At 71.0% G+C, this 54,479-nt stretch carries 61 protein-coding genes (2 of these 61 cut by a window edge); 27 read left to right on the top strand and 34 right to left on the bottom strand.

The features are described from left to right. Together IEZ13_RS37345 and IEZ13_RS37340 are read right to left on the bottom strand one after the other, a co-directional pair. Positions 1-255 carry the 5' portion of a VOC family protein gene (locus IEZ13_RS37345; RefSeq protein WP_183218457.1) on the bottom strand. 156 nt of this gene lie to the left of the window's left edge, so the window shows 255 of its 411 coding nt (coding positions 1-255); it begins with the start codon at positions 253-255; the stop codon falls past the left edge of the window. Positions 256-267: 12 nt separating this feature from the next. Further along, positions 268-642, bottom strand: coding sequence for a helix-turn-helix transcriptional regulator (locus tag IEZ13_RS37340; RefSeq protein WP_229795519.1), 375 nt, complete (start codon positions 640-642; stop codon positions 268-270). A gap of 88 nt (positions 643-730) precedes the next feature. Between IEZ13_RS37340 and IEZ13_RS37335 the strand changes: the two genes are divergently transcribed. Then, positions 731-1,747 carry a hypothetical protein gene (locus tag IEZ13_RS37335; protein ID WP_183218459.1) on the top strand — a complete coding sequence of 339 codons (1,017 nt, stop codon included), beginning with the start codon at positions 731-733 and terminating at the stop codon, positions 1,745-1,747. A 375-nt stretch (positions 1,748-2,122) separates the two neighbouring features. On the opposite strand, the gene IEZ13_RS37330 is transcribed toward IEZ13_RS37335, so the two are convergent. Continuing rightward, a complete protein-coding gene (locus IEZ13_RS37330; protein ID WP_183218460.1) occupies positions 2,123-2,449 on the bottom strand; it encodes a winged helix-turn-helix domain-containing protein in 327 nt (108 codons plus the stop codon). Next, positions 2,446-2,778, bottom strand: a complete 333-nt coding sequence (locus tag IEZ13_RS37325; RefSeq protein WP_183218461.1) for a hypothetical protein — start codon at positions 2,776-2,778, stop codon at positions 2,446-2,448. The genes IEZ13_RS37330 and IEZ13_RS37325 overlap by 4 nt, the downstream gene beginning before the upstream one ends. 237 nt (positions 2,779-3,015) lie before the next feature. Between IEZ13_RS37325 and IEZ13_RS37320 the strand changes: the two genes are divergently transcribed. Then, a complete protein-coding gene (locus IEZ13_RS37320; protein ID WP_183218462.1) occupies positions 3,016-3,465 on the top strand; it encodes a GNAT family N-acetyltransferase in 450 nt (149 codons plus the stop codon). Between the two features lie 329 nt (positions 3,466-3,794). Here the strand turns inward: IEZ13_RS37320 and IEZ13_RS37315 are convergent, their stop codons facing one another. Next, the gene (locus tag IEZ13_RS37315; protein ID WP_183218463.1) at positions 3,795-3,983 is read right to left on the bottom strand and encodes an SGNH/GDSL hydrolase family protein; all 189 of its coding nucleotides are present in this window, start codon (positions 3,981-3,983) and stop codon (positions 3,795-3,797) included. A gap of 427 nt (positions 3,984-4,410) precedes the next feature. Here IEZ13_RS37315 and IEZ13_RS37310 point away from each other — a divergent pair, with 427 nt between their 5' ends. The 3 genes from IEZ13_RS37310 (at position 4,411) to IEZ13_RS37300 (ending at position 6,513) form a co-directional block, all read left to right on the top strand. Further along, a complete protein-coding gene (locus IEZ13_RS37310; RefSeq protein ID WP_183218464.1) occupies positions 4,411-4,710 on the top strand; it encodes a hypothetical protein in 300 nt (99 codons plus the stop codon). A 24-nt stretch (positions 4,711-4,734) separates the two neighbouring features. Then, a complete protein-coding gene (locus IEZ13_RS37305) occupies positions 4,735-5,193 on the top strand; it encodes an SUKH-3 domain-containing protein (protein WP_229795513.1) in 459 nt (152 codons plus the stop codon). Positions 5,194-5,604: 411 nt separating this feature from the next. Beyond that, entirely contained in the window at positions 5,605-6,513 is a 909-nt protein-coding gene (locus IEZ13_RS37300) for a S66 peptidase family protein (RefSeq protein WP_183218465.1), read from the top strand. Here IEZ13_RS37300 and IEZ13_RS37295 read toward each other — a convergent pair whose 3' ends face one another. Continuing rightward, positions 6,514-7,086, bottom strand: a complete 573-nt coding sequence (locus tag IEZ13_RS37295) for a TetR/AcrR family transcriptional regulator (protein WP_183218466.1) — start codon at positions 7,084-7,086, stop codon at positions 6,514-6,516. It lies immediately after the preceding gene. Positions 7,087-7,090: 4 nt separating this feature from the next. Beyond that, complete coding sequence (locus IEZ13_RS37290; protein ID WP_183218467.1) at positions 7,091-8,281, bottom strand: glycosyltransferase; 1,191 nt, start codon at positions 8,279-8,281, stop codon at positions 7,091-7,093. Positions 8,282-8,324: 43 nt separating this feature from the next. On the opposite strand from IEZ13_RS37290, the gene IEZ13_RS37285 reads away from it, so the two are divergent. From IEZ13_RS37285 to IEZ13_RS37260, 6 genes are all read left to right on the top strand, one after another. Next, positions 8,325-8,480, top strand: coding sequence for a hypothetical protein (locus IEZ13_RS37285; protein ID WP_183218468.1), 156 nt, complete (start codon positions 8,325-8,327; stop codon positions 8,478-8,480). 37 nt (positions 8,481-8,517) lie between these two features. After that, positions 8,518-9,936 carry an FAD-binding oxidoreductase gene (locus tag IEZ13_RS37280; protein ID WP_183218469.1) on the top strand — a complete coding sequence of 473 codons (1,419 nt, stop codon included), beginning with the start codon at positions 8,518-8,520 and terminating at the stop codon, positions 9,934-9,936. 81 nt (positions 9,937-10,017) lie between these two features. Beyond that, positions 10,018-10,554: a hypothetical protein gene (locus tag IEZ13_RS37275; RefSeq protein ID WP_183218470.1), complete on the top strand. Its 537-nt coding sequence runs from the start codon at positions 10,018-10,020 to the stop codon at positions 10,552-10,554. Then, on the top strand, positions 10,490-10,897 hold the full coding sequence (locus tag IEZ13_RS37270; protein ID WP_183218471.1) for a hypothetical protein: 408 nt from the start codon (positions 10,490-10,492) through the stop codon (positions 10,895-10,897). Before IEZ13_RS37275 ends, IEZ13_RS37270 begins: the two co-directional genes overlap by 65 nt. Positions 10,898-11,075: 178 nt before the next feature. After that, positions 11,076-12,335, top strand: a complete 1,260-nt coding sequence (locus IEZ13_RS37265; RefSeq protein ID WP_183218472.1) for a vanadium-dependent haloperoxidase — start codon at positions 11,076-11,078, stop codon at positions 12,333-12,335. A gap of 3 nt (positions 12,336-12,338) precedes the next feature. Continuing rightward, positions 12,339-12,752 (top strand): cupin domain-containing protein, encoded by a 414-nt coding sequence (locus IEZ13_RS37260; protein WP_183218473.1) that lies wholly within the window; start codon positions 12,339-12,341, stop codon positions 12,750-12,752. Here the strand turns inward: IEZ13_RS37260 and IEZ13_RS37255 are convergent, their stop codons facing one another. Further along, complete coding sequence (locus IEZ13_RS37255; protein WP_183218474.1) at positions 12,753-13,349, bottom strand: putative glycolipid-binding domain-containing protein; 597 nt, start codon at positions 13,347-13,349, stop codon at positions 12,753-12,755. A gap of 79 nt (positions 13,350-13,428) precedes the next feature. On the opposite strand from IEZ13_RS37255, the gene IEZ13_RS37250 reads away from it, so the two are divergent. Next, on the top strand, positions 13,429-17,115 hold the full coding sequence (locus tag IEZ13_RS37250) for a tetratricopeptide repeat protein (RefSeq protein ID WP_183218475.1): 3,687 nt from the start codon (positions 13,429-13,431) through the stop codon (positions 17,113-17,115). Between the two features lie 13 nt (positions 17,116-17,128). Here IEZ13_RS37250 and IEZ13_RS37245 read toward each other — a convergent pair whose 3' ends face one another. The 4 genes from IEZ13_RS37245 to IEZ13_RS37230 all read right to left on the bottom strand — a co-directional run bounded on the left by IEZ13_RS37245 (position 17,129) and on the right by IEZ13_RS37230 (position 19,318). Next, a complete protein-coding gene (locus IEZ13_RS37245) occupies positions 17,129-17,542 on the bottom strand; it encodes a hypothetical protein (protein WP_183218476.1) in 414 nt (137 codons plus the stop codon). Continuing rightward, positions 17,539-17,874, bottom strand: coding sequence for a hypothetical protein (locus IEZ13_RS37240; protein ID WP_183218477.1), 336 nt, complete (start codon positions 17,872-17,874; stop codon positions 17,539-17,541). The genes IEZ13_RS37245 and IEZ13_RS37240 overlap by 4 nt, the downstream gene beginning before the upstream one ends. A 237-nt stretch (positions 17,875-18,111) precedes the next feature. Continuing rightward, the gene (locus tag IEZ13_RS37235) at positions 18,112-18,570 is read right to left on the bottom strand and encodes a hypothetical protein (protein ID WP_183218478.1); all 459 of its coding nucleotides are present in this window, start codon (positions 18,568-18,570) and stop codon (positions 18,112-18,114) included. Positions 18,571-18,673: 103 nt separating this feature from the next. Continuing rightward, positions 18,674-19,318, bottom strand: coding sequence for a DNA alkylation repair protein (locus IEZ13_RS37230; protein WP_260178918.1), 645 nt, complete (start codon positions 19,316-19,318; stop codon positions 18,674-18,676). 232 nt (positions 19,319-19,550) lie between these two features. Between IEZ13_RS37230 and IEZ13_RS37225 the strand changes: the two genes are divergently transcribed. Further along, a complete protein-coding gene (locus tag IEZ13_RS37225; protein ID WP_183218480.1) occupies positions 19,551-20,042 on the top strand; it encodes a transcriptional regulator in 492 nt (163 codons plus the stop codon). A gap of 923 nt (positions 20,043-20,965) precedes the next feature. On the opposite strand, the gene IEZ13_RS37220 is transcribed toward IEZ13_RS37225, so the two are convergent. Further along, positions 20,966-21,718 carry a sulfite exporter TauE/SafE family protein gene (locus IEZ13_RS37220; protein ID WP_183218481.1) on the bottom strand — a complete coding sequence of 251 codons (753 nt, stop codon included), beginning with the start codon at positions 21,716-21,718 and terminating at the stop codon, positions 20,966-20,968. A gap of 331 nt (positions 21,719-22,049) precedes the next feature. Between IEZ13_RS37220 and IEZ13_RS37215 the strand changes: the two genes are divergently transcribed. Continuing rightward, positions 22,050-23,471, top strand: a complete 1,422-nt coding sequence (locus IEZ13_RS37215) for a hypothetical protein (RefSeq protein ID WP_183218482.1) — start codon at positions 22,050-22,052, stop codon at positions 23,469-23,471. Positions 23,472-23,702: 231 nt separating this feature from the next. Here IEZ13_RS37215 and IEZ13_RS37210 read toward each other — a convergent pair whose 3' ends face one another. Next, positions 23,703-24,317 carry an FMN reductase gene (locus tag IEZ13_RS37210; protein WP_183218483.1) on the bottom strand — a complete coding sequence of 205 codons (615 nt, stop codon included), beginning with the start codon at positions 24,315-24,317 and terminating at the stop codon, positions 23,703-23,705. Next, the gene (locus IEZ13_RS37205) at positions 24,314-25,411 is read right to left on the bottom strand and encodes an LLM class flavin-dependent oxidoreductase (protein WP_183218484.1); all 1,098 of its coding nucleotides are present in this window, start codon (positions 25,409-25,411) and stop codon (positions 24,314-24,316) included. The genes IEZ13_RS37210 and IEZ13_RS37205 overlap by 4 nt, the downstream gene beginning before the upstream one ends. Positions 25,412-25,938: 527 nt before the next feature. Between IEZ13_RS37205 and IEZ13_RS37200 the strand changes: the two genes are divergently transcribed. Together IEZ13_RS37200 and IEZ13_RS37195 are read left to right on the top strand one after the other, a co-directional pair. Beyond that, positions 25,939-26,208, top strand: a complete 270-nt coding sequence (locus IEZ13_RS37200; RefSeq protein WP_183218485.1) for a hypothetical protein — start codon at positions 25,939-25,941, stop codon at positions 26,206-26,208. After that, a complete protein-coding gene (locus tag IEZ13_RS37195; RefSeq protein ID WP_183218486.1) occupies positions 26,205-26,525 on the top strand; it encodes a hypothetical protein in 321 nt (106 codons plus the stop codon). The genes IEZ13_RS37200 and IEZ13_RS37195 overlap by 4 nt, the downstream gene beginning before the upstream one ends. A gap of 42 nt (positions 26,526-26,567) precedes the next feature. Here IEZ13_RS37195 and IEZ13_RS37190 read toward each other — a convergent pair whose 3' ends face one another. The 6 genes from IEZ13_RS37190 to IEZ13_RS37165 form a co-directional block, all read right to left on the bottom strand. Then, entirely contained in the window at positions 26,568-27,143 is a 576-nt protein-coding gene (locus tag IEZ13_RS37190; RefSeq protein ID WP_183218487.1) for a carbonic anhydrase, read from the bottom strand. A 56-nt stretch (positions 27,144-27,199) separates the two neighbouring features. Continuing rightward, positions 27,200-27,688 carry a DnaJ family domain-containing protein gene (locus IEZ13_RS37185; protein ID WP_183218488.1) on the bottom strand — a complete coding sequence of 163 codons (489 nt, stop codon included), beginning with the start codon at positions 27,686-27,688 and terminating at the stop codon, positions 27,200-27,202. Further along, positions 27,681-28,469, bottom strand: coding sequence for an MFS transporter (locus IEZ13_RS37180; RefSeq protein ID WP_183218489.1), 789 nt, complete (start codon positions 28,467-28,469; stop codon positions 27,681-27,683). Before IEZ13_RS37180 ends, IEZ13_RS37185 begins: the two co-directional genes overlap by 8 nt. A 202-nt stretch (positions 28,470-28,671) precedes the next feature. Then, positions 28,672-29,979: a fused MFS transporter/spermidine synthase family protein gene (locus IEZ13_RS37175; protein WP_183218490.1), complete on the bottom strand. Its 1,308-nt coding sequence runs from the start codon at positions 29,977-29,979 to the stop codon at positions 28,672-28,674. 173 nt (positions 29,980-30,152) lie between these two features. Then, complete coding sequence (locus IEZ13_RS37170; RefSeq protein WP_183218491.1) at positions 30,153-30,689, bottom strand: DUF6529 family protein; 537 nt, start codon at positions 30,687-30,689, stop codon at positions 30,153-30,155. A 2-nt stretch (positions 30,690-30,691) separates the two neighbouring features. Beyond that, a complete protein-coding gene (locus tag IEZ13_RS37165; protein WP_183218492.1) occupies positions 30,692-32,533 on the bottom strand; it encodes a serine/threonine-protein kinase in 1,842 nt (613 codons plus the stop codon). A gap of 171 nt (positions 32,534-32,704) precedes the next feature. On the opposite strand from IEZ13_RS37165, the gene IEZ13_RS37160 reads away from it, so the two are divergent. The 4 genes from IEZ13_RS37160 (at position 32,705) to IEZ13_RS37145 (ending at position 35,766) form a co-directional block, all read left to right on the top strand. Then, complete coding sequence (locus tag IEZ13_RS37160) at positions 32,705-33,205, top strand: DUF1990 family protein (RefSeq protein ID WP_203833716.1); 501 nt, start codon at positions 32,705-32,707, stop codon at positions 33,203-33,205. 93 nt (positions 33,206-33,298) lie between these two features. Continuing rightward, positions 33,299-33,739 (top strand): deaminase, encoded by a 441-nt coding sequence (locus IEZ13_RS37155; protein ID WP_183218493.1) that lies wholly within the window; start codon positions 33,299-33,301, stop codon positions 33,737-33,739. A gap of 176 nt (positions 33,740-33,915) precedes the next feature. Beyond that, entirely contained in the window at positions 33,916-34,191 is a 276-nt protein-coding gene (locus IEZ13_RS37150) for a hypothetical protein (RefSeq protein ID WP_183218494.1), read from the top strand. A gap of 84 nt (positions 34,192-34,275) precedes the next feature. Further along, positions 34,276-35,766: a hypothetical protein gene (locus IEZ13_RS37145; RefSeq protein WP_183218495.1), complete on the top strand. Its 1,491-nt coding sequence runs from the start codon at positions 34,276-34,278 to the stop codon at positions 35,764-35,766. Positions 35,767-36,114: 348 nt separating this feature from the next. Here IEZ13_RS37145 and IEZ13_RS37140 read toward each other — a convergent pair whose 3' ends face one another. Then, complete coding sequence (locus tag IEZ13_RS37140) at positions 36,115-36,984, bottom strand: S1C family serine protease (RefSeq protein ID WP_183218496.1); 870 nt, start codon at positions 36,982-36,984, stop codon at positions 36,115-36,117. Positions 36,985-37,117: 133 nt separating this feature from the next. Here IEZ13_RS37140 and IEZ13_RS37135 point away from each other — a divergent pair, with 133 nt between their 5' ends. From IEZ13_RS37135 to IEZ13_RS37115, 5 genes are all read left to right on the top strand, one after another. Next, positions 37,118-37,489 (top strand): hypothetical protein, encoded by a 372-nt coding sequence (locus IEZ13_RS37135; RefSeq protein ID WP_183218497.1) that lies wholly within the window; start codon positions 37,118-37,120, stop codon positions 37,487-37,489. Between the two features lie 146 nt (positions 37,490-37,635). After that, positions 37,636-38,085 (top strand): DUF732 domain-containing protein, encoded by a 450-nt coding sequence (locus IEZ13_RS37130; RefSeq protein ID WP_183218498.1) that lies wholly within the window; start codon positions 37,636-37,638, stop codon positions 38,083-38,085. A gap of 167 nt (positions 38,086-38,252) precedes the next feature. Next, the gene (locus IEZ13_RS37125; protein WP_183218499.1) at positions 38,253-38,534 is read left to right on the top strand and encodes a peptidoglycan-binding protein; all 282 of its coding nucleotides are present in this window, start codon (positions 38,253-38,255) and stop codon (positions 38,532-38,534) included. A 62-nt stretch (positions 38,535-38,596) separates the two neighbouring features. Next, positions 38,597-39,304 carry a TIGR03089 family protein gene (locus IEZ13_RS37120; protein WP_183218500.1) on the top strand — a complete coding sequence of 236 codons (708 nt, stop codon included), beginning with the start codon at positions 38,597-38,599 and terminating at the stop codon, positions 39,302-39,304. A gap of 40 nt (positions 39,305-39,344) precedes the next feature. Continuing rightward, positions 39,345-39,947 carry a class I SAM-dependent methyltransferase gene (locus tag IEZ13_RS37115; protein ID WP_183218501.1) on the top strand — a complete coding sequence of 201 codons (603 nt, stop codon included), beginning with the start codon at positions 39,345-39,347 and terminating at the stop codon, positions 39,945-39,947. A gap of 214 nt (positions 39,948-40,161) precedes the next feature. On the opposite strand, the gene IEZ13_RS37110 is transcribed toward IEZ13_RS37115, so the two are convergent. The 7 genes from IEZ13_RS37110 to paaN are packed head-to-tail and all read right to left on the bottom strand — an operon-like array spanning position 40,162 to position 46,253. Then, the gene (locus IEZ13_RS37110; RefSeq protein WP_183218502.1) at positions 40,162-40,680 is read right to left on the bottom strand and encodes a GNAT family N-acetyltransferase; all 519 of its coding nucleotides are present in this window, start codon (positions 40,678-40,680) and stop codon (positions 40,162-40,164) included. A gap of 42 nt (positions 40,681-40,722) precedes the next feature. After that, positions 40,723-41,769 carry a 1,2-phenylacetyl-CoA epoxidase subunit PaaE gene (paaE, locus tag IEZ13_RS37105; RefSeq protein ID WP_183218503.1) on the bottom strand — a complete coding sequence of 349 codons (1,047 nt, stop codon included), beginning with the start codon at positions 41,767-41,769 and terminating at the stop codon, positions 40,723-40,725. Position 41,770: 1 nt separating this feature from the next. Further along, positions 41,771-42,265, bottom strand: a complete 495-nt coding sequence (gene paaD, locus IEZ13_RS37100) for a 1,2-phenylacetyl-CoA epoxidase subunit PaaD (protein ID WP_268240186.1) — start codon at positions 42,263-42,265, stop codon at positions 41,771-41,773. After that, positions 42,262-43,245, bottom strand: coding sequence for a 1,2-phenylacetyl-CoA epoxidase subunit PaaC (gene paaC, locus IEZ13_RS37095; protein WP_183218504.1), 984 nt, complete (start codon positions 43,243-43,245; stop codon positions 42,262-42,264). The genes paaD and paaC overlap by 4 nt, the downstream gene beginning before the upstream one ends. Before the next feature lie 10 nt (positions 43,246-43,255). Continuing rightward, a complete protein-coding gene (gene paaB, locus IEZ13_RS37090) occupies positions 43,256-43,543 on the bottom strand; it encodes a 1,2-phenylacetyl-CoA epoxidase subunit PaaB (RefSeq protein ID WP_183218505.1) in 288 nt (95 codons plus the stop codon). After that, positions 43,540-44,649 (bottom strand): 1,2-phenylacetyl-CoA epoxidase subunit PaaA, encoded by a 1,110-nt coding sequence (gene paaA, locus IEZ13_RS37085; RefSeq protein ID WP_372441848.1) that lies wholly within the window; start codon positions 44,647-44,649, stop codon positions 43,540-43,542. The genes paaB and paaA overlap by 4 nt, the downstream gene beginning before the upstream one ends. After that, positions 44,598-46,253 (bottom strand): phenylacetic acid degradation protein PaaN, encoded by a 1,656-nt coding sequence (gene paaN / locus IEZ13_RS37080; protein ID WP_183218507.1) that lies wholly within the window; start codon positions 46,251-46,253, stop codon positions 44,598-44,600. The genes paaA and paaN overlap by 52 nt, the downstream gene beginning before the upstream one ends. A gap of 52 nt (positions 46,254-46,305) precedes the next feature. On the opposite strand from paaN, the gene IEZ13_RS37075 reads away from it, so the two are divergent. Then, the gene (locus IEZ13_RS37075; protein WP_183218508.1) at positions 46,306-46,899 is read left to right on the top strand and encodes a TetR/AcrR family transcriptional regulator; all 594 of its coding nucleotides are present in this window, start codon (positions 46,306-46,308) and stop codon (positions 46,897-46,899) included. Between the two features lie 171 nt (positions 46,900-47,070). Then, positions 47,071-49,083 carry a LysM peptidoglycan-binding domain-containing protein gene (locus tag IEZ13_RS37070; RefSeq protein WP_183218509.1) on the top strand — a complete coding sequence of 671 codons (2,013 nt, stop codon included), beginning with the start codon at positions 47,071-47,073 and terminating at the stop codon, positions 49,081-49,083. Positions 49,084-49,235: 152 nt separating this feature from the next. Here IEZ13_RS37070 and IEZ13_RS37065 read toward each other — a convergent pair whose 3' ends face one another. The 5 genes in view from IEZ13_RS37065 to iolD are tightly spaced (at most 42 nt apart) and all read right to left on the bottom strand, a layout consistent with a single transcriptional unit that may run on beyond the window. Further along, positions 49,236-50,003 (bottom strand): ATP-binding cassette domain-containing protein, encoded by a 768-nt coding sequence (locus tag IEZ13_RS37065; protein WP_183218510.1) that lies wholly within the window; start codon positions 50,001-50,003, stop codon positions 49,236-49,238. Beyond that, positions 50,000-50,989 carry an ABC transporter permease gene (locus IEZ13_RS37060; protein ID WP_183218511.1) on the bottom strand — a complete coding sequence of 330 codons (990 nt, stop codon included), beginning with the start codon at positions 50,987-50,989 and terminating at the stop codon, positions 50,000-50,002. Before IEZ13_RS37060 ends, IEZ13_RS37065 begins: the two co-directional genes overlap by 4 nt. Next, on the bottom strand, positions 50,986-51,927 hold the full coding sequence (locus tag IEZ13_RS37055) for a sugar ABC transporter substrate-binding protein (RefSeq protein ID WP_183218512.1): 942 nt from the start codon (positions 51,925-51,927) through the stop codon (positions 50,986-50,988). Before IEZ13_RS37055 ends, IEZ13_RS37060 begins: the two co-directional genes overlap by 4 nt. 42 nt (positions 51,928-51,969) lie before the next feature. After that, positions 51,970-53,463, bottom strand: a complete 1,494-nt coding sequence (locus IEZ13_RS37050; RefSeq protein ID WP_183218513.1) for a CoA-acylating methylmalonate-semialdehyde dehydrogenase — start codon at positions 53,461-53,463, stop codon at positions 51,970-51,972. 2 nt (positions 53,464-53,465) lie between these two features. Next, a protein-coding gene (gene iolD / locus IEZ13_RS37045) for a 3D-(3,5/4)-trihydroxycyclohexane-1,2-dione acylhydrolase (decyclizing) (protein ID WP_183218514.1) crosses the window boundary here: on the bottom strand, positions 53,466-54,479 show its 3' portion. Its footprint extends 870 nt past the window's final position; the window shows 1,014 of its 1,884 coding nt (coding positions 871-1,884); its start codon lies beyond the right edge, outside the window; the stop codon is at positions 53,466-53,468.

Here is a 54,479-nt window from a genome sequence, read left to right as displayed (position 1 = left end):
GATGCCGGCGTAGCAGCCCTTCGCCATCATCTCGGCGATGGTGCGCCGTTCCTGGTCGTTCAGGCCCGGGTCGACGCCGGGCGGGTGCAGGACGATCGAGGTCTGCGGCTGGCCGGGCGGGCCGACGGTGATCCAGCGCATGTCGCCGTACCCCACGTCGAGGCGCACCTCGAAGCCGAGGCCGTCGCGGTAGAAGGCGAGTGATCGTTCCGGATCGTCGGCCGGCAGGAAGGCCGACTGAATGACGAGGCTCATGCCCTGATGATGCTATGAAAGAGCCCGGATCGGCCGGGTCACCTGCCTGGTGACACACCCCGGCAATCCGGCGAGCTCGTCGGCCGCCTGCTTGCGGTAGACGCTCGGCGACACCCCGACCAGCTCGGAGAACCGGGTGCTGAACGTGCCGAGCGACGAGCAACCGACCGCGAAGCACACCTCGGTGACGCTCAGGTCACCGCGCCGCAGCAGGGTCATGGCCCGCTCGATGCGCCGGGTCATCAGATAGCTGTAGGGCGACTCGCCGAACGCCGACCGGAACCGCCGGCTCAGATGCCCGGCCGACATGTGCACGGACCGGGCCAGTTGCTCGACGTCCAACGGCTCCGTGTAGTAGCGGTCGATCCGGTCGCGGACACGGCGCATCAGCACGAGTTCATACAGCCGTCGGTCCTTCACCATCTCAGCCTAATCCCCGGCCTTATATTGACGTGCACCGATACAAGGAGGACACGTGCGGAAATTGGTTCCCATCGTGGCCGGCGCGCTGATCGCGGCCGGTCTCGCCACCCCGGCACACGCCGCCCCCAGCCGGGCGGAGATCGCCCTGCGCTGGGCGCCCATCCACTACCAGGACGTCGACGCCACCGGCAGCCACGCGCTCAGCGGCAAGAGCGATTACATCACCCGATACGACTTCGACGGGAACCTGAACGGCCGGGACAACTGGGACAACACCGGGACGAACACTGACGCCGCGGTCTACTACTCGGTCCTGGAGACCAGCACCCACTATTACCTCACGTACCTCTTCTTCCACCCGCGCGACTGGATCGACCACCCGTTCTTCGAGACCGAGCACGAGAACGACGGCGAAGGCGTGCTGGAGATCGTCGCCAAGGACGGTTCCGACTACGGCAGCCTCAAAGCGGCGGTGACGGTCGCGCACAGTGACTTCTTCTCCTACAAGCCGACCGCCAGCGACTGGGCCAACGGCTCCGAGACGATCGACGGGACACTCCAGCTCCAGTCCTCGCCGCACGACTCCTTCCAGCATCCGGTCACCGCCCAGGAGCGCGGCGGGCACGGGCTCAAGGCCTATCCGCAGTACAACATCAACGGCGACGGCATCGTCTACTACCCGTCACTGTCCGTATCCGAGTCGCCGAGCAGCACCAACGACCGGGACGTCCGCTACCGGCTGATCGACGTCTTCGCCGACGGCGGCCTGTGGGCCCAGCGCAACACCACGAGCCTGTTCGCCTCCCTCGGCACCTTCGCGGGCGACAACACCGGCGGCTGCGGCACCGGCACCTACGCCTGCGGCACCAACTCCGCCAACGCGCCCTGGGGCTGGGACGACGGCAACGACGCGGTCGCCCGGGGCGAGATCGCCACCGACCCGGCCAAGCTCGCGGCCTCCTACTTCAGCGCGACCGGCACGCTTTCGCGCGCCTACACCCACAACCCCTACTCGGTCGCCGCCACTGCCCTCCGCGCCGCTCAAAATCAACCCCCGACAATCGACTGATTCGTACGGCCTACGCCCGCCCTCGCCGAATCCACCCCGTCCCGCCGAGCCGCGCGGCCGCCTGCCAGTCCAGGCCGCCGCGCGGCCGCCGGGCTGATCCGCGTGCCCGGCCTCTCACTAGGGGGCCTACATGTCATCGGGCCGGGCGACGCGGCGTTCACCATGACCACGACCGGCGACCGACCGCTACGCCGGCTATCGCTCACCACCGCCCGACCGCGTGCCCCGCCCGCCCCATGGCCCCAGCCGGCACTCACGCGGCGTCCTTCGCCCACGCCCACCCCGAACAGCAGCGCCCTCCGCCCACGCCAGCCCGAGCGACAGCGCCCTTCGCCTACGCCGGCCCGAGCGGCGCGGTCGGCTGACCGGCGGCGATCAGCGGCCGACCTGGTCGGGGAGCACCGCCAGGCCGGCGCGGGCGACGATGTCCTGGAGGGCCGCGACGTGCCCGGCGAACGCGCCGTGCCCCTGCAGGGTGAGCCGCGCCGACGTCCGCGGCCGCTTGCCCACGAACGCCTTGCGGATCTCCACGTAGCCCGCCTCCTCGAGGGTCGTGAGCTGCTTGGACAGGGCCGAGTCGGACAGCCCCAGACTGTCGCGGAGGAACCTGAACTCGGCCCACTCGGTCGCGGCGAGCAGGCTGACCAGCGACAGCCGGGTGGGTGCGTGGATCAACTCGTCGAACCGCGGCTCGGTGCTCACCGGGCGCCCGCCAGCGGCCGGGACATCATCAGCTTCCGCAGGTGGCCCATCAGCCTCGGCCCGCCGAAGGCCAGCCCGACGGCCACCGGCAGGATCGCGAGCGTCGCCGGGAACGGCACACCGAGCGCCTCCAGCGCGAACCCGAGGCCGATCCCGGCCGCGACCAGGACGATCGTGAAGGCGGCGATGGTCAGCCCACCGCGTACGCCGATCAGGGCCGGCCGCACCTGGACGCGGGCCTTGCGCACGACGGCGAGGATCACAGCGCCCAATCCTAGGGCGTAGGCGACCGCACCGACCGCGATCACCCAGGTGATCCCGGTTTCCACGGCCGCCACCGCCAACGGTGAACCCCTCGCAAAGCCAACCGGCACCCGGCTGGATGTCCTGGACGGACACACGCCGACCGCGAGGCGTGCCGGCCGGTCCCGCGCCCAGGCGAGCACCTCCCGACGGCACCACGAGAGCACGCACCTCAACCCGAAGCACACCAGCCCGTCCCACGTCCAGGCGAACACCTCCACGGCGGCACCGTGAGAACATGGCGGAGTGAATAATGTGGACGGATGATCGAGGTCGGCCTGCGGGCGGTCGAGGTGGAGGACATCGAGGTCCTCTACCGGCAGGAAAGTGACCCCGAAGCGCTGCGCCGGGCCAACTTCCCGCGGCGGTCGCACGCCGCCTTCGTCGAGCACTGGAACCGGCGGGTCCTCGGCGACCCGTCCGTGCGGGCCCGCGCCATCGCTGCCGACGGACGGCTCGCCGGCAGCATCGTGGCCTGGTGGCAGGACGGCCGGCGGATGGTCGGGTTCTGGCTGGATCGCGAGCTGTGGGGGCGCGGCATCGGCACACGAGCGCTCACCCTCTTTCTCGAGCAGGAGACGACCCGCCCGCTCTACGGCGAGGCCGACGTCCGCAACGCGGCCTCGATCCGCCTGCTCAAGCGGTGCGGTTTCGAGGAGTTCGAGGTGATCCGCGAAGGCGCGGACGAGTTCCTGGTCCTGGCCCTCGGCTGACCGTCACGACGCCCACCGCCCACAGTCGCCCAACCGTGTGCGCCCACCCGCCCCACACCCTCAGCCACCACTCACGCAGCACTCTTCGTGCGCCCCGACCCTCCCATGCCTCAGTCAGCGTCCACGCAATCAGCCAGTGCCCACGCAGCGCCCCTCGTGTGCCGCCATCCACCCCATGCACCCAGCCACCACTCACACAGGACCCTTCGTGCGCTCCCGTCCATGCCCTCGCCCAGCACCCACGCCCCACCCTCGCGCGCGCCACCCACCGTGAGCGGGGCTGGACGCCGCGCCGGCCCGCGGGACCCCGGCCATCTCGCACCAGGGCGTCACAGGAGCCAGTCGCGCAGGGCGTAGACCTCGGCGTACGCCGGAGCGGCGACCAGCCCGCCGACCAGTGCCGCCCCGGTGGGACCCAGGTGGGTGGTGTTCTCGGTGCCGTCGGGGCGGCGTGGGTTGGGCATGTTCAGGGCGCCGCTGCGGGCGTACAGATCAAGAAGCGGAACCGACTCCGCCACCGCGACCCGCCGGGTGGCCGCGGCCCAGGGCCCGAGCGTGTCGACCGGATTCCGCCTGGTCGGCGGGGTGATGAGAATCGGGGTGAGGCCGTGCGCCCGCGCCTCGGCGACGTACCGGCCAGATGGGCGGGAAACTCGGTCTCCGCATCGGACTCGCGCTCCGGCCCCTTGCCCGATTGATCGTTGTGACCGAATTGGATCAGCACGAACCCGCCTCGCACCGCGGCCAGCGCGGCGTCCCAGTGCCCTTCCGATCGGTAGCTCCGCGAACTACGGCCCCCGCGCGCATGGTTGACGCAGCGGATCCCGGACGTGAGCCGGGCCCGGAAGCCGCCACCCCAGCCGTCCTCGTCGGTCACCGTCGAATCGCCGACCAGCAGCATTTCGGTCACACACGATGGTCCCACCCCCGGTGTACGGTCTCCCCATGCGCGTCCCCACCGCGGCGGTCACCGCCGGTTCCCTGATCGCCGGCTGGCAGGTCGCCCGCCGGACCGGTGTCCGCCCGCTCGGCGGCGCGATCCTGGCGGCCGGTGGCCTGGTCGCCGGCCGCGAGTGGTCCCGCCGGACCGGCCCGGTCACCACGGGCGCGCTGGTCGCCACCTACCTGGGCGCCTTCGTCGTCTCCCATCCGCTGGCCAAGCGGATCGGGCCGTGGCCGTCGGTGCTGGCGGTCGCGGCCGTCACCGCCGCCGTGTCGTACGCGGCCGCGGACCGCCGCCCATAGCCCATAGTTGATCTAGGAAATTCTTTGATCGAGCCGTCGCGTGACCTGAACCTCGAGACCAGGGAGGCGCTGACCGACGCCGGCTGGTTCCCCGGCCGCGCGGTGGACACCACCTCCTGGGAGGCCGAGCTCACCGCCGACGGCTTCCCACCCCTGCACACCGCGGCCCACCGTTTCCTCACCGAATTCGGCGGCCTGCGCTTCCCCCACTGCGGCCCAGGGGTGACGCGCGCCCGCGAACATTTCACACTCACGCCGACCGATTGCCTGGGCGAGGCCGACGGGTTCCTCGAGTGGGGCGCCGACCTCGGCCGCGACATCGCCCCGATCGGCGAACTCGCCGGCGGCACCTGCGCCTGGACCTGCCTCGGCATCGACGAGACCGGCGAGATCTACGCGCTCTCCGGCCCGTCGACCTTCGGCCGCCTGCCCCGCGCCCTCGACCACCTCATCCTCGGGCACATGCCCCGAAACACCGTTTAACCCTTTCCGGTACGCCTACGTGCACCGCCCACACCGCGACCCACCCGTGTCGGCACAGATCGATGGTCCAGCCACCCGAGATCAGCTCCAGCCGGCTGCCAGCGCTGTTTCAGGCCCGCTGATCAAGCGCTCACAGCCAGCCGGACTCTTCCGGCCGGCTGTGAGCGCTGTTTCAAAGGCTGTTGATCAAGAGCTGGCGGCCGGGGTGGGCGACCGGCGGGAGCGGCGGCAGGGGCGCGAGGGTGGCGGCGGGGCCGGCCCGGGTGAGTGCCGAGCTCAGCCCGGCGCGTGCGGCAAAGGCGTGACCGGGCAGCGAGATCGCCGTCTGCCCCGGGCGGCACACGTAGGCGTACCGGAAAATGGCGGAAGTGGAACGCGAGCCGGACCACGACGGGGGCATAGGGTGCGGGGATGATCAAGGCGGGGCGGCTGCGGGACGGGGATCTGGTCGCGCTTGTCGCGCCGGCCGGGGCGGTGCCGCCGGAGCAGGCGGCGAGCGCGGAGCGGATTCTCGCGGGCTGGGGGCTACGGACGCGGGTGGGGCGGCATGCGCTCGGACGGCACACCTACCTTTCCGGTACGGACGACGAGCGCCTCAGCGACCTCAACGAGGCGCTGCGTGACCCGGAGGTGCGTGGCGTGCTGTGCCTGCGCGGCGGCTACGGCACTCAGCGGATCGTCGACCGGGTCGATTTCGGGGCCGTTCGCGCCGATCCGAAGATGGTGATCGGGTTCTCCGACATCACCGCCCTGCACGTGGCCCTGTGGTGTGAGGCGGGGCTGGCCAGCGTGCACGGGCCGACCGGCGGGACGCTGCGGGAGGTCCTCGACTGCCCGACGACGGCGGCGGCACGGCATGCCGTGATGACCACCGAACCGGTCGTGGTGGTGGCCGGAAGTGATCCGGTGGTGCGGGCCGGGCGGGCGGAGGGGGTGCTGCTCGGCGGCAATCTCACGCTGCTCGCGTCGACGGCCGGGACCCGGCACCGGCCGGACCTGTCCGGCGCGATTCTGCTGATCGAGGAGGTGAGCGAGGAGCCGTACCGGGTGGACCGGTCGATCACCCAGCTGAAACGGGCCGGTTGGTTCGACGGGCTGGCCGGGGTTGCGGTCGGCCAGTTCACCGACTGCGAGCCGAGGAAGTATCCCGAGTTCACGGTGGAGCAGGTCCTCGCCGGGCATCTGCTCGACCTGGGCATCCCGGTGCTCGGTGGGCTGCCGATCGGGCACGGCGATCAGCAGACGGCGGTCGGTCTCGGCGTGCCGGCGGTGCTCGACGCCGGCGCCGGAACCCTCATCGTGGAGCCGGCCGGCCGCTGATCACGGCTCATCGGCGGTCGTCCGGCAGAGGCCGGTGATCAGACGGTCGATGCGTGGGCCCGCCGCGCCGGTGTCGAAGCCGGTCAGACGGTGCATGATCAGGCCTTCGACCGCGGCCAGCAGGGTGTTCGCGGTGGCTTGCGGATCGGGCACGCCCAGGCCGGTCAGGATGCCCGCGGTCCAGTTTGTGATCAGGCGGCGGTCGGCGTTCAGGCGGTCCAGCAGGGCGGGCTCGACCACTCCCTGTACGAAGATCACGTACCGGGCGGTGGTCCGCACCCGGGCGCGGCCGGTGGCATCCTCGACGAAGGCGGCGAACGCGGCGATCAGCCCGGCCCGCGTGGTCGGTGGCCCGGCGGCCAGGAACGCCTGCCAGTCCGCGGCGTCCAGCTCGCGAAGACGGTCGACCGCCCCGGCGACCAGCGCGGCCCGGGTGCGGAAGTAGTTGGAGCTGGATCCGGGCGGCAGGCCCGCTGCGGCGTCGACCCGGGCGTGGCTCAGCGCGTGGAGGCCGCCGGTGCCGAGCACCTCCAGCGCCGCGTCGGTGGCACGGACGGCGGTGGTGGACGGCACCGCGTCACTGTACCGGCAGCATTTCACGGCGGATCTCGGCGACGGCCGCGGCGATCCCGTCCTCGGCGGCGAGACTCCGGGAGAGCGCCGCGGCGCCCGTACGATATGAATCGGCCACGGCGATGGCATCGCGGAGCTTGCGCGGAGTCGCCCGGCGCAGCGGGATCGGCGCGGGCGCCGCGCCGAGCGCGACGGCCCGGTGCGCCCAGAACGGCTGGTCGGCGGTGAACGGCACGATCACCGACGGCACGCCGGCACGCATGGCCGCCGCGGTGGTTCCGGCGCCGCCGTGGTGGACGACCATTGCGGTACGGGGAAACAGCAGCTCGTGTGGCTCGTCCCCGACCACCAGCACGTTCCGCTGAGCGGCCGTCAGCCCGGCGGCTCCGGTCTGCACGACCACCCGCCGGCCGAGCCGGGTCGCCGTCTCCTCGACGACGGCACGCAGCCGGGGAGCGTCCAGGCTGCCGAACCCGATGAACACCGGCGGGTCGCCGTCGTCGAGGAATCGCCGCAGCGCCGGGGACAGTCCGCCGGTGACGCGCGGCCACCAGTAGCCGGTGATCGGACGGTACGGCGGCCAGTCCGGTGGCGCCGGGACCACCGAGGGGCTGAACCCGTAGAGCACGGGCCAGCGCTCTTCGTCGGCCTGCCGGAACATCGCCGCCGAACCCAGCGGTGGCAGCCCGAGCCGGCGGCGGAAGGCGGCGTTCGCCCGCGCGAACGGCATCTGGCCCAGCACCCGGAAGGCGTGTGCCGCCGCCCGGTTGCCCCACCCGCCGAGCGACCGGGTGGTGAGCAGCGGGGGCGGGAACGCGACGGTCGGCTCCAACGGCTGGAGGAAGACGCCCATGCTCCGCGCCCCGGTCGCCTGTGCCACGTGGTAGCCGAGCCAGCCCATCGGCGAGAGCAGCAGCAGGTCGGCATCGCGCGAGGCGGCCAGCACGGCTTCGCCGACATCCGGCCAGCGGGCGGCCAGCAGGCGGGCGAAACGCGCGGAGCTCAGTGGCCGCCCGGCGCCGAACTCCACCGGCAGGGCGGCGAACCCCAGGCCGGCCTCGTCGACGTGTGCCCGCAGCGAGGCGTGGGTCACGACGGTCACCCGGTCGCCGCCGGCGGCCAGGGCCGCGCCGAGAGCGGCAAGCGGGACGACGTCTCCTCTGGTCCCGATCCCGACGATCACGATGTGTGCCATACCCCTGAGACTACTACGATCGTAGTAGCGGCAGGATGAGCCGATGGGTGACATTCGATGGAGGGTCTGGCGGCAGGACGACAACGGGAACCGGTTCGTGGTGGCGCGGTTCACCTCGCGGGCGGAGGCGGAGAAGCTGGCCGCCGAGATGGAGTCGCGCGGGCACAAGCAGCTCTATTGGGTCGCCGCAGCGGAGTGAGATATCAGCGGAAAGTCGCATCTGTCAGGATATTTGTATGCGACTGTCCCGCCGTGCCCTACTCAGTGCCGGTCTGATCGGTATCGCCCCGCCTCCGTCCGGCGCACCCACGGACGCCGACTGGAAGGCGCTGGCCGCCGGCCTGGTCGGCAGCTTGGACCGTCCCGGCACGGCCGCCTACGACAGTGGCCGGCGGCTCTACTCCCCCAGGTTCGACGGCATCCGCCCGGCCGCGGTGGTCCACTGCGCCACCGCGGCCGACGTCTCCGAGGCGATCCGGTTCGCCGCGCGGATGCGGCTGCCGGTGGTGGCCCGCGGTGGCGGGCACTCCTACATCGGGGCGTCCACGATCAGTGACGGCCTGGTGCTGGACGTCCGGCCGATCAACCGGGTGAGGTACGACGCCGCGTCCCGGATCGCCACGATCGGCGGTGGCGCCACCGTGATCGGGGCCTACACGGCTCTCGGGCGGCACGGTGTCTCGATCCCGGCGGGCACCTGCGGCAGTGTCGGGATCAGTGGCCTGACGTGTGGCGGCGGGATCGGCCCGGCCGCCTCCGCGTACGGCCTGGCCTGCGACAACGTGACCGCAGCGGAGGTGGTGACGGCCGACGGCAGGCTCCGGACGGTGGACGCGGCCCGCGAGCCGGACCTGTTCTGGGCGCTGCGCGGCGGCGGGGGCGGCCGGTTCGGGGTGGTCACCGGCTGGCGGATGCGGACCCATCCGGCGACGACGATCGGCACGTTCACGCTGACGTACCGGTGGGCGGACGCGGCCCGGGCGGCCACCGGCTGGCAGGCCCGGATCGCCAGGGCGCCGGACGACGTCTGGTCGTCGTGCCAGTTCACGGCGGAGGCGGGCGGTGCGCTGTCCGTACGAGTGAACGGTTTTGTCCTGGACGGTGACGCTCACGGCGAGGTGGCCGCGCTGACCAGGGCGATCGGCAGAGAGCCCGCGTCGGTGGCGGTGGGGCGGGAGCCGCACGTCAGGCTGATGAAGGACCGCGCGGGTGGCCCGGCCCGTAACACCCACCTGATCGGCAGTGAGATCTTCCGGAGCGCGCTGCCGGCGGAGGGGATCGCCGCGCTGGTGGCGGCGGTGCAGCGGCGGGCCGCGTCGAAGCGTCCGGGGCTGGCGAAGCTGAAACGGATGAGCGGCGCGCCGGCCCGGATCGCGCCGGGGGCGACCGCGTTCCCGTGGCACGGCGCGCTGACGATGCTCCAGTGGCTGGTCGTGCCGGGCAGGGTGGACACCGCTTCGGTGGCCGACGGCTACACGTGGATCGACGCCGGGCATCGGGCGGTGGCCCGCTGGTCGGCCGGGCGGTACGTCAACTATCTGGAGCCGGGCCCGATCGATCCGGCCGAATACCACGGCCCGAATCTCGGCCGGCTCCGCCGCGTCCACGCCTCGGTGGATCCGGGCCGCCTGTTCAAGGCCGCCTACCGGCTGTGACCGGCCCGGCGGGCGAAGGCGGCCCGCGCATCCATCGTGATCTAATGTGCGGCACTCGAAGATCAAGATCGGGAGGGCGGCATGCCGGAGCGTACGGACATGGTGGACGCCGTCGATTGGGAATCGCTGCTCGGCGGGCCCACCCGGGTGCCGGACGCGCTGCACGCCCTGTGGTCCGGGGACCGTGACGGCCGGCCGTCGGCGTACCAATATCTGGCCGACACTCTCCTGAACCGTAATGATCGCTCTCCGGCGAGCATCGCCGCGGTGCCGTTCCTGATCGACGTGGTGGCCGACCCGGCTGCGCCCGACCGCTTCGGCGCCTGCCAGGTGCTGCGGATGATCGCCCTCGGCGACGAGAGCTACTGGCTCATCGAGTGCCCGGATCCGGCGGCCGACCGCGCCGGGGTGGCGGCGCTGTCCGGCGCCGACCGGGACGCCGCGCAGTGGGCCGTGGAGGCGTACGACGCCGTCCGCGCCGGGGTACCGGCTGTTCGGGCGGCACAAGCCGTTCCCGCCGGAGCGGTGGGCGGCGTCGATCGCGCTGGCCCGGGTGCTCGGCGATCCCGGCAGCGACGTGCTGGAGCAGGTGTCCGAGTGCCTCACCGAGGGCGGTGACGCGGTGCTCAACTGGCCGTTCCTGAACGGCGACATGGCCACCCTGGCGGCGCTCACCCTGGCGGCCGTGCCGGACGGCTTCGACCCGCTCGCGGCCGGCCTGCTCCGCTCGGATCCCGAGGAGGACCGCGCCTTCCGTTTCCACGCCCTGATGAAGGCCGCCTTCCCGGACGGCCCGCTCCCGGACGGGGCGGCGTTCGCGGATCTGACCGACCGGCAGCGGACCGCGGTGCGCACGCTCGCCGACGCCGAGGCCTGGCAGGAGGGCCACTACGTGAAGGCCCTCATGTCGGGCCTCGGTCTGCCGTACGAGGACGACGCCCTGCGAGCCTGGATCGGCTGACCCGGCTCCGTTCCGCGGAATCTGCTCAATCGGGCGTTCAGGTCCGCGTCATCGGCGCGGACCTGCCGGACGTCGTCTCCGGCACATTTGCGGCCGGCTGCCGGCCGATCGCGGCGACGTATAGTGCGCGAGGCACATTCGTAACGATCAATATGGCTGTTCTCGGGGAGGAGAACCCATGCGACGTCGAGTGGGTGGAGCCGTGACCGCGCTGGTCGTCGGCCTGACAGGAGCCGGCGTGGCACCGGCCGCGAGAGCCGGCGAACCGGCGGCCAATCCCGTGATCATCTGGGACCGGAACGCGCAGACCGCCATCTGGGATGTCGGCCGGCAGCTTCCGTGGGAGCAGGGGCGCTCGTTCGCCATGGTGAGCGGCGCGGTCTACGACGCGGTGAACGCGATCACCGGCAAGCGGTACCAGCCGCTGCTGACGGCGCCACCGGCCACCGGACGGGAGTCGATCGACGCGGCCGTGGCCACCGCGGCCTACCGGGTGCTGGCGTCGGCACTGCCGGCCCAGGCCGACCGGCTCCGCGAACAGTACGACCAGGCGCTCGCCGCGATACCGGACGGGCCGGCGGAGACCGCGGGGATCACCGTCGGAGACCGGACGGCCGCCGCCATGATCGCGTTCCGGGTGAACGACGGGTCGACCGGCGACGCCGAGTGGGTGATCGGCACCGGGCCGGGCGAGTGGCGGCCGACCCCACCGGCCTACGCCGCGGACGGGGCCTGGGTCGCCGACCAGAAACCGTTCCTGATCGCCGACCCGTCACGGTATCGCAGCGACGGCCCGTATCCGCTTGTCAGCGCCGCCTACGCGCGTGACTTCAACGAGATCAAGTCGGTCGGGGCGGTGGACAGCACGACCCGTACCGCCGACCAGACCGAGGCGGCGATCTGGTGGCACGACCGCAACGTCACCGAGTGGCAGATCAAGCGGCAGCTCGCCGAGACGCAGCGACTGGGCGTGCTCCAGACCGCGCGGCTGTTCGCGATGGTCGACACGACCGTGGCCGACACCGGGATCTCCTGCTTCGACGACAAACGGGCGTGGAGCTTCTGGCGGCCGGTCACCGCGATCCGGGCCGCCGACACCGACGGCAACCCGCGGACCAGCGGCGACCCGGAGTGGACGCCCCTGCTGATCACTCCGCCGTTCCCGGACCACCCGTCCGGCCACGCCTGCGCGACGGCGGCCCGGATGGCGACCTACCGCACCTACTTCGGCCGGGACCGGATCGCCTACAGCGCCTACAGCGAGGCCTCCGGCACGACCCGCTACTTCCGCAGCTTCTCCCAGGGCGTCGAGGAGGTGAACAACGCCCGGGTCTGGGGCGGCATCCACTTCCGCAACGCCGACCTGCAGGGCCAGAAGCTGGGCGAGTCGGTCAGCGCATACATCACCGGCCACCACTTCCGGAAACTACGATCTTGACTCATGGACAGATCGCAATTCGTCGAAATGCTGGGCCTGAAACCGCATCCGGAGGGTGGGTGGTACCGGGAGACCTGGCGGTCCCCGGTGACATTCCGGCCCGAGGGGTACGACGGCCCGCGTCACGCCGCCACCGCCATCTACTTCCTGCTGCACCCCGGCGAGAAGTCGGCCTGGCATGTGGTGCGCTCCGACGAGTTGTGGCTGCACCATTCCGGCGGCCCGCTGCTGCTGCGTTTCGGCGGCAGCGGGGATCGTCCGGCCGAAACGCGTACGGAGATTCTGGACGGCGCCCGGCCGCAGGTGCTGATCCCGGCCGGGGTGTGGCAGGCCGCGGAACCCGCCGGCGACGAGCCCGTCCTGGTCAGCTGCGTGGTGGCGCCCGGTTTCGACTTCGCCGACTTCCGCATGCTCTGATCAGCGCGCGAGGCGCAGATTTCCCGGCTGATAGGAGACCAGGCCGGCGTTGTCGATCTCGTACGTCGCGGCCGGCCCCTCCCCGGTGATCCGCAACCGGTTCGGGCTGACCATGTGGTAGGTCGCCGTGCCCGCGACCAGGTCCAGCGACGGCACCAGGACCCGCACCGACGGCACGCTCACCGGCCCCGGCTCGGCGTGCAGCCCGAGCCGCCGGATCGCCCAGGACACGAAGATCGGCGAGTCGGTGAGCCGCGGCACCGCCTCCGGGTCGATCTCCGGTGGGGCCGGCTCGGACTCGTCGCCCCGGATCACCCACTCACCGCCGGTGTGGTGCATCTGGAGGCTGCGGCTCCACCCGTCACCCCGGCAGGAGACGCTCAGCTCCCGGACCCTGCTCCCCTCGTCCAGCTCGGCGTGCCAGCCGAGCGAGAACGGCACCGCGCCGGTGACGACCGCGGTGCCCTGTGCGCATTGCTCCCGGGCGATGACCAGCTCGGTGCCGATGACGCTGGTGCGCTGCCAGGCCAGCGGTCCGGCGGGCAACGCCGGCACCGCCACCGGGCTGGTGGTCTGCCCCGTCAGGGTTTCGGGCATGACGCCTCCTTCGCCGGGCTCATTCCCATCCTGACACCGCCGAAACCCAGCGGGGTGCGGTCCGCCAGTAACAGGTGTGATGGGTCTCGCGCTGGACGACACCGGTTTCGAGGTGCTGCTGGGCACCGGGCGGATCGGCCCGCGCCGTCCGCTGTCCGCCGACGACGAGGCGCTGCTCGTCGACTTCGGCGACCGCTACATACGCGCCGTCCAGTCGAACGCCACCGACGACGTCTTCCTCACCCTGGGCCGCGACCTGTGGTCATGGCTGAACGGCGACGCCCGCCAGCTGGCCACCCTGGTCGCCTCGGCCCCGTCCCCGTTCGTCTTCGAGATCCGCGGCCCGAAGAACCCGTCCGACCGCGCATGGCCGCTGCTGCGCGCCCCGTTCGAATTGCTGGCCCCACCGGACGGCGGTTTCCTGGCCGAGAACGCCCTGTCCCGCTTCTGCGTGGTCCGCCGCCTCGGCGACGCGGTCACCCCACCGGCCCCGGACGGCTTCCGCCTGGGCCTGGCCTTCATGGCCTCCTCCCCCAGCCGCCAGCACGAGCTGGACTTCGAGGCCGAGGAGGCCGCCATCCTGGAGGCGGTCGACGCCACCCGGGTCGACCTGATCGTCGAGGACACCGGCAACCCCACCCAGCTCGGCCGCCGCCTCGCCGACCTGGGCGGTTTCCCCGCCGTCCACCTCTCCTGCCACGGCATCAACCGCTGGCGCCCGGACGCGGACACCCCACCGGCCCCGGCCCTGATGATGGAGGACGAGGTCGGCGACGACCTGCCCACCACCGCCGCCCACCTGGTCGACGCGATGACGAAGCCGCCGCGGTTCCTGTTCATCTCGGCGTGCCTGACCGCGACCCCCGCCAACGAGGAGAGCCATCTGCCACCCGGCGCCGGCCGCCGGACCACCACCATGTCCCCCACCGAGCAGCAGGCGATGGTCGCCCACTCGATGGCCACCTCGCTGATCTCCGCGGGCATCCCCGCCGTCCTGGGCTGGGACGGCTCGGTGGGCGACCGTGCCGCCACCGCCTTCGCCCGCGAGCTCTACAGCCAGCTGAGCACCCAGGCCGACGTCGCGGTAGCCGTCGGAAACGCCCGCCGCGCCCTGCTCAACTCGGCCGAACCACCCATCCGCGCCGACTGGCACCTGGCCCGCCTGTGGCTGGGCCCGGCCGGCGGCGGCCCGCTGGTCTCCGGGAACAGGGCCCGCTCCCGGGTGACCGCGGTCCACGCCACGAAGATCTTCCTGGACCGCAAGAGCGAGGTCCCGGTGGCCGCCCCGAACATGTTCGTGGGCCGTCGCCCCGAACTCCAGCGGGCACTCCGGGCCCTGCGCTCCGACGGTCGCGCCGGAGTCCTGCTCCACGGTCAGGGCCGCCTCGGGAAGTCCAGCCTGGCGGCGCGGATCGCCGACCGCCGCCCCGATCTGACGCCGGCCGTGGTCTTCGGCGACTACAGCCCCACCGCCATCCTCGACGCCGTAGCCGAGGCGGTGAAGACCAACCCCGCGGCCCGGGACCTGATCGAGCACCGCCGCGAGGAGATCCGCGAACGCCCCGAGGCCCTCGAGCCGCTGCTCACCGACCTGCTGTCCGGGCCGTGTGCCCAGTTCGACATCAACCAGCGCCCGCTCCTGCTGATCATCGACGACCTGGAACAGATCCTGGAGATCGAGCCGCAGGGCCTTCCGAAGGTCGTCGCCGCCTCCGCCCCGGTGCTGGCCGCGGTCCTCCGGGCTTTCGACCCCGCGATCACCGACAGCCGGCTGCTGCTGACCAGCCGTTTCCAGTTCACCCTCGACAACCTTCAGAGTCGCCTGGAACAGATCCCGCTCCGCCCGCTCTCCTCAACCGCCCAGCAGAAGCTGCTGAACCGCCAGCAGGAAAAGGTCACCCCCGAACGACGGGCCGAACGAGCCACCCTCGCCGCCCGCGCGGTCGAGGTGAGCCTGGGCAACCCGGGGCTCCAGGATTTGATCGGCCAGCGCCTGGTCTTCAACGACAACGTCGACCTGGCCCGCGCCGAGGCTGCGGTCTCCGAGATGGAGTCCTACCTCCTCCAGGGCGAACTCCCCGCAGAGGCAGAGGTCCGCGCGTTCCTCGAAGGCCTGGCCCTGGACACCCTGCTGACCGAGGCCGGCCCCGAACATGAAGCCCTCCTCCGAGACTTGACCCTGTTCACCGTACCGATCCCCGAATCGGTAGCCGACCGTTTGGCCGAACGCACCGGCGGCTCGACTGCCAGACTCCTCGCCCTCGGCCTGGTAGACGCCTTCCCCGACGTTTACCGCCGTGAAGACTCAACTCTGGCAACGAATGCCCTGGCTGCTGGCCGTATGATCCCACTTACCGACAAGGAAGCCCGATCTATAGCCGTTACAATCGCCGAACCCCTATTTGCCGCATGGGGCGCGATAGCAGGACAGGTCTACCGCCCGGCAGATCTCAACCTGCAAATGGCCCAGCTCGCCCTAGCTGCGAGCAACGCGGAGATCGTCGCCTGCTGCGCGGCAGATGCGGTAAGAGCCTTGCAGAGCGGACCAGCAGCGATAGCCTTCGACCTAGGTGGTAAGGCGGTAGCGCTCCTCGACAACCACGGCGAGGCCGTACCCATCGATCTGTTACGAGCCGTCGCCGCTGTGGCCGGAGTCAGCGGAGACGGCGAAGCCGCAGAACGACTCTTTGATAGGGCTGCGCAGATCATCCAATCCGACGACGCCGGCAAGATCTCCCCACTGGATCGCGCCCGTGTAACCGCGGACCAGGGATCATTCCTCATCAGACGTGGCGCGACAACGCGAGCAGAACAACTGCTCCGGCAGGCCCATCAATGGTTCGTCGACGCTGACTCCGAAACAGAAGCAGCCGCCTGCCAAGGAGCTCTCTCCGACATCCTCTACCGGCGGGGCGACTATGACGAATCACTCCGCATCCGAAAAGAAATCCAACTACCCGTCTACGAACGGCTTGGAAACAGCCGCGAAGCCGCAGTTACATGGGGTAAAATCGCCGATATTCTCTACCAACGCGGCGACTATGACGAATCACTCCGCATCCGAAGAGAAATCCAACTACCCGTCTACGAACGGATCGGCGACACCCGATCCGCTGCCATAGCATGGGGAGACATCGCCGAATTCTTCTACCGGCGCGGCGACTACGACGAGGTACTCCGCATCCGAAAAGAAATCCAACTACCCGTCTTCGAACGACTCGGCGACGCCCGCGAAGCCGCCATTACTTGGGCAAGTATCGCAGATATCCTCTACAAACGGGGCGACTTCGACGCGGCACTTCACATTCGACAAGAAGTCGAACTTCCCGTCTACGAACGGATCGGCGACACCCGATCCGCTGCCATAGCATGGGGAGACATCGCCGATATCCATTTCCAGCGCGGCAACTATGACGAAGCAGTTCGACTGCAGGCCAAGCGACTGGCGACCAACGAGCGACTGGGAGATCTTGACGGCATCGCGGCCGCTAAGTGGTCACTCGCCGCGATCCGGTTACGACAAGAGGACTACGCCACCGCAGTCCCACTGGTAGCCGAAGCATTTTCGGCACTTCTCAAACTCAAGCGAGCGGACGGAATTGCGATCGCCGGAGCAACCTGGGGGGAGATTCTCCTGGCCATGGGTGAGCCGGAGGAGGCGAAATCCGTCCTCCGAGTGAGCCTTTCGGCCGCAAAGAAGATCGGAGCAGCCGACCTTATCGAAAGAATCCGAAACACGCTCGAACAGGCCGAAGGTTCGGCATAGGAACGGACGCCGGTCAGCGGGTGGGTTCGTTGTCGCCGTGGAACTCCGGGGGCGGGTTCAGTTCGCCGGCGAGATAGACGCGCGGAATGCGATCACGATCGGGCCGAACACCCGCCCGGCCCACGGCCGGACCGTCCTCACCGGTCATCCGGCGAAGGTGGGCGTCCACTTCGGCCCGGAGGACGGCCATCGCGACGGCCAGCCCATGCCGGATCTGCTCACACGTAGGACACGACGCGACCTCACAGTGCTGGTGCGCCGCGGCGATGTTCACAATCGACGCGTGCAACGCGCGGATCTCCCCCGGCTGGACCGGCCCGCCCGCCACATCCAGCGCCTCCCGGTAGGCCGCGATAGCCGAATCCGGGACCTGGTAATAGTCGACGGCGCGCCGCGTGTACCACAGGAAGTCGTCCTGCAGGCTCATCGGGACCAGAACCAGCGACGGTTTCTCCGCCGGCGCTTCCAGGTCATCTCGTCGGCGATCATCGAGCGCACGCTGGCGACCACGACGGTCATGGCCTCCTGGAGCCCCACACACGTCCGGCAGTCACCACCGTCGCATTCGGTGCGATGGTTGTACGCGATGTCGGTGATGACACGGCCCAGCGCGGCGGACGCGTACGTCCCCCGGTCGTTCGGATGTTGCCGGGCCAGGATCTCCCGGAATCCGGCGATGCTCTCCTCCCCCGCACCGTAAAGGCGGGCGGCCCCTTCGACCTGAAGCAAGGCGTCCCGAACCGTTTCCTCCACGTGCATGGCTCTCCCCCAAGGGCCGTTGACATGTGGACGGTGACGGTAACTCCACAAGCGCCTGTCTTCACATGGGCCGGTCAGCCGATCATCAGAGCCGAACAAACGAGTCCGGATACGAAGAACCCCGGACCTGTGCGGTCCGGGGTGCTTCGTGGAGCGTGGCTCTGTCGGCCGATGGCTCCTGGCGGAACCCCTGGTCCGGGGTCTCCGGGAGCGGTAGCGGTCCCGCCGGGTCTCGGGTCAGCGGGTGGTCTCTCCGGCGTCCGCGTCGAGGGAGCGCTGGCTCTCCTGGATGCTGACCGTGAGGGCGTCGACATCCTGGCACACGGTCTGGAACTTCAGCATGACGGTCCGCAGCTCGGCGAGGTGGGTGGCCTGCTCGAACTCGCCGGCGGTGGCCTCGGCCTTCCGGAGGGGCTGCTCGACGACGTTCGCGGCCGCGGTGATCAGCGTGCTCTTCGACTGCTTACTGAGCGTCACGATCTGGTTGGCGGTGGCGATGTCGAAATCGTAGCCGTCCTGACCGAGAGTCGCCTGATTGGCCACGGTGCAGGCGGAAGCGGTGGCGTTGTCCAGGCCGCTGATGGACACCGTCGGCGCCGCGGTGGCGGCGGATCCGACAGGTTCTCCGGGGGTGGCGCAGCCGGAAATCGCCAGCAGGGTCGAGGCGAAGACGGCTGCGATGGTGGTTCCTCGCATGGCCCGAAGGCTACCCGGCAGGTTGGCGCACGCGCTCGACGGAGGCCCGGTATGTGACGGGAATCCCTTACTCTGCGTACCGTTGCGCTCAGTAATCGAGATCTCAGCCGACGGCCTGGCGGCGCACCATCTCGCTGATCCAGGCAGGTGCATACGGCGACGTACAGTTCGGTGGGGTCGGATAGTCCTTGAGCACCTCGAGCCGCTCGCCGATCTCGATGGCGCGGGCCCGCAGCCCGGGATGCTCGATGCCGATCTGGGCGAGGCAGTGGTTCATGGCCCACTGGAGGCGGTCCGGGGCGTCCTTCATCTCCGCCTCGATCGTGTCGAGCAGGCCCGCGAGGTCGAGCCCGTCCGGTTTCCGGGCCACCCGCTCGGTGGTCAGCGCCCACCCGCCGCTCGCGACCACCGGATCCGGGTCCTGGAGCCAGGCGACACGCAGCTCTTCCGCGTGCGGGCTCTTCTTGACGACATAGTTGACAAACCAATCATGGACCTTCGGGGTACGGGACTCGCGCGCCATCACGTCCAGTTGCCCCGCCCCGAACGCTCGGGGACGGCAGATCAGCAGCGCCAGCAGCCGTGCCGCGCTGTCCCCGGTGGCCCAGAGCTCCAGCGCGAGGTCCTGCTGGGTCTTGAGCCGCTTGGCGACGGCCCGCAGCTTGCCGAGGTTGACCCCATGATCGTCACCGTGCCGCTCGTTGACGGCCCGCGCCTTCGGGTCCTCGAGCGCGGCCAGCTCGGCCATCACCTCGGTCACCGTCGTCCCGCTCACCTGAACCTCCCGTCCCGTGCACCCCCACCCTACGATCAACTCCTCTGCTGCCGCCCACATTCGACGGACACAATCGGCCTGGCAAGATCAGCTACGGCAGGGTGATGGACACTACGCGTGTGCGCGGACACGTTTCGGGGTCTTCGGCGCCGGAGGGTGCTGGAGTGGAGACGAGACGGCACTCTCGGCGAAGGCGGACTGCGATATGCAGCATGAGGATCTGGTCAGGGCGGTTGTCGCCGCGGTGGCCTTCGGCGTGATGCTGGCCGGGCATTACATCGGGGATCACTGGGCCCAGACCAGCGTCCAGGCATACGGCAAGGGCCTGGACGCGGCCGGCTGTGTCCGGTCCACGGCGATGTGGCACTGCGCCGGCCATGTGGCGTCGTGGACGCTGACCACGACCGTGTTCCTGCTGGTCGCGGCCTGGTGGCTCAAACTCCCGCTGGAGCCGGGCTGGCTCGCGGCCGGCGTGACGCTCAACGCGGTCACGCATTTCATCGCCGACCTCCGGACACCGCTGATCCGGCTCGGCCGGCTGCTCGGGCGGGGCGGCTACATCGATCAGGTCGGGGTGGTCCGACCAGCCGGCCCCACCAACAGCGGTCCGGGAACCGGCCTGTTCGAACTCGACCAGGCCTGGCACATCGGCTGGCTGGCGGTGTCGGCGCTGATCATCGCGGGCCCACCCGTCTGATCCCACCCGCCCCGAGAAGCGGTCCGCCCGCCGTCCAGAAGTCTTGTGGCCGAGGTCCGCTTTTCGCTTCCTGCCGATTCTTTCCGGTACGGGTGTCCTCGCCCCGCCTGATCAGGGCCGTCCCGTCCGGTCGGCGCGATCTCGCTGCCCACTCACGCCTGTGCCGCGCCCGCCGGGCGTAGATCGGTGGCCGACCAGACCGGCGCACACGCCCCACCACCCCACCAGGCCGGCACACACGCCCCACCACGCTGGCGGGTGGGGCGCGCGGTAGGGCGGTCGAAGCCGTGGGTGACCGCACACGGAAGACGTCGCGTGCGCGGCCACTACGGCTATCTGCCACGTGGGCGACCACGACACCGTCACCGTGCGCACCCACCCCGGTGGAACCCCGGCCACCCGCCCCGGGCAACCGGCGTCACGGCGGAGAGCGGGCCACTCGGGCGCCTGGCCGGTAGGAGGGATCTTCCGTTTCCAGGCGGCCGCGCACAGATCTCGTCCGGCTGGCTCCCCGGGCTGCCTCAAAGCGCCCGAGACAGCACCCACTACCAGCCGGACGAGATCAGGAATCCCGGCAAGAGGGTGACCACCCGCTCAGGGCGGCCGGAAGCAGGGCAGTGAACCGGCCGGGACCGGCGGCACCCGAGGAAGCGACGGCCGGCCCGGCCTGCCCGCGCACCGATCTAGCTCGAAAGTAGACCTACTTCCTCCCGATTAGGGCCGCTTCGCGCAGCGGAGCGGCAGGGACTCAGCCCGGCGGGCGCGGCACAGGCCGGAGCAGGCAGCGAGCGCGCCGACCGGACGGGACGGCCCTGATGAACAAGAACGAGGACACGCGTACCGGAAGAGAAGCCGGAGGCGAAACGCAGACCTCGACCACGAAGAGCTCCACTCGACAGCCGCACGGGAAGCCCGAGAAGCGGTCAGGCGACCATGCGGATGACGGCCGTCAGGCCGACGGCGACGATCACCGTGCGGAGGACCGCGTCCGGCAGGCGACGGCCGTAGCGGGCGCCGAGCACCCCGCCCGCCACCGAGCCGACCGCGATCAGCAGGGCCGGCAGCCAGGCGACGATCCCGGCCGCGACGAAGACCAGGGCCGCAACCGTGTTGGCCAGCCCGGCGATGATGTTCTTGAGGCCGTTGACCTGTTGCAGGTTCGGGGAGACGAGGATCCCGAGCACGCCCAGCAGCAGGACTCCGAGCGCCGCGCCGAAGTAGCCGCCGTAGACGCCCGCCGCGAACACCGCGCCGATGAGGACCGGCCCGACCGGGCGGGGGCCGGCGGCGGTGCGGCGGCGTAGCGCACGGACGAGCCAGGGCTGGAGGACGATCAGCACCAGCGCCAGGCTGATCAGGACCGGGACGACGGCGCCGAACGTGGCGTCGGGCAGGACGAGCAGCAGCAGTGCCCCGCCGATCGCGCCAGCCACGGCCGCGGCGCCGAGGGGTAGCAGCAGGCGGCGATGGGTGGCGACCTCGGCCCGGTATCCGTAGGCGGCCGCGAACGAGCCGGGCACGAGGCCGACCGTGTTGGACGCGTTCGCGACGACCGGCGGGTAGCCGAGGGCCAGCAGAACGGGGAAGGTCACCAGGGTTCCGGAGCCGACGAGCGCGTTGATCGCGCCGGCCGCCACTCCTGCCGCGAGGATCTGGGCGGCTTCGATGGTATGCATGGGCGTGCACCTCTCACACGGGACGGTCGCCGCCGACGAGGGTCGCCGCCGTCCATGGGTTCGTGATCGAGGTCGATCTTAGGAGGGTGGCCGCCGCCTGCTGGTGATGAGGAGGACCGCGGCGACGATCCCGGTGACACTCAGCATGCAGAACAGCAGGCACAGCACGTGCCACGGTTTCAGCGCTCCCATGGGCTCACCCTAGCCATCGAGCGAACTCGTGGCGGACCCGCCCGGAAAGGGCGGCAATGGCGGCCTTCGTGGAAACGGTTCTCGTATCCGTACCGGAAATGGGATTGAAGCGTGATCTCGGGCGGTGAGGGTGACCCTCGTGGACGATTCTCGGGGGAGATCGCTGGCCTGGCTCGGGCATCCGGTGTCGATGGCCGCGTTGGTGCTGCTGGTTGTCAACGATCATGTGTGGAAGGCCGCGCATCCCGGGTGGGTGACCGGGAAGTTGAGCGATGTCGCCGGGATGGTGCTGGCGCCGCCGCTGCTCGCGGCCGTGACCGGCCTCATCGCGCCGCGGGCCAGATTCCGGTGGGTGGCGCCGGGCGCGATTCTGACGGTGGGCGTGGGTTTCGCCATGGTCAAGACGATGGGGTACGCCGCCGCACTCGCCTCAGGCGCATGGAGCCTGGTCACGCCGTCGCTGGTTAGGGTGGATCCGGCCGATCTGCTGGCGCTGCCGTTCCTGGCAGTGGCGTGGTGGGTGGCGCGGCAGGAACCGAGGCCGGCGCCGCAGTGGCTGAAAGCGCTACGGCTGGCGGTGTTCCTGCCACTGGCGCTGGCCGGGGTGGCGGCGACCAGCGCCATCCCGACGCCGGACGCGCACAGCGTCGTCGTCGACTCGGACGGCGCCCTCTATCTCGGCGCCGACAATCTTCGGGCCGGCGAACCGTGGGTGGTGAGCCGGGACGGCGGCCGGACGTTCGTGGCGAGCGCCGGGCCGCGTGCCGGGCAGGCCCCGCAGTGCTCCCGCTCCGAGCCGGTGGTCTGCTACCAGACGGTGCACCGGCGGATCGCCGTGGAGAGCCGCGTCGGGGGCGGGCCGTGGCAGATGTCCTGGGAGATCAGTGAGGAGGACGTCGCGCATTTGAGCGACGCCTACCCGCATCAGGATTCGCATCGCCTCTACTCGGTGGAGCTGGCGGTCCTGGACGTGCCGGGCGGGCATGTGGTGGCGGTGGCGAACGGGCGGGACGGGTTCGCGGTACGGGATGTGTCCGGATCCTGGCGGCGCATCGGCTTTCCGACAGTGATCAGGGACATCGCTCCGGTCGGGCTCGAGGAGGCGCGTGCCGCGGGCGACACCGAGGAGAACGCCCCGTTCGCCCTCGCGTTCTCCCTGTTCCTGGGCGGGCTGGTGCTCACCCTCGTCGCCGTGCGGCGGGCCCGGCGGGCGGGCGCCAGAGCAGGCCTCTACTGGCTGCTGGCCCCGCTGGCGACCGCTTCCTGCTGCGCGGTGCCGGTCGGGCTGATCGCGACGACCGGGGACTCGCCCTTGCAGGGCGTCAGCGCCATCACCTGGATCCCCCTCGTCGCGGTGGTGGTGATCTGCCCGGTCGTGGCGTTGAAGGCGGGGCGGCTGCCGCTGGCCGGGGGATTGCGGGCGGCCGTGCTCGTGGCGATCGCGCTCGGCATCGCCTACGCCGTCTGGATCGCGCTCGGGACCGGCCACGTGGGCCACCTCGCGCTGCTTCTGGGCGTCGCGGCCGCTCTGGTGACCCCCGCCGCAGCCAAGGTCATGTGAAGCTGAACAGCTGCCCGGTCGAACGCGTTGTGCGGGGCACTCCGGGACGACAGAGCCCGGGAAGCAGAATCCTCAGCGTCTCGCAGCGTGGAGCGTCCCCGGAGGAGAAAGGCGCAGGCCCTGGGTGAGCCCGAAAGCCCGGGTGAGTCGTCAGCCCGGATGCGTGGCGACGGCCGGGTGTGGCACCGGGCCGTCGCTTGCTGATTCGGGTTTCTCCCGTAGCCCGTACCGTCAAAGGTTTTTGATCATGTCTTCGAAGTTTTCGGTGAGCGCGAACGGATCGGTGACCGTGGCCGGTTCGCGGCGTTCGACCTCGCGGGCGAGTTCGGTGGCGGCGCGTTCGATCCGGCCGCGCAGCGGGCCCTCGACCGAGTTGGCGCCCCAGTCGTCGCTGGCCGCGAAGACCGAGGTCGGGAGGATCGCGGCCCGCAGGTAGGCGAAGAGCGGGCGCAGCGCGTGCTCCAGCACCAGCGAGTGGCGGGCGGTTCCGGCCGTGGCGGCCATCATGACCGGTTTGTCGGTCAGGACGTCCTTCTCCAGGACGTCGAAGAACGACTTGAACAGGCCGCTGTAACTGGCGCTGAACACCGGGGTGACCACGATCAGCGCGTCCGCGGCGGCCACCGCGTCCTGGGCCTGCTTGAGCGCCGGCTTGGCGAAACCGGTCAGCATGTTGTCGGTGATCTCGTGGGCCAGGTCGCGCAGCTCGACGACCTGGACGTCGAGGGTGACGCCGAGCCGGGCGGCGGCGCCGACCGCGCTCGCTGCCAACTGGTCCGCGAGCAGGCGGGTCGACGACGGCTGGCTCAGGCCGGAGCTGATGACGACGAGCGTGCGCTGCTTCATGCCTGGACCTCTTCCTTCTTCTCCGAACGCGCGGCGAGCAGGGAGGCGTGGGTGGGCGCGTCCGGCACGTGGGCCGGCTTGAGCGAGGCGAACTCCTTGCGCAGCACCGGGACGACCTCCTCGCCGAGGATGTCGAGCTGCTCGAGGACGGTCTTGAGCGGCAGGCCGGCGTGGTCCATCAGCCACAGCTGGCGCTGGTAGTCGCCGACGTACTCGCGGAACCCGAGGGTCCGGTCGATGACCTGCTGCGGGCTGCCGACGGTCAGCGGCGTCTCGCGGGTGAAGTCCTCCAGCGACGGGCCGTGGCCGTAGACCGGCGCGTTGTCGAAGTACGGCCGGAACTCCTTGACCGCGTCCTGGCTGTTCCTGCGCATGAACACCTGACCGCCGAGACCGACGATCGCCTGGTCCGCCGAGCCGTGGCCGTAGTGCTCGAACCGCTGCCGGTACAGCCCCACCATCCGCTCGGTGTGCGACGCCGGCCAGAAGATGTGGTTCGCGAAGAAGCCGTCGCCGTAGTAGGCGGCCTGCTCGGCGATCTGCGGCGAGCGGATCGAGCCGTGCCAGACGAACGGGGGCACGTCGTCGAGCGGGCGCGGCGTGGAGGTGAAGCTCTGCAGCGGGGTGCGGAACTTGCCCTCCCAGTCGACCACGTGCTCGCGCCACAGCTTGTGCAGCAGCCCGTAGTTCTCCAGGGCGAGCGGGATGCCGGCGCGGATGTCCTTGCCGAACCACGGGTAGACCGGGCCGGTGTTGCCGCGGCCGAGCATCAGGTCGACCCGGCCGTCCGCGAGATGCTGGAGCATCGCGAAGTCCTCGGCGATCTTCACCGGGTCGTTCGTGGTGATCAGCGTGGTCGCGGTGGACAGCTGGAGCGTCGTCGTCTGCGCGGCGATGTACGCCAGCGTGGTGGTCGGCGACGACGAGAAGAACGGCTCGTTGTGGTGCTCGCCGAGCGCGAACACGTCGAGACCGGCCTGCTCCGCGTGCTTGGCGATGGTGACGATGTCCTTGATGCGCTGCGCCTCGGTCGGGGTCCGGCCGGTGGTCGGGTCGGTGGTGATATCCGAGACGCTGAAGATTCCGAACTGCATGACCCGCTCCTGGACTGTCCTGCCGGGGCTCTGTCGTCCCGGACTGTCCCGCACAACGCGTTTGACTCGGCAACTATTTCAGATTCAAATAACCTTGGCTGCGGCGGGGGTCACAAGGGCGGCGACGAGGCTCACCCTCACTGCCCGAGATCACGCTTCAATCCCATTTCGGTACGGGTACGCGAACCGATCTTCCTGGGCGGGTGGGCTGAGGCCGTGGCATGTGCTGTACCTGCTGTTCTGCATGCTGTAGGCGCCGCGGGCACTTCGGCCGGCGTCCAGGCCCCTGTGGGCCGGGCTATTTCGTCGTCCACGACCCGACGGTGTCGGCGCCGAATCCGCCGGGCGCCCACTCGACGGTGCCCGACGTCCAACCGGCGGCCGGTCGCTGGTGCGATGGGCTGATTCGGTGGCAACGAACGACGAACGGCTGAGCAATGCCCGCCACGGGTGATGAGCCCGGCCCGGAGATGCCGCACCGGCGCACCCGGCTCGACAGCGTTTAACAAACGTTTTACGCTGGCGGCGTGGGATACGAGTGGCTGGCAGAGGCGCTGGCCGCCCTCCGCAACGTCGACCCGTACGAGGTCACCCAGGTGCTGTCGGCCGGACAGCGCCGACCGATGGCGGCCGAGAGCGCCGGAGTCCGGTTCCTCACGATCAGCGCCCGCACCCACGCCGGACGACCACTGATCGTCGCCGTCCGGCTACTCGGTGACCACGAGCAACAAATCATCGGCGCCCGGGAGATGACCCCCGACGAACTCGCCCGGTTCCAGGCATGGGAGGCGCAATGAGCCAGTACAGCGACCAACAGATCACCGCAGCGGCCACGGCATTCGCCACCGGCGACGTCCGGTACGACGAAACCGCCGCCGCCTCCCTGCCGCCGGTACCGGAGACGGAACCGATGGTGCCGCTCGGCCTGCGCGTCCCGGCCCCACTGGCACAGCAGATCCGCGCCGCCGCCACCCAGGCCGGGGTGCCCTACTCCCAGCTCATCCGCGAATGGATCGAACTCGGTCTTGCGGAGATGGCCACCGACAAGACCGTCTCCCTGGCAGTGCTCCGGCGCGCCATCGCTCACGTCGCCGCGACCGGGCACGCCGCATAGCGCAGCAACGGCAACGCCCGGTGCCGTACCCGGGCTGACGACTCACCCGGGCTTTCGACCAACCGGCTGGTAGACCTGGGTGACCGTCCCGCGGGCCAGGTCGTACCGGGCCGCGACTATGTCCACCGCCCGCAGCGGGACCGCCGACCACAGCCGCAACTCCTCGACCGTGTACTGCGTGTGCCGGGCCATGATCTCCTCGGCGGTGACGGCGCCCTCCCACCGGGCCCGCCGCACGCTCAACGCGATCCGCTCGGCGATCCCCCGGATGTGCCCGGGCGGCGCCACCCCCTCGTCGACCAGCCGGATCGCCGCCGCCACCGCTCCGCACCGGTCGTGCCCGAGCACCACGATCAGTGACGTTTGCAGGTGCCCGACCGCGTACTCGACCGACCCGAGCACCGTGGTGTCCAGCGTGTGGCCCGCCGTGCGGATCACGAACAGATCGCCGATCCCCTGCCCGAACACGGTCTCCACCGGCACCCGGGAATCCGAGCAGCCCAGCACCACGGCCATCGGATACTGGCCGCTCACCGTCTCGGCCCGTCGCGCGGCGTCCCGGCCGCCGGTCGCCCACTGCTCGTTACCGTCCAGCAGTCGCTTCCAGATCTCGTGCACAGGGGTCTCCCCGCGGTCGGGTGAGGATGCGGTGGTCCCTATCAGTACCTCACTGATCATGCGCTGGATGTGGTTGATCTCCTCAGCCGGGTGCGGAAACGCCGCCACCAGGATGTCCTCGGCGCGGTCACGGGCACTGGCGACGGTTCGGTCCGGTTCTCCCGCCAGCGGGCCACGACCTCCTCGGCGTCCACCCGGCGGGCGACCGGACCCTGGTCGGCCGGCCGCCGCCAGGACTCCTCGACCCGCTGATTCAGCTCGCCCACCACCCGCCGGACCGCCGCCTCGTCGAGAAGCCGGCCCACCGTGTGGTCGATGTCGTCAGCCTGCCGGCGCAGCAGCAGTGGAGCCGGCAGCGACAGGTCGGTGGACACGTCCTCGCGCCGCAGGTAGCCGCGCACCCACCAGTCCTCGTCGGCCTCACCCTGCGGCAGCGGACGGCCCGTGCCGGGCAGCCCGTCGAAGTCGCCCCGGTCGACGGCCTCCCCGATCCGCTGCTCGACCCACGACTCGTAACTCATGCCCGCCGGTTTGCGCTCACTCATCGCCGTACAAGATTAGGTCGTTTCCGCCGGCGTCGTGACGCCACAGGCCGGGGACGGCCCGGACCAGCAGCGCGACCGTCAGCACGGTGAGCGTGCCACCGGCGACGATCGCCGTGCGGGCGCCGGCCACCGCGCCGCCGAGCCCGTGCAGCATGTTCGCCAACTGTGGGCCGCCCATCAGGACGACGGTGAGCGAACCCTGGATCCGGCCGCGCAGGGCGTCATCGGTGTACGCCTGGGAGATCGCGTTGCGGAACGTGCTCAGCACGAGGTTGACGGCCCCGCCCGCACCCAGTGCCGCCACGGCGACGAGCAGGTTCGGGGCCAGGCCGAGCAGGATCACACAGCCACCCCAGGCCATCGCGGCCGACGCCATCAGCGCGCCGTGCCGCCGGGCCCGACCGAACGTCCCGGACAGCAGGCCGGCGAGCAGCACACCGGCCGGGTACGCGGCGTACAGCACCCCCAGCTCGGCGCCGCTGCCCGCCGCACCGCCGTAGGTCCGCTCGGCCAGCTCCGGCAACAGCGCGTGCGGCATCGCGAAGACCATCGCGGCCAGGTCCACGGCGAGGACCGCGACCAGCAGCCGGTGCCCGGCGAGATAGCGGAAGCCGTCACCGAGGCGCCGCAGCGCACCCCCGGCGGCGACCGCCGGTGGCGGCATCGCCGGCAGCCGGGCCACCGCCCACAGCGCCGACCCGGCGAGCGCGCACAACGAGACCGCCGCCGCCGTCCCGACCGTCGCCGACGATTCGGTGAGCGTGAAAAGCTGCGTAGGCACCGCGACGAGACTGAACGACCCCCCGACCGCGGTGACCGCCGAAGCCACCCAGAGCCGCCGAAAGGCCGCCACCCGCAACGGCCGCCGATCAACCAGATACGCACCCCACCGCACGACGCCCTCCCACCCGAACCCGGCAGGAGCGAGCCTCAACCCTCCCCCAGGGGCATGGTCAACCCGGTCGGCGTCCCCACCGGGGAGGTCAATACCACCGGTCCCGCGCCGCGGCGGCCCGGGCCTCACGGCGCTGCGTCCCCGCGTTGACCACGACGACGATCGTGCAGATCACCGCCACCAAAGCGACCGGGAACGGCGCCACCCATGTCGCGATGGCCATGATCGAGTCTCGGTCGTGGTAGCCGAGCAGCGCCGAGGGCAGCACCACCACGCCGACCAGTAGGTGCGGTACCAGCATCCACCACCAGTGGCCGCTGCCGCCGGCACGCTGGATGACCACCACGCCGGTCACGGTGATGATCAGGCCGGCGGCGAACACGCCGAACAGCGCCAGGATCCGGACCTGGGCCGACGTCGACTCGGACTCGGCGGCGGCCAGCTCGGCGGGCGCCTCGTCCCACGGGGTCAGGCTCGGGAATCCGATCCGCTGCCACTGCCCCGACACGGCCCGGACGGCGAACCCGTCCCGGCCGTTCGCCGCGGCCACCACGTGCCCGCCGTCGACGTCGAGCACCCCGACCGACACGGTCTGCAACTCGCCGACGACGGTGTCCGCGTAGGTCGCGGCCAGCAGAGCCTGATCCTTGTCGGACAGTCGCCAGTCCACGGTCCATGGGCCGCCGGCCGTGCTGCGCTGGACGCCGATCTCGCCCGGCACCGCCTGGTAGCAGGCCACCGGGGCGGCCTCCGAGCAGTCGGGAGTCCGGATCGGACCCGGCCCTTCGGCCGAGTCCGCCCAGGTCAGGCCGCCGTCGACACTGACCGACCAGTCGGTGCCGTAGCCCTCCTCGTAGCCGAGATAGAGGGCGCCGTCGGCGATCGCCACGGTCTGCGCCATCGGGTGCGGCGCCGGGCTCGTCGCGGCCACCCCGGCCAGCGCCAGCGGCAGGAACACGGCCAGCCGCAACGCACGCAACCAGCGCGGAGCCGGCCGAACGGGCCGCCGCGCGACCCACCACGCCACCCCGAGGAACGGCAGCGCCAGCAGATCGGTGGGATCGGCCCGGATCAGTGTCGGCGTCACCAGGCTCCATGCTGAGGACGCGAGCTCAGCACCGTACCCCATCGCTTTGACCAGGAGAAACCCGACGCCCACGGTGAGGATCGCTCCCGGCGCGACCCACCGGAACGGCGCGCGTGGCGCGATGAGGCCGGTCACGGCCGCGAGCAGCGGCGGCGCCAGCACCATCCCGGCCGCGTCGCTGAGCTTCCCGGTCACCCAGCCCGGATATGCAGCCTTCAAAACATGATCGTTAACGGCCATGAGCAGCAGCGCGGCCAACGTGACCGGATGCCCTGACCAGGCGAGCGCCTTCCCCCGAACGGCATTCATGGTCGCCACTCTCATCGCCGGACATCACGCTCCGATTCCGGAAGAACACCATTCGGGGTACGCCTACTCGAACCCGATTCCGAAGGGGAGCGACCGATTGCCACGCGCGCCCGGCGACGCCGCCGCCGGGCGGAGCTGCCGTGCCCGGCCTCAGAGCCGTGCCGGACCGGCGCTCACCAACTGACGCCGATGGTGGCGAAGAACCACAGGGCGGACGTCAGCCACAATCCGGCCACCGCCGTGAGCACCACCCCGCCGGCCACCGGCAGCGCCCACCCGCTGCCCCGGCCCGGGCGGCTGAGCAGCAGCATCTTCGTCGCGAACGCGCCGTAGAACAGGCACCCCAACAGTGAATGGGCCAGCACCCGGGGCGTGTCGAAGCGCAACCCGAAGCGGTAGAGGCAGTGCACCGCGACCGGCACCGACAGCAGCAGGGCGAGCCGTCCGTTCCATCGATGCAGGCCGGCCACCCACCCGGGCGCCGGCCGGGGCCGGTAGATCACCGCGGCGCTGACCACCTGCACGAAAGCGAGAATCCCGACCCCGGTGGCCAGCCACACCTTCGCGGTCTGCAAACGCAGGAAACCTAGGACGTCGGTGGTGCCGACCGGCTCGTGCAGGCGGCCGTAGACGCCCAGCACCACCGCGACGCCGACCCCGGCGACCAGCGGGAGCCACACCCGGGGCCGGAGCGGGGTCGCGGTCGGCACGGTCAGAAGCCCTCTCCGGTCTCGGCGTCCACGCTGGTCCCGGTGACCGTCTCGCCGTCGATCGTGGTGGTGCGGGTGGCGACGTCCAGCCGCGGCGCCGGGCCGGGCACCTCGGCACGGCTCATCACGCCGACCTGGGTGCCGTCGGCCAGCACGATCCAGCCGCCGTCGACGTTGGCGCCGCCGACCCGGCCGGCCAGCCGGTACAGCCCAGAGGGCTTGCGCACCACGCCGATCTCGAACCGGTGGCTGGCGCCCTGGACGGTCAGCTCACCGGCCGCGCGGCGGGCGTCGAACAGGCCGGTGATCTTGCTTTCCTTCTTGCCCGTCAGGTTGAGCAGGCCGTTCTGGGCGGTGCCCTTGAGCCACACCTCCAACCGGTCGCCGTCGCAGACGTAGGCGATCGCCACCCCGTCCCGGATCGAGATGGCCAGCGTGCCGGCGTCGTCCTCGACCTTGCCGGCCAGGGTGACCCGCAGCCGCTCGGCGCTCGGCGTGTTCAGCGGCGGCAGGGCCACCTCGGTGGTCGGCGGCAGGGTCGCGGCCGGGGCCTCCACCGGTGACACCTTCGGCGGCACGCTGACCTGGGTGACCAGGCGGTTGGAGCGTTCGCCGGCGTTGGCGGTCATGTTGATGCCGGCCAGCACCGCGGCGGCCACCACGGCGGCGGCCAGCGTGATCAGCGGGCCCCGGCGCCAGCGGGACGGCTCACGCGGTGGGGCGGGCGCCGGAGCGTGCTGCCCCGTGCCGGGCAGCTGACCCGCCCAGCTGCCGATGGTGTCCCGCTGCCCCGGCGCTCCCGGCCCGGTCGGCGGCCCCGGCGTCACGAACGCGGCCCGCGGCGGCTGCGCGGCGCCGGTGCCCGGGTCGCCGAACGCCGCTCGCGTCCCCGGCCCCGGGTCGTGGAAGGCGGGACGCGGCGGCTGCGGCGGGGCGGGCGGCGGGAACTGCGGCGGCGGCAGCTGCGGCGGCGGGAACCCGAGCGGCAGCGTGGCCGGCTCGGGATCGTGGTCGATGGCGGGCACGACCGGCCCCGGCGGCGCGGAGAACCCGGGAACCGGAGCGGGCGTACCCGTACCCCCGAAAGAGGCACCCACCGCGAACTGCCGCAGATAGGCCGCCACCCGCCGGGCCGGCGGCCGTCGCCGGGGATCGGCGGCCAGACAGTCCCGCGCGACCGGCCCGAGCGGTCCCGGCAGCGCCGACGGATCCCCGGTGGCCCGCCCGGTGGTCATCTCCAGCAGCAGCACGCCGAGCGACCACACGTCGGCCGCCGGCGTCGGCGGCGTCCCCTGGAAGATCTCCGGGGCGGTGTACCCGGGCGTCCCGCCGGCCGCGCCCCGGTCGGCGTCGTTGAGCAGCACCGCCACCCCGAAGTCGGTGATCCGGATCTCCGGCGGCGTGGATCCGCGGCGGACCAGGATGTTCTCCGGTTTGAGGTCGAGGTGCACGACACCGTGCTCGTGTGCGGCGGCCAGCGCGGAGGCGGCCTGCGCGGCGACCGTGACGACCTCGCCGGGGGTGAGCCGCCCGCCGCGCATCGACAGGTAGCGCCGCAGGTTGGGACCGTCGACGAACTCCATGACGACGGCCAGGGTGCCGCCCTCCACGATCAGGTCCCGCAGCCGCACGATCGACGGATGGTCGAGGGCGCGCAGGGCCGCCTCCTCACGGAGGAACAGCTCCCGGACCCGGCGGTCGCCGGCGAGCTCGGGGCGCAGGAGCTTCGCGGCCAGCGGCACGCCGCCGTGCCGGCTCGTCGCCCGCCGCACGACCGCCATCGCGCCGCGGCCGATCTCCTCGTGCAACAGGTATTCCCTGCCGAGTGGTTCCTGACCGGCCATCCCGTTACCCCTTGCCATTCGGATCGGCTATGCGCCACCGACTGTCATAACCACGTTGATCTTTTCCCGGTTCACGGCGTCGCCCATCAATTCATGACATTGTTCTAGTGGCCGTGCGGTCATCGCAATCTTCTTCGCACGTGCACATGATGCCGATCAATGTGGACAACAATGATGTTGATAAACACCAAGCTCACGTACGCCGAGGTCGGCGCCACCCGGGAAGCGGTCCTGCCGTCCGGGTACAAACACGTGCGCCGCGACGTCGACATCGGCGCCGGATCGGAGGCCTTCGAGCGGGCCGCCACCGCAATGCTGCATTGGCGGATGCACCGGGCCGCCGGAATCGACGTCACGGCGTCCGGTCCGGCGACCCCCGGTCAGCCGGTTCTGCTGCGGTTCGGGGTGGCCGCGCCGGTTCAGGTGGTCTACCGCGTGGACCAGCCGGACCGGCAGGGGTTCGCCTACGGCACGCTGCCCGGGCATCCCGAGCGCGGCGAGGAGGCGTTTCTCGTACATCTGACCGGAAGTGGCCGGGTCCGGTTCCGGATCACCGCGTTCTCCCGGCCGGCCACGCTGCTCGCCCGTCTGGGTGGTCCGGTGACCGGCCTGATCCAGGCCTACGTCACCAACCGCTACGTGTCCGCGCTCCGCGACCTGTCCGGCCGGTGACCGCCGCCGCTCGTCCGGCCGGTGACCGCCGCCGCGAAGAGGCCCACGTCACGGCGCTAAGGTGCTGGTCGGAGCCGAGTGACGGGGAGCGGGATGGACGACCACCGGTGGATGAGCCACGCGATCGGGCTGGCGCATCGCTGCCCCGCGTCGACGTCCGCGTTCTCGGTCGGGGCGGTGATCGTCGATCCGGACGGCCGGGAGCTGGCCGGCGGCTGGTCCCGCGACTCCGACCCGCGAGTGCACGCCGAGGAGTCCGCGCTGGTCCGGGTCGGTGACCGGGCCCGGCTGCGGGGCGCGACAATGTACAGCACATTGGAACCCTGCTCGAAACGCGCCAGCCGCCCGCACGCCACCTGCGCCGGTCTGATCATCGCGGCCGGGATCCCCCGGGTGGTCATCGCCTGGCGTGAGCCCGATCTCTTCGTGACGTGCGAGGGTGTCGCGCTGCTGATCGCCGCCGGCATCGAGGTGGTCGAGCTGCCCGAGTTCGCCGCGGCGGCACGTGCGGCCAACGCGCATCTCGCTCTTTGACCCTTTCCTCGGTACGCGGTACGAGCAGTTCCGCCGAATCGGCTACGGCTGGGCGGCCCGTCCCGGCCGTCGCCCGATTCCGGGCGTAAGTTTTTCCGTCCGGCACTGAACGCCGTACCCCATCGATGCGTACTCATTGTCACCAGGCTCACGGCCGACATCGGTGGGGAGAGACCATGACAGTCCAGGAACTGCAGCATCGGGAGGCCCTGCACCACTCCGGAGCGATCGTGCGCAGCCGCCGTTTCGCGACGCAGTTCGAGGTGGACGGGCATGTGCTGACGCTAGGCGTGGAACCGGGTGTGCGCGGCGGCCTCTACTACCTGCCAAGCGCTCCCACCTGGGACGACGGCACACCGGTGCCACGCGACATCGTGGCCGGCATGCAGACCGTCATCGAGGAGGTCGAGCGGTTCTGGGGTCACTGGCCGGAGTTCCGCGCGGTCCTCTGACGACCGTGCCCCGGCCGCTCGCGGGGCGCATCGACGACGGTTACTGATCGTGATTTGTCAGAGGTGCCGATTATCGTGCCGGGCATGACGGATCAGCTTCGGGTCGGGGATGTGGCGGTCAGCCCGCTGCCGGGTGGGGGCTACGGCGCCTGCCAGATCAGCGAGATCACCGACGAGCACGTGACACTGCACGCGCTGGACTGGTCCGGGCCCCGGCCACCGGAGCTGACCGAGCTGCCGGACACCGGTCTCGTGCTCCTCGACCACCACTCCTGGTCCGACCGGATCGCGCAGATCTCGGTCTTTCCGCAAAACCATCCGATGCCGCCGGATCTCGAGTGGATCGGCAATCTGCCGGTGCCACCCGGTGTCCCGGCGGGCGGCACCAGCTTCTCCGGGTGGCAGTCCCCGGTCGGCGACATGGTTCGTCAGCGGCGCTGGGAGCGGCTTCCCGAGCCGGTTCGGGCGGCCTACCGGGCCTTGCGCCCACCCGAGCCGGTCACCGCCGATCTGGGCGGCGGGCCGGTCACGCTGACGACCTCCCTCGGGCATCTCGACCTGCGCTCCGGTGACATCCCGCTGCCCGCGTCCGGCCCGGTGGACTGGAGCGTCCTCGACCGGCTGCCCCGGTGCACGGAGATCACCTGGTCCGGGCCCGATCGCGGGCTCACCGCAGCGCTGGCCCGGTATCCGCTGGTCAGTGGGGTCAACTGGTTCGACGCCCCGCCCCTGGTCGACCTGAGCGACACGTCGGTGCTGTCCCTGCGGGCCGCCGGTGACGAGCTGCGGGAGATCCGGCTGCCCGACGGCGCGCACCACCTCGACCTGGGGCCGACCGGGTCGCGGTGCACGGTCCGGGCCGCGGACCGGGGCCGCTGGCTGCGGCTGGCGCTCTTCCTGGCCACCCCGTCGACGCCGGCGCCATCCGGGCTCGACGGGGTGCGGCAGGTGTCGCTGACCGGCGCGGGCGTGCTGTCCGCCGCCACCGTGACCGGGCTGCACGAGATGCACACGTTGCGGCTGCAATGGACCGGTCCACCGGGCCGCCTCGACGATCCCGCGGCGCTCGCCGGGCTGCCCGGCCTGCGGCTGCTGGAGATGGTCGACGCGTATGGGGTGGACGCCGACCTGCCGGCCCACCTGCCGGGTCTGCGGCACCTCGACATCCACGGCCTGCGCGGGTCGGTGGCCAAGGAGCTGCGGGCGCGCCTCCGGCGTACCGAGGTGGGGTTGTCGCTGGCCGGCGCCAAATCGGACCGCTGGCTGGCCGCCAACATGGACAACCCGTTCCGCGATTGGGCCGACGACGACCCGAAGGCCGGCGCGGCCGCCTGCAAGGCGTTCGCCGCCGCTCTGCGGGCCGTCGACCGTCTGCCCGCCACCCGCACTCCCGCCGACGCCGAGCCGATCCTGCGCACCCTGGTGGAGGCGATCAACCAGATCGACGAGAAGTGGGGAATCGTCGACACGCTGCGCCGCGAGGAGGCCGGCGACGCTTTCGTCACCCTGGCCACCCGGGCGGGCGTCCCCACCCCGACCGCAGACGACTGGTTCGACAAGTGGCGCGACTTCTGACCAGCCCACCCCCACCACCCTGGCTGTCTCGGACGCTCTGAGACAGCGCTGACCCCGCTGGTCGATTGCCTCGTTGCCATCCGCCGCCCGCGCTTCCGGCCCGGTGGGCGCTCACGTCGTGCCGTCCGTGTGCCCGGCCTGCCGCCATGACGCGCGGGCGGGCGACCACGGAAGCCGTCACGTGTGCGCTGGCCGGCGCAAACGAGCCGGAGGGACGGACGGAGGACCAATCGACCAGCAGGGTCAGCGCTCACAACCAGCCGGGCAAGATCGACCACGGCGTATGGCTCACCTGGGGACGGGCATGAACCGGAGCGCGGCATCGATGGGCGGGCGGTTCGGCAGGGGTCAGCGGGCCTGGGACTGGAGCTGGGCGACCACGGCGGTGACGGTGTCGGCCGGGATGGCGAAGCCGAGACCCACGCTGCCGGTGCTGTCGCCGGCGGTGGCGATCGCGACGTTGATGCCGACCACCCGGCCGGAGGTGTCGACCAGCGCGCCGCCGGAGTTGCCCTGGTTGATCGCGGCGTCGGTCTGCAGCAGGCCGGTGAGCTTCTCGCCGCCGGTGTCGACGCTGCGGTCGAGGGCGGAGACGATGCCCGAGGTGACGGTTCCTTCCAGGCCGAGCGGGGCGCCGAAGGCCAGCACCGTGTCGCCGACCGCCACGCTGCCGTCGGTGGCGAAGGTGACCGGGGTGAGACCGGACAGGCCGGTCGCCTGGACCAGGGCCAGGTCGTGGGTGGCGTCGGTGGCGATCACCCGTGCCGGAGCGGTCTGTCCGGTGGACAGGCGCACGCTGACCGTGCCGTCCGCCGCCACCACGTGGTTGTTGGTCAGGACCAGACCGTCCGCGCTGAGTACCACGCCCGAGCCCAGCGACGACGAGCGGCCGTCGACGAGCACGGTCACGACGCTCGGCTGCACCTTCGCCACGATCGGCGCCAGATCCCCGGTCTCGGTGATCGTGGTCGCCGCGGCGGAGGCCGGCGTGGAGTCACCGATCAGGTAGTGCTCGGCGAGGAACGCGCCGCCGCCGCCCCCACCGGCGATCAGGGCCAGGATCGCCGCGCCGCCCGCGATCCGGCGCTTCCAGCGGGGGTCCTTGGGCGCGTTCCACATCACCGGAGGGAGACCCGTCGGCGGAAGGTCGTAGGCGACACGCTCGCCGGCGTCGCGGGTCCGGTCGTCCAGGGCGGGGCGGCTCAGCAGGTCGGTCATGCCTCGAGGTTCCGCTCCGATCTTGTTTCGAGCCGGTGAGCCGTCTGTGACTTCGCTGTACGCCCGGTAGCCCTTCCGGGTAGCCCCGGCGCGGCGGCTCGCATGTGCGCCGCGGATGTCTAGGGTCGGCCGGATGCTGGTCCCCAACCTTCCCCCGAGCGCCCCACCCGCTCCGCCGACGGTGGTCCCGGAGAGCTCGGCCGCCGCGGTCCGGCCGGGCGGATCGACCTCGGAACCGATGGCCACACCGCCCGTCGCCGTCGCCGTACGCGTCTGGCCGGCCTCGGTGGCGCAGCTCAGCGATGCCCCGGCGGACCGGCCGGAATCGCCGGGCGACGGCGTTGCGGTTTCGCACAGTTCCGAGGTTTCTTTCAAGGAATTCACAGGCGGCCGGATCGGGCGCCCGCACCCGACGGTGGAGCGACGGCCTTTCGGGCCGACCATCAGCGAGCCCGCGGCGGCGCTGCGCGGTCCCCGGCCGGCCGGTCTCCAGGAGGCCCGATGAGCAACCTCGCGAACAAGCGAACCAGCCCGTCACGACGCCGGGGAACAGCGGAACACCGCGCACCGAGCGACCTCACGAACAAGCCGACCAGCCTGTCGGGGCGACGGGGCGGAGCGGGGCGGGGCACGCTGGGCAGGGCCGGGCTCGTGGTGCTGGCGGTCGTGCCGTTGCTTTCGGGCTGTGTGGGCGCGTCACCCGTACCGGAATGGAAAGATCCGCAACCGATCGGCGCGGCACCCAGCATGACCGGCCCGGTGGCCGCGGTAAGCAGCGCGGGGACCGGAGCCGGCCCGACCGGTGCGGTGGCCGCGCCGGGCAGCCCGGGCGTCGTGACCGGTCTTGCGCCGCAGACGGACGGCGGGATCCAGGCGGCGACCGGCGGCGAGTTTCTGGACGCGGTGCGCGGCGAGCTGCCCACGGTGGCGATGGACCGGCGCGCCGAGGAGATCACCGAATTGGGCGGGCAGGCGTGCTCCTCCCTGGCGGCCGGCAACGATCGCGCCGAGGTGGCCGCCGAGCTGAGCGAATTCGGTCTGGAGACAGCGGACGCCCGCCGTCTCGTGACGCTGGCCCGAAAGAAGCTCTGCCGGCCTTAGGATCGCCGGATCCGGGCCCCGCTTCCGATCAGCGCACGACGCGTTACCTCTCACGGGTGGATCGGCCGAAAGTCGTAGCCGCGCACAGCTTCTGGAGACGGCAGGCAGATGTTCGGCACAGGTCCCGCCGAGATGCTGGGTTCATCACGACGCATCGGGAGGTCACGATGTCAGCACGAGGAATGCTCAGCGTGGTCGGCAGCGCGGTCGGCGGTCTGATCGGCTGGAACGAGCCGGTCCCGCCGGCCGATCCGGAGGTGCTGCGGGCCCTCTTCGCCGACCTGGGCGTCCGGATCGCACCGGACGACGCCCAGTTGGCCGAGGCGGTCCGCTACTTCCAGATGCGGACCGGCCTTCCGGCCGACGGCGAGGCGGGCCCGCGGACGGTTCATCTGCTCAGCCGGTACGCCGCGGAGGCGCGCGAACTGTCCAGGATCCGCGCCGCCTGACCCGGCTGTAGGCCGCTATCGGGTGATGCCGGTGCGGTTCCGGCGTGGCTAGGGTGGGCGCGATGAGCGACCAGTTGATCACCTACTACGACGACGCGACCGGCGAGCGTACCGGGTTGACCGCCGCCGAACTGGGCGTCTGGGTCGCGGCGACGGCCGCGCTGCTCAGCGGGGAGTGCGGGCTGCGCCGCGGGAGCCGGGCCGGGGTGCTGCTGCCGCCGCACTGGCAGACCGCGGCCGTGCTGCTCGGGGCGTGGGCGGCGGGGATCGAGGTGTCGTTCCGCGGGTGGGGAGCGGCCGGGCTGGATCCGGACACCGGCCCGGCTCTGGACGTGACGTTCGTGGAGCGGCGCCGGGTCGGCAGTTGGCTGGAGGATGTGCCGCCCGCGCCGTACCAGTTCGTGCTGGGCCTGGCGCCCGGCGGCGCGCCGAGCCCGGATGTCCCGCTCGGCTATCGCGACTTTCCGCCCGCGGCGCGGGCCCATCTGGGCACGCCGCCACCGTCGGACGGGGTCGCGGTGGGTGAGGCGGCGACGGTCGACGGCACGACCTTCGGGGAGTACGGGGCAGCCGCGGCCGCCGTTGCCGGAGCACGCGGGATCGCGGCCGGGGATCGGGTCCTTGTCGACACGGCGGCCTGCGAGGAGCCGCTGATCTGGCTGATGGCGCCGTTGACCGCCGGGGCGTCGATCGTGCTGTGCAGCAACATGGACCGGTCCCGATGGGATGACCGGATCACGTCCGAAGGGATCACCCGTTTCCTCTGCTGATCGGCTTCCACATTGGAGGCGGCTGCCGTACGGTCCGCGCATGGAGGTTTTCGATCAACTCGCTGAGAAGTACCAGGGCGAGCACAGCCATAATCCCGTCCAGAACGCGCTCGTCCAACGGCTCGGCGGTCTGCTGCCGGCCGGTGCCACGGTGCTCGATCTGGGCTGCGGCACGGGTGTGCCCACCGCCAAACTGCTGACCGAATCCGATCACAAGGTGGTCGGTGTGGACATCTCCGAGGGCATGCTGCGGCTGGCCCGTGAGCAGGTGCCGGCCGCCGACTTCGTGCACGCCGACTTCGCCGAACTGCCCGCCGACTTCGGCCGGTTCGAGGCGGCGACCGCGTTCTTCTCGCTGCTCATGCTCTCCAAGGAACGGATCGAGAAGACCCTCGACCGCATCGCGGGCTGGCTGAAACCGGGCGGTTACCTGGCCATCGGCATGGTCGACTTCGACGGTGACAGTCTTCCGTTCGAGTTCCTGGGCGTGCCGGTCACCGTCTCCGGCTACCTGCAGGACGACCTGGCCGCGGTCGTCGAGGCGCACGGTTTCACCGTGGTCAGCATCGAGACGGTCGAGTTCGTGCCGCCCGGCGGCCCGGCGGAGAGTCAGATCTTCGTGCTCGCCCAGTTGCCGGCCTGATTCCGGTTCCAAGGTCGCGGGACGCCGCTGTCAGCGTCCCGCGCATCGGAGACGAGATCACGGCGCTGGTGGTCGCCGAGCCGTCCGACGAAATCGCGGCCCGGGAGGCTGTGCTGGCCGCGTCGGTCACCGGCCGGGCGCTGACGCCGCAATGCTCCAGCCTTCTCCTCCCCAGGAGCGCGCGGGCACGGCGAGCCGCAGCGCCGCGCCGCGCTCAGTGGGTGAGGTCGCGGCGCATGCAGACTCGGGGCCAGCGGTCCAGGCCGATGGCCGTCTCGTGGTCGCGGACCGCGCGGAGACCGTCGGTGAGTGTGCCGCCGTCCAGGTCGACGAAGCCGCAACGGCGGTAGTAGGGCGCGTTCCACGGAACATCCACGAACGTGGTCAGTGTCAGCGCCGGCATGCCGGCATCCCGCGCGTAGTCGGCGGCGTGTTCGATCAGCCGCCGCCCGATGCCCTGCCGGGCGTGGGCGGGATCCACCGACACCTGCTCGATGTGCAGGTTGCCGTCGACCAGGTCGGCGATCAGGTAGGCGACCGGCACGTCACCGCCACCGGCGAGGGTGGCCACCCAGGCGCGGCCGGCCTCGACATACTCCGTCAGCAGGTCGAGCGACGGCGGTTCGTCGTCGGCGATCTCCGTCATGCCGATGGCGCGGAACGGTTCCCCGGCCGCCCGCTCGATGTCCTGCAACCGGGTGAGATCGCCGGTCCGGGCCGCCCTGATTCGCATCCGGTGATTCTGCCCGGCCCGGTGCACCTGCCGAAATCGATTTCACTGATCGAAGTCGATCACCACCTTCGGTGACTCGGCGAGGCTCTGGCAGGTCAGCACGAACCCGGCCGCGACCTCCGCCTCCTCCAGCGCGAAGTTGCGCCGCATCGTCACCTCTCCGTCGGTGACCCGGGCTCGGCAGGTGCCGCACACCCCGCCCTTGCAGGCGAACGGCAGGTCCGGCCGGGCGGCCTGCGCCCCTTCGAGCAGCGTGACGCCCTCGGGCACGGCGACCGTCGTGGACCGTCCGTCCAGAATCACGGTGACCTCGCGGCTCGGCCCCCGGGCGGTGTCCTCGGAGCGGACCGGCGCGGGTGGCGCCTCATCGACCCAGAACAGTTCCCGGTGGATCCGGGAGGCGGGCACCCCGGACTCGCCGAGCACCTCGATCGCGTCGGTGACCATGCCGAACGGCCCGCACAGCCACCAGTGCCCGACCGCCGGCACGTCGATCAGCTCGGGCAGCAGCGCCCGGAGCCGGTCGGCGTCGAGGCGGCCGCTGAACAGCTCGGTCTCCCGTGGCTCCCGGGAGAGGACGTGCACGAGCTCCAGGCGGTCGGGGTGGAGGTCCTTCAGATCGGCGAGCTCCTCGGCGAACATCACCGTGTCCGCACGCCGGTTGCCGTAGAGCAGGGTGACCTCGGTGTCCGGCCGCCGCAGCAGCGACGCCGCGATCGACAGCAGCGGTGTGATGCCGGATCCGGCGCCGATCAGCACGTGCCGCCCGCCGGCCTCCAGGTCCGGGGTGAAGGTGCCGGACGGTGGCGCGACCTCGACCAGGTCACCGGGCCGCAACTGGTGGACGATCCACGCCGAGACGCGGCCGCCGGGCACCTCCCGCACCCCGATGCGCGGTGCGGCGCCCGCGGGTGCACAGATCGAGTACGTCCGCCGCTCACCCCCATGATGAACGGTGAGGGACTGCCCCGGCCGGAACCGGAACCGCTCCCCCAGCCCGCCGGGCACGTCGAAGGTGACCGCGACCGCGTCGTCGCAGAGCCGGTCGACGGCCGCGACCCGCAACGGGTGGAATCCGAGGGCGCCCATCTCAGATCTCCCGCATGTGCTCGAAGGGTTCCCGGCAGGCCGGGCATCGCCGCAGCTCACGGCAGGCGGTGGCGCCGAACGCGGCGAGCGTCTCGGTGTCGGTGTGCCCGCAACGTGGGCAGGCGACCGCGGTCGGCCGCGGGCTCAGGCTGATCGGAATCGGTCCGATCGCTCGGACGGGCGCCGCTCCCGGTGGGGCGATGCCCGCCTCGGCGAGCTTGCGCCGGCCGGATTCGCTGATCCAGTCAGTGGTCCATGGAGGAGCGATCACGGTACGCACCTCCGCCCGCCCGAATCCGGCCCGCCGCAGAGCGGTCCGGATGTCCGCCCGGATGCTCTCCATGGCCGGGCAACCCGAATAGGTGGGCGTGATCGTCACCAGCACGCCGCCCTCGTCCTGCCGCACCTCACGGATCACTCCGAGCTCAGCGAGCGTGAGCATCGGAAGTTCCGGATCGGTGACGGCGCCGACCACCTCGGCCGCGGTGCCGGTCACCACACACCTCCGGGCACCGATCGCGCCACCCCTTGCATCTCGTCCAGAATCTCGGCGAGCGCAGGCGTGTGCTCCCCGGCCCGTCCCCACGGCCGTGCACTCCCCTGCTCGGCGCCCGCCGGCACACCGCTCACCTCAGCGGCAACCGCATCCCCGCCGGGAGGGGATGACTCAGCGGCAACGAAATTCCCACGGGAAGTGCCGCCCGAAAGGGAGGTTGCCGGTGGGAGGAGGGTCGCCGCCTGGAGGACGTGCGTCCAGACCTGGGTGAACTCGGCTTCGAGAGCGGCCGGGTCCACGGCGACCCCCACCGAAGCGAGCCCGATTTCGGTGGGGTGTGAGTGGAACAGTTCGGCCAGCTGCGGGGTCAGGGTGTCGACCGCGGCGAGCATCCGCTCGTGGGAGAGCGGGGTGCCGTCGCCCAGCCGGACCACCCACTGGGCCGCGTAGTCGCGATGGTAGGTGACCTCCTTGACCCCCTTGGCGGCGATCGCCGCGAGCATCGGGTCGCGGGAGGCGGTCAGCCGGTCGAGCAGCGCGAGCCGCCACGTGGACAGGGCGAACAGCCGGGCCACCAGGTGGGCGAAGTCGGCGTCGGCGCGTTCGGCGAGGCAGAGGTTGCGGAAGCCGGAGGGGTCGCGCCGCATCGCCAGGTCGTCCTCGTCGCGGCCCCAGCCCTCGGACACACCGGCCCGGGTGAGCAGCAGCCGGGCCTGGCCGAGCAGGTCGAGGCCGATGTTGGCGAGCGCCAGTTCGTCCTCCAGTTCGGGGGCGCGGGTCACCCACTGCTGGAGGCGGTGCGACAGGATGAGCGCGTCGTCGCCGAGCATCAGGCAGTACGTGGCGAGCTCGGCCCGGTCCACCCCGTCCGGCAGGTCGCCGGGCACCCCGGCGAGCGGGTCGGTGAAACCGGTCCCGTACGCCCATCGGGCATCGTCGTCGTGGTCGGTGAGCGCGTGGTAAGCGTCGTCGAAGGCCATGTCCGGGCTCTCAGATGTGCGGAACGTTGTCGGGGATGGCGTAGTGGGTGGGATGCCTGTACACCTTGTCGGAACTCGGCGTGAAGAACGCCTCCTTGTCGGCCGGGTCGCTGGCGGCGACCGCGTCCGACCGCACGACCCAGATGCTGACGCCCTCGTTGCGCCGGGTGTAGAGATCGCGGGCGTGGTGCAACGCCATCTCGTGATCGGCCGCCCGCAGCGACCCCACGTGCACGTGGTTGAGCCCGCGCTTGGCCCGCACGAACACCTCGAACAGCGGCCACTCGTGCCTGGTCATCGCTCCCCCTCCAAGATCGAAGCCGCGGAAGAAGCCGCCGGCGAGGAAACGCCCGTGGAAGAAACGGCAGGCGAGGAGGCAGCCGCGTGTGCGGCCGCCGCCTCACGCACCCACGCCCCGTCCTCGTCGGCCTCGCGCCGCCGCCGCAACCGTTGCGCGTTCATCGGCCCGTCACCGGAGATGACGCGCCGCAACTCGTCCCAGTCCGGCTGGCCGAAGTCGTGGTGGCCGCGCTCGGCGTTCCACCGCAGGCCGGGGTCGGGCAGCGTGACCCCGAGCGCCTCAGCCTGTGGCACGGTCATGTCGACGAATCGTTGCCGCAGCTCGTCGTTGGTGTGCCGCTTTATCTTCCAGGCCATCGACTGGGCCGTGTTGGGTGAGTCGGCGTCCGGCGGGCCGAACATCATCAGCGACGGCCACCACCAGCGGTCGACGGAGTCCTGCACCATCTCCCGCTGGGCGGGTGTGCCCCGCATCATCGTCATGAGCAGCTCGTATCCCTGCCGCTGATGGAACGACTCCTCCTTGCAGATGCGGATCATGGCGCGGGCGTAGGGCCCGTAGGAGCTGCGGCAGAGCGGCACCTGGTTGCAGATGGCCGCCCCGTCGACGAGCCAGCCGATCACCCCGACGTCGGCGAACGACCGGGTCGGATAGTTGAAGATCGACGAGTATTTCTGGCGGCCCTCGATGAGCCGCCGGGTCAGGTCGCCACGGTCGGCGCCCAGGGTCTCCGCCGCCGAGTAGAGGTAGAGCCCGTGGCCCGCCTCGTCCTGCACCTTGGCCAGCAGGATCGCCTTGCGCCGCAGCGTGGGCGCCCGCGTGATCCACTCCCCTTCCGGCTGCATGCCGATGATCTCGGAATGCGCGTGCTGGGCGATCTGCCGCACCATCGTGCGCCGGTAGCCCTCCGGCATGTCGTCGGCCGGCTCGATCCGCTGATCGCGCGCGATGGCCTCGTCAAAGCGGGCAACACCCGCATCCAAGCCCGCGCCGGCCGAGTCGATGCGGGCGGCGCCCGCATCAGAACGCGCGGCGGCTGAGTCGAAGGAGGTCACACCGGCCGCCGCGACTGGAGGGTGAAGAACCGGCCGGCCACGAACCAGTCGTCGGTCAGGGAGGCGGTGGCCGCCGGGTTCGCCCCGGTGCCGTGCAGGTCGCTGAACGCGGCAGTCTGGTTGACGAACACGCCGCCGGTCAGGTTTTCCGACAGGTGCACCCCGGCGTCGAGCGCGGCCTCCCGGGCCGACTCCAGCACGTCGGGCGAGGTGGAGTGCACGAGCGCGCTGAGGGCGCCGTGGGCCCGGACGGTCTCGGTGAAGATCCGCAGGCTGTGCTCGGTCGAGTCGGTGGTGATCAGGAACGAGACCGGCCCGAACCACTCCCGGGTGTAGGTCTTCTCGTCGGCCGCGTCGAGCCGGGACACCAGTGGCGTCCGGATGGTCGCGCCGGGGAACTGCTCGTCGGCGATCGCGGTGGACGGGTGCACGACGCCCGGGGCGGTGCCCGCCTCGGTGAGGCGCGCGAACACGCCGTCGTTGACGATGGCCCCGAGTGTGCCGGCGGCCCGGCGCGGGTCGCCGAGCAGCTTGTCGAGGGCCGCGCCCAGGTCGGCGGCGAACTGCTCGACGTCGCGGTGGCCGGCGTCGGTGTCGATGCCGTCGCGGGGGATCAGCAGGTTCTGCGGGGTGGTGCACATCTGGCCGCTGTACAGCGAGAGGGAGAACGCCAGGTTGCGCAGCAGGCCCTGGTAGTCGGCGGTGGAGTCGAGGACGACGGTGTTGAGCCCGGCCTTCTCGGTGTAGACGACGGCCTGCCGGGCATTCGCCTCCAGCCAGTCGCCGAACTCGCTGGAGCCGGTGAAGTCGACGATGCGCACGTCGGGGTGGGTGGCCAGGGTCGCGGCGACGCCGTCACCCGGCTCCTCGGCGGCGAGCGTCACGACGTCGGGGTTGAGCCCGGCCTCGGCGAGGACCTCGCGGCAGATCTGGACGGTGATGGCGAGCGGCAGGACCGCGCCCGGGTGTGGCTTGACGATCACCGGGTTGCCGGTGACGAGGCTGGCGAAGAGGCCGGGGAAACCGTTCCACGTCGGGAAGGTGGTGCAGCCGATGACCAGGCCGACGCCGCGACCGGTGACGGTGGCGGTCTTGGCCAGCTCGAGTTGCCCCTTGGTCCAGCGGGACTCGGACGGCAGCCGGGTGGTGGCGGCGAGCGCGCACGCCACGGCCTCCAGCCCGCGGTCGAGGGCGTGGGTGCCGCCGGCCTGGAAGGCCATCACGAACGCCTGGCCGGTGGTGTGCTGCACGGCGTGGGCCAGCTCGAAGACGCGGGCGTGCAGGCGGCTGAGGATCTCGGCGGCGACGCCGGCCCGGCCGGTGGGGCCGGCGGCGCGCCAGCCGGGGGTGGCGGCCCGGGCGGCGGCGATCAGGGCGAGTGGGTCGGCTTTCGGATAGCTGATCCCCAGCTCGATGCCGTAGGGAGAGCGCTCGGTGGACACGCTGCCCACGGCGCCGGGCACGTCGAGGGCGAAGGGCTGGCCGAGCAGGCTGGTGAAGGCCCGGTCGCCGGTGGGCGCGGCCTCCTCGCCGTAGACCGACTTACTGGGCGACTCGGGATAGGCCGACCAGTAGTCACGGGCCGCGGTCGCGGTGACCGCGCGGTCCAGCAGCTCGCGGTGGGTGGTGTAGAGCTCAGCGGGACTCGTCATGCCTCCATTAACCGCCCGATCGGTCGGTAAATCAAGGGGCTAGATTCATCCCGTGGAGAAGAGCCGGCGCCGCGGCCGCCCGGGGCATGATCAGGACGCGGTGCTGGCCGCCGCCGTGCGCCTGTTCAACACCCGCGGTTACGACGCCACCAGCATGTTCGACGTCGCCGAGTCGCTGGGCATCACCAAGTCGACGCTCTACCACCACGTCAGCGGCAAGGAGCAGTTGCTCACGATGGCCGTCGACCGGGCGCTGGACGGGCTGTTCGAGGCGGCCGAGGCGGCTCTGCGGGAGGAGAGCGCGGCCACCGTACGTCTGAAGGATCTTATCCGGCGCAGCGTGCTGGTCCTGGCCGACCGCCTGGAGTTCGTCACCCTGTTGTTGCGGGTCCGGGGTAACACGGCGGCCGAGCAGCACGCCCTGTCGCGCCGCCGGGAGCTCGACCGGATCGTCACCGACCTGGTGAAACAGGCGCAGGCCGAGGGTGGGGTGCGGGCCGATGTGGACCCGGCGACCGCGGCCCGTCTGCTGTTCGGCATGGTGAACTCGCTGATCGAGTGGTACAGACCGGACCGGGGCGCCCCGGAGTCCATTGCCGACACGGTCGCCGATCTGGCCTTCGACGGCCTGCGGCACCGCGCTTGACACTATTTGCCAACAACAGCGTCGCGCTGTGTCACCAACTTGTCTTCGCTGTCGGGTGCCGCTGCCTATCGTGGCCGCTGAGAGACACCGGCCGATAGAGACCGGTCGAGGCTGCGCCGGTCCACGTCATCGCGCGGCCATCTTCGCCACCTCGGAAAAGAGGACCCAACCATGCCGCGTCTCGGACACGGGCAACCCATCACCGACGGGGACATCGACCAGGCCAAGACCGAACTCGCCGAGTTCGCCGCCCGGTCGCCATTGGCGTTCGCGCTGGCGCCGCCGGTCAGCACCCAACCCTTCGACCTGCTCTTCCCGATGCTGCAGGACGACGAGGCGAACCTGCTGCCACAGTCGCCGAGCACGAACGCACAGCTGAAGCGGCTCGGCGCGACGATGCTGGACGACACCGAGGAGGAGAACCCGGACGACAACAGCCCGATCCCGGCCGCCTACACCTACCTCGGCCAGTTCATCGACCACGACATCACCCTGGAGATCGAGGACGAGAAGCGCGGTCTGGGCTCGGCCAAGATGGAGGTTCTCCTCGATGACGGCATGCTGCCGCTCACCCTCGAGGAGATGCACCGGGTGCTGCGCAACCAGCGTTCGGCCACCCTGGACCTGGACAGTCTGTACAGCCCACCGCAGCAGTTCGACCCGGACGACTCCGACAAGCTGCGGGTCGGCAAGGTGCACAACATCCCGTTGCAGGACCCGCCGAACCCGAACCCGCCGCCGACCGCCCGGCCCAAGGGCAAGGGCGACGACAACGACGTGCACCGGGAGGAGCGCAACCTCACGGACAGGAAGCACGACCGGGCGGCCCTGATCGGCGACCCGCGCAACGACGAGAACACCATCATCTCGCAGCTGCACGTGGCGTTCCTCAAGGCGCACAACGTGCTTGTCGACCAGGGCCTGTCCTATGGCGAGGCCCGGCGCACGCTGCGCCAGCACTACCAGTACATCGTGATCGAGGACTTCCTCACGCGGGTCGCCGACAAGGAGATCGTGCGGGGCATCCTCGCCAACGGCAACAAGTGGTACAACCCGTACGCCGCGCCGTTCTACATGCCGCTGGAGTTCGCGGTGGCCGCCTACCGGTTCGGGCACTCGATGATCCGGGGCGTCTACAACTTCAACTCCAACTTCCGCGTCGGCACCCAGCCGCCGGGCAGTCTGGACCTGCTGTTCGTCTTCACGGCGCTGAGCGGGCAGCTCGGTGAGGAGATCCGGCTCGGCCCGGCCGAGACGCTGCCGGAGAACTGGATCATCGAGTGGGAGAACATCATCGGCTCCGGCGACGACGTGATGACGACCCGCAAGATCGACACCAAGCTGGCGGCGTTCGGCCTGAACAATCCGCGTGGCGGCGGCGCCCTGTTCAACCTGAAGGACACCGGCGGCACACCCCTCGTGCCGGCCGACGCCAGCCGGCTCGCGGTCCGTAACCTGCTGCGCGGCTACCGGCTGCGGCTGCCCACCGGACAGGCGGTCGCCCACCTGATCGGTGTGGAGGAGCTGACCAAGGACCAGATCCGGGCCGCCGCGGGCAGCGACGCGCAGCGGGCGGTGCTGGACGACAGCGAGTTCCTGACCCGTACCCCGCTCTGGTACTACGTCCTGGCCGAGGCGAAGGCCCTGCACGAGGGCGCCCACCTGGGCCCGGTCGGCAGCACCATCGTCGCCGAGGTGCTGATCGGCCTCGCGTTGCGCAGCGACGACTCGTACCTGCGGACGGCCGGCTGGCGGCCCACCCTGCCGTCGCGGAAGCCCGGCCACTTCGAACTGGCCGACCTGCTGCGCCTGGCCGGGGTGCTGCCGGGTGGCGAACAGCCGCGCACGTACAAGGTCCGGCCGGGCGACAGCCTCAGCAGGATCGCGCGGGAACAGTTGGGCAACGAGGCCCGCTGGCCGGAGATCTTCGTGCTGAACCGGGCGACGATCCAGAACCCGGACCGGATCTTCCCAGGTCAGGTGCTGTTCCTGCCGCCGGCTCAGCCGACCGGCCCGATCCCGAAGCTCTACACGGTCAGGCCCGGCGACTCGCTGTCGAAGATCGCCCGCGAGAGGCTCGGCAACGAGAACCGGTGGCGCGACATCTGGAACCTCAACCGCGACATCGTGCCCGACCCGGACCGGATCTTCCCGGGCCAGGTGCTGGTCCTGCCCAACAGCTAGGAAGACGGCCACCGGCGCCGGGCAGCATCAGGCACGTGCTGCCCGGTCCGGCCGCCGGCGGCGTGCTCCGCGCCGGATTTGCCGACGACCGCGGGGCACGCCGCCGGCAACGGGCCACTCACCCTTTCAAAAAGGCCGTTTCCGGTACGCCGTCACGCCGGCCGTCGCAGCTGTTCGGCCAGCTCGGCCAGCTCCGCTCCCCCGGCCATCTCGGCGGTCAGCCGCTCGAGGGTGACCGTCCCGCGCCGCGCGTCCAGCACCATGGCGCCCAGCTTCAGCACCACGAAGTGGTCCCCGACCAGGTAGGCGTGATGCGGGTTGTGGGTGATGAAGACGACGCCGATGCCCTGATCCCGGGCCGCCGCCACATACCGCAGCACCACTCCGGACTGCCGGACCCCGAGCGCCGCGGTCGGCTCGTCCAGAATCAGCACCCGCGCACCGAAGTAGACGGCACGCGCGATCGCCACGCACTGCCGCTGCCCGCCGGAGAGGGTGCCGATCGGCTGATCGATGTCGGCCACGGTGATGCCCATCTTGCGCAGTTCCTCGTCGGCGATCCGGCGCATGTCCCGGATCCGCAGCCCGGCGAGCGGGTAGCGGCCGCCGGTCAGCTCGGAGCCGAGGAAGAAGTTGCGCCACACCTCCATCAGCGGGACCACGGCGAGGTCCTGGTAGACGGTGGCGATGCCGAGGTCGAGGGCCTGCCGTGGGGAGGTGAACACGGTCTCCCGCCCGTCGACCTTCAGAACACCGGAGCTGTGCGGATGCAACCCTGACATGATCTTGATGAGGGTGGACTTGCCGGCGCCGTTGTCGCCGAGCACGCAGGTCACCTCGCCGGCGTTGACCCGCAGGTCGATGTCGCGCAGGGCACGGATCGGGCCGTAGGACTTCCCGACCCCGGTCATCTCGATCATGCGCGCGCCTCCCTCGTGGCCAGCCTACGGACGTAGAGGTTGACCAGGACGGCGAGCAGCAGCATCACGCCGAGGAAGGCCCGGAACCAGTTCGGGTCCCAGCCCGCGTAGACGATGCCGAGGCTGGTCATGCCGAAGATGAACGCGCCGATCGCCACCCCGAGCGCGTTGCCGAATCCGCCGGTCAGCAGGGTGCCGCCGACCACCGCCGCGATGATGTAGAGGAACTCGTTGCCGACCCCGCCGCCGGCCTGCAACGTGTTGAACCGGTACAGGTTGTGCATCCCGACGAACCAGCCGAGAAACGACACGGCGAGAAAAAGCCCGATTTTGGTACGGACGACGTGCACCCCGACCGCACGGGCGCTGTCGGCCGCCCCACCGACCGCGTAAATCCAGTTCCCGCCGCGGGTGCGCCGCAGGATCCAGGTCGCGACCGCCACGAACAGGATCCACCACACCACCGTGCCCCAGATCACGACCGACCCGATCTCGAAACTGGACGCGAAGATCACGCCGAGCGAGTCGTACCCGTCGATGCGGCTCACGTCGGTGCTGGACACCGAGCCGGTGACGAGCTTGGTGACGCCCAGGTTCGCGCCCTGCAACACGAAGAAGGTGCCCAGCGTGATCAGGAAGCTGGGGATCCCGGTGCGCATCACCAGGTAGCCGTTGAGGAACCCGACGGCGAGGCAGAACAGCAGCGACAGGATCGCGCCGACCCACAGGTTGATCCCGAAATACCAGCAGAACATCGAGTTGACCAGCCCGGCCGAGGTCACGATGACCCCGGCGGACAGGTCGAACTCGCCGCCGATCATCAGCAGCCCCACGCCCACCGCGACGATCCCGATCGTCGACGACTGGTAGAGCACCGTGACGAACGCGTCCGCCGACCGGAACGCCGGGGCCACGGCCAGGAAGAAGACGAAGATGACCGCGGCCGCCACCAGCGCGCCCACCTCGGGGCGCACCGCCCGCCTCACCGGGTGTTCTTCTGGGTGTACGGCAGGATCGTGTCGATGTTGGACTTGTCCACGAACGACGGGCCGGTCAGCACGGGCCGCCCGCCGCCGATGTCGTTGCCGTTCTTCAGGTAGAGGTAGAGCGACGTGACCGCCAGGTAGCCCTGCACGTAGGGCTGCTGGTCGATGGCGAACTCGATCTTCCCGTCCTTGATCAGCTGGGCGGTCTCCTGGTTCAGGTCGAAGGTGACCAGCTTCGCCGTACCCCCCGCTTTGATGGCGTCGAGCGCGATCGGTGCGCCCAGGGTGACCACGTAGTCGATGGTCTTGTCCTGGGCCAGCTTGGCCTGCAACGTCGACGTGACGGCCGCGTCGTCGGCGCCGTTGACCTGGAGGTTCTCGGTCCCGGGGACGGCGGACTTGACGCCCGCGCAGCGTGCTTCGAGGGCCACCGAGCCGGTCTGGTGGATGACGCAGAGCGGGTGCTTGGCGCCGGCCGCGGCGATCCGCTCGCCCAGGCTGGTGCCGGCGACCGTCTCGTCCGAGCCGAAGTACATCAGCGCGCCGAGCTCCTTGTACTGGTCGATGCCCGCGTTCAGGCCGACCACCGGGATCCCGGCCGCGGTCGCCGCCTTCACCGATCCGGCCAGCGCGTCCGGCGTGACCAGGGTGGTGGCGATGCCCTGCACCTTCGAGTCGACCGCCTGCTGGATCAGCACCGCCTGCCGGCCGGCGTCCGGGTCGTTGGAGTACTTGAGGTCGACCTTCTGGTCGGCGGCCGCCTGCTGGGCGCCGGAGCGCACCTTGTCCCAGAACGTGTCGCCCGGCGTCTCGTGGGTGATGAACGCGATCGTGTAGCCGGTCGCGGCATCCGTTTCGGGCTCCTCCCGGCCGCCGCTACTGCACGCGCCGAGCAGGAGAATCGCCGCGACGCCGGCGGCGAGGACACGTCTGGTCATAAAGATCCTCCGGATGATGTCAGGTGATCAAAGGCACGCCGGTCACCGGGCGGTCGGGAAGTGCAGCGACGCCTCGGAGAACGCGCTGGTCGCGGGCCATCGCTGGGTGACGACCTTGGCGCGGGTGTAGAAGTCGACGCCGTCCGGGCCGTAGATGTGGCTCTGCCCGAACAGGGAGTCCTTCCAGCCGCCGAACGAGTAGTAGGCCATCGGCACCGGGATCGGCACGTTGACGCCGATCATGCCGACGTGGACACCCCGCTGGAACCGGCGGGCGGCCTCGCCACTGTTGGTGAAGACGGCGGTGCCGTTGCCGTACGGATTGCTATTGATCATGGAAATGGCCTGGTCGGCGTCGGCTGACCGGACCACCGAGAGCACCGGGCCGAAGATCTCCTCGGTGTACACGTCCATCGCCGGGGTCACCCGGTCGATCACCGTGGGGCCGACGAAGAAGCCGTCCTCGTACCCCGGAATCTTGAGGCCACGCCCGTCGGCCGCGACCGTCGCGCCCTGCCGCTCCCCCACCGTGATCAGGTTTTCGATCCGCTCCTTGGCGGCGGCCGTGATGACCGGCCCCATCTCGCTGGCCGGATCCCGGCCCGGGCCGACCCTGACCTCGGCGGCCCGGGCGGCGACGAGGTCGACCAGCTGGTCGGCGTCGCCGACCAGCACCGCCGCGGAGATCGCCATGCACCGCTCGCCGGCCGACCCGAAAGCCGACGCCACCAGGTGTTCCGCGGCGAAGTCGAGGTCGGCGTCGGGCAGGATGACGGCGTGGTTCTTGGCGCCGCCCAGCGCCTGCACCCGCTTGCCGGCGGCCGTGGCGCGCTGGTGGATGTAGCGGGCGATCGGGGTGGATCCGACGAACGAAACGGCGGCGATGCCGGGATGGTCGAGGATCGCGTCGACCGCGACCTTGTCGCCGTGCACCACGTTGAAGACGCCGTCGGGAAGGCCGGCACGCTGCCACAGCCGCGCCACGAATCCGGCCGACGACGGGTCGCGCTCGCTCGGTTTGAGGACGAACGTGTTGCCGCAGGCGATGGCGATCGGGTGCATCCACATCGGCACCATGGCCGGGAAGTTGAACGGGGTGATCCCGGCGACCACGCCGAGCGGCTCGCGGAAGCTGAACACGTCGACGCCGGCCGACGCCTGGTCGGAGTAACCGCCCTTGAGCAGCTGCGGGATGCCGCAGGCGAACTCGATCACCTCGAGGCCGCGCTGCACCTCGCCGGCCGCGTCGGAGAGCACCTTGCCGTGCTCGTCCGAGACGATCTCGGCGATCTCCCGGCTGTGCGCGTTGACCAGCTCGCGGAAGGCGAACAGGACTTTGGTGCGCTGGCTGAGCGAGGCCTGCGCCCACTCGGCGAACGCCGCGGTCGCCGCCCGCACGGCGGCGTCCACGTCGGCCGGCTCGCCGAGCAGGACGGTGTGCTGCCGGCCGCCGGTGGCCGGCTGGAAGACCGGTGCGCTGCGGGTGGAGACGCCGCCGGTGCCGGCGCCGTTGATCCAGTGCTCGATGGTGGCCATCTCTACAGACCTCCCGGTCGCAGGTGGTGACGCTGATCGCGTTTGCCGGCGAGATATTCGGTACGGGCGTGCCGGGTGCTGTGCAGGGTGGCCACCTCAGCGACCGGCACCTCCCACCACGACTCGGCCGACGGCGCCGACGGTTCCGGGTCGGTCTCGATGTGCAGCACGGTCAGCCGGTCCGCCTCGCGGGCCTGTTTGAGGCCCTCGACCAGGTCGGCGATGGTGCGGCAGCGGATCACCGAGGCGCCCAGGCTCTCCGCGTTGGCGGCCAGGTCGACCGGCAGGCGGGCGCCGTCGTAGTCGCCGCTGCGCGGGTTGCGGTAGCGGTAGGCGGTGCCGAACCGCTGTGAGCCGACCTGCTCGGAGAGGCCGCCGATGGACGCGAACCCGTGGTTCTGCACCAGGATGATGATCAGTTTGAGGTGCTCGGCGACGGCGGTGGCGATCTCCTGCGCCATCATCAGGTAGGAGCCGTCGCCGACCAGCGTATACACCTCGCGGCCCGGTTCGGCCATCTTGATCCCGAGAGCGCCGGCGATCTCGAAGCCCATGCAGGAGTAGCCGTACTCGACGTGGTACTGCTTCGGGTCGCGGGCCCGCCACAGCCGTTGCAGGTCGCCGGGCAGGCTCCCGGCCGCCTGCACCACGACGTCGCGTGTTCCGCACGCCTCGTTCACCACCCCGATCACCTCAACCTGGGTGGGCAGGTCGCCCTGCGTTCCCCTGCCCCGGTACGCGTGATCGACGGCTGCCTGCCAGGCCGCCACGTCGTCGCGGAAGTCCCCGGTGAAGCGCCGTCCGTGCAGCGCCGGCAGCAGCGCGCTGAGCCCCGCCCGGGCGTCGCCGACCAGCGGCAGCGCGGACAGTTTCCCGGCGTCGAAACCGGTCACGTTGAGGTTCACGAACCGCACGTCGGGATGCTGGAACGCGCTGCGCGACGCGGTGGTGAAGTCGCTGTAGCGGGTGCCGACGCCGATCACCACGTCGGCGTTGCGGGCCAGCTTGTTCGCCAC

Origin of the sequence: Actinoplanes campanulatus (assembly GCF_014647795.1) — a bacterium.
GTDB lineage: Bacteria > Actinomycetota > Actinomycetes > Mycobacteriales > Micromonosporaceae > Actinoplanes > Actinoplanes campanulatus.
This window is presented reverse-complemented; position numbering and strand designations above follow the sequence as displayed.

Excerpts from the sequence above, each read along its gene's own strand:
- IEZ13_RS37125 (WP_183218499.1), top strand. The coding sequence starts at position 38,253 with ATGTCAGCACGAGGAATGCTCAGCGTGGTCGGCAGCGCGGTCGGCGGT.
- IEZ13_RS37165 (WP_183218492.1), bottom strand. The coding sequence starts at position 32,533 with ATGGCCGGTCAGGAACCACTCGGCAGGGAATACCTGTTGCACGAGGAG.
- IEZ13_RS37210 (WP_183218483.1), bottom strand. The coding sequence starts at position 24,317 with ATGAAGCAGCGCACGCTCGTCGTCATCAGCTCCGGCCTGAGCCAGCCG.
- IEZ13_RS37310 (WP_183218464.1), top strand. The coding sequence starts at position 4,411 with ATGCGCGTCCCCACCGCGGCGGTCACCGCCGGTTCCCTGATCGCCGGC.
- IEZ13_RS37230 (WP_260178918.1), bottom strand. The coding sequence starts at position 19,318 with ATGGCCGAGCTGGCCGCGCTCGAGGACCCGAAGGCGCGGGCCGTCAAC.
- IEZ13_RS37145 (WP_183218495.1), top strand. The coding sequence starts at position 34,276 with ATGACGGATCAGCTTCGGGTCGGGGATGTGGCGGTCAGCCCGCTGCCG.
- paaB (WP_183218505.1), bottom strand. The coding sequence starts at position 43,543 with ATGACCAGGCACGAGTGGCCGCTGTTCGAGGTGTTCGTGCGGGCCAAG.
- IEZ13_RS37320 (WP_183218462.1), top strand. The coding sequence starts at position 3,016 with ATGATCGAGGTCGGCCTGCGGGCGGTCGAGGTGGAGGACATCGAGGTC.
- IEZ13_RS37050 (WP_183218513.1), bottom strand. The coding sequence starts at position 53,463 with ATGGCCACCATCGAGCACTGGATCAACGGCGCCGGCACCGGCGGCGTC.
- IEZ13_RS37055 (WP_183218512.1), bottom strand. The coding sequence starts at position 51,927 with ATGACCAGACGTGTCCTCGCCGCCGGCGTCGCGGCGATTCTCCTGCTC.
- paaE (WP_183218503.1), bottom strand. The coding sequence starts at position 41,769 with ATGGGCGCCCTCGGATTCCACCCGTTGCGGGTCGCGGCCGTCGACCGG.
- IEZ13_RS37155 (WP_183218493.1), top strand. The coding sequence starts at position 33,299 with ATGGACGACCACCGGTGGATGAGCCACGCGATCGGGCTGGCGCATCGC.
- IEZ13_RS37115 (WP_183218501.1), top strand. The coding sequence starts at position 39,345 with ATGGAGGTTTTCGATCAACTCGCTGAGAAGTACCAGGGCGAGCACAGC.
- IEZ13_RS37195 (WP_183218486.1), top strand. The coding sequence starts at position 26,205 with ATGAGCCAGTACAGCGACCAACAGATCACCGCAGCGGCCACGGCATTC.
- IEZ13_RS37265 (WP_183218472.1), top strand. The coding sequence starts at position 11,076 with ATGCGACGTCGAGTGGGTGGAGCCGTGACCGCGCTGGTCGTCGGCCTG.
- IEZ13_RS37110 (WP_183218502.1), bottom strand. The coding sequence starts at position 40,680 with ATGCGAATCAGGGCGGCCCGGACCGGCGATCTCACCCGGTTGCAGGAC.
- IEZ13_RS37235 (WP_183218478.1), bottom strand. The coding sequence starts at position 18,570 with ATGCGAGGAACCACCATCGCAGCCGTCTTCGCCTCGACCCTGCTGGCG.
- IEZ13_RS37255 (WP_183218474.1), bottom strand. The coding sequence starts at position 13,349 with ATGCCCGAAACCCTGACGGGGCAGACCACCAGCCCGGTGGCGGTGCCG.
- IEZ13_RS37260 (WP_183218473.1), top strand. The coding sequence starts at position 12,339 with ATGGACAGATCGCAATTCGTCGAAATGCTGGGCCTGAAACCGCATCCG.
- IEZ13_RS37120 (WP_183218500.1), top strand. The coding sequence starts at position 38,597 with ATGAGCGACCAGTTGATCACCTACTACGACGACGCGACCGGCGAGCGT.
- IEZ13_RS37220 (WP_183218481.1), bottom strand. The coding sequence starts at position 21,718 with ATGCATACCATCGAAGCCGCCCAGATCCTCGCGGCAGGAGTGGCGGCC.
- IEZ13_RS37065 (WP_183218510.1), bottom strand. The coding sequence starts at position 50,003 with ATGATCGAGATGACCGGGGTCGGGAAGTCCTACGGCCCGATCCGTGCC.
- IEZ13_RS37205 (WP_183218484.1), bottom strand. The coding sequence starts at position 25,411 with ATGCAGTTCGGAATCTTCAGCGTCTCGGATATCACCACCGACCCGACC.
- paaN (WP_183218507.1), bottom strand. The coding sequence starts at position 46,253 with ATGACGAGTCCCGCTGAGCTCTACACCACCCACCGCGAGCTGCTGGAC.
- IEZ13_RS37160 (WP_203833716.1), top strand. The coding sequence starts at position 32,705 with ATGATGTTGATAAACACCAAGCTCACGTACGCCGAGGTCGGCGCCACC.
- IEZ13_RS37240 (WP_183218477.1), bottom strand. The coding sequence starts at position 17,874 with ATGCACGTGGAGGAAACGGTTCGGGACGCCTTGCTTCAGGTCGAAGGG.
- IEZ13_RS37140 (WP_183218496.1), bottom strand. The coding sequence starts at position 36,984 with ATGACCGACCTGCTGAGCCGCCCCGCCCTGGACGACCGGACCCGCGAC.
- IEZ13_RS37285 (WP_183218468.1), top strand. The coding sequence starts at position 8,325 with ATGGGTGACATTCGATGGAGGGTCTGGCGGCAGGACGACAACGGGAAC.
- IEZ13_RS37280 (WP_183218469.1), top strand. The coding sequence starts at position 8,518 with ATGCGACTGTCCCGCCGTGCCCTACTCAGTGCCGGTCTGATCGGTATC.
- IEZ13_RS37070 (WP_183218509.1), top strand. The coding sequence starts at position 47,071 with ATGCCGCGTCTCGGACACGGGCAACCCATCACCGACGGGGACATCGAC.
- IEZ13_RS37250 (WP_183218475.1), top strand. The coding sequence starts at position 13,429 with ATGGGTCTCGCGCTGGACGACACCGGTTTCGAGGTGCTGCTGGGCACC.
- IEZ13_RS37225 (WP_183218480.1), top strand. The coding sequence starts at position 19,551 with ATGCAGCATGAGGATCTGGTCAGGGCGGTTGTCGCCGCGGTGGCCTTC.
- IEZ13_RS37340 (WP_229795519.1), bottom strand. The coding sequence starts at position 642 with ATGCGCCGTGTCCGCGACCGGATCGACCGCTACTACACGGAGCCGTTG.
- IEZ13_RS37300 (WP_183218465.1), top strand. The coding sequence starts at position 5,605 with ATGATCAAGGCGGGGCGGCTGCGGGACGGGGATCTGGTCGCGCTTGTC.
- IEZ13_RS37290 (WP_183218467.1), bottom strand. The coding sequence starts at position 8,281 with ATGGCACACATCGTGATCGTCGGGATCGGGACCAGAGGAGACGTCGTC.
- IEZ13_RS37175 (WP_183218490.1), bottom strand. The coding sequence starts at position 29,979 with ATGAATGCCGTTCGGGGGAAGGCGCTCGCCTGGTCAGGGCATCCGGTC.
- IEZ13_RS37245 (WP_183218476.1), bottom strand. The coding sequence starts at position 17,542 with ATGAGCCTGCAGGACGACTTCCTGTGGTACACGCGGCGCGCCGTCGAC.
- paaC (WP_183218504.1), bottom strand. The coding sequence starts at position 43,245 with ATGGCCTTCGACGACGCTTACCACGCGCTCACCGACCACGACGACGAT.
- IEZ13_RS37275 (WP_183218470.1), top strand. The coding sequence starts at position 10,018 with ATGCCGGAGCGTACGGACATGGTGGACGCCGTCGATTGGGAATCGCTG.
- IEZ13_RS37150 (WP_183218494.1), top strand. The coding sequence starts at position 33,916 with ATGACAGTCCAGGAACTGCAGCATCGGGAGGCCCTGCACCACTCCGGA.
- IEZ13_RS37135 (WP_183218497.1), top strand. The coding sequence starts at position 37,118 with ATGCTGGTCCCCAACCTTCCCCCGAGCGCCCCACCCGCTCCGCCGACG.
- IEZ13_RS37185 (WP_183218488.1), bottom strand. The coding sequence starts at position 27,688 with ATGAGTGAGCGCAAACCGGCGGGCATGAGTTACGAGTCGTGGGTCGAG.